Source organism: Halobacteriovorax sp. ZH5_bin.2, from assembly GCF_043196375.1.
GTDB lineage: Bacteria > Bdellovibrionota > Bacteriovoracia > Bacteriovoracales > Bacteriovoracaceae > Halobacteriovorax_A.
In genome coordinates, this window is the sequence record NZ_JBEBMJ010000003.1 from 55750 (window position 1) to 113420 (window position 57671).

55 protein-coding genes, 1 tRNA gene and 1 other RNA gene (2 of these 57 only partly in view) are annotated in these 57671 nt (G+C 37.0%); 44 read left to right on the forward strand and 13 right to left on the reverse strand.

Annotation, left to right across the window (positions count from 1 at the left end; translation table 11 throughout):
• Together rdgB and ABMA76_RS08725 are read left to right on the forward strand one after the other, a co-directional pair.
• On the forward strand, positions 1 to 443 hold the 3' portion of the coding sequence (rdgB, locus tag ABMA76_RS08720; RefSeq protein ID WP_392909724.1) for an RdgB/HAM1 family non-canonical purine NTP pyrophosphatase. The gene continues 133 nt to the left of window position 1, outside the view; only the last 443 of its 576 coding nucleotides appear in the window; its start codon lies beyond the left edge, outside the window; its stop codon occupies positions 441 to 443.
• Positions 444 to 513: 70 nt separating this feature from the next.
• Positions 514 to 590, forward strand: a tRNA-Pro gene (locus ABMA76_RS08725).
• A gap of 15 nt (positions 591 to 605) precedes the next feature.
• Here ABMA76_RS08725 and ABMA76_RS08730 read toward each other — a convergent pair.
• Positions 606 to 1058: an Lrp/AsnC family transcriptional regulator gene (locus tag ABMA76_RS08730; RefSeq protein WP_392909726.1), complete on the reverse strand. Its 453-nt coding sequence runs from the start codon at positions 1056 to 1058 to the stop codon at positions 606 to 608.
• 74 nt (positions 1059 to 1132) lie between these two features.
• On the opposite strand from ABMA76_RS08730, the gene ABMA76_RS08735 reads away from it, so the two are divergent.
• On the forward strand, positions 1133 to 1726 hold the full coding sequence (locus tag ABMA76_RS08735; RefSeq protein WP_393061383.1) for a LysE family translocator: 594 nt from the start codon (positions 1133 to 1135) through the stop codon (positions 1724 to 1726).
• Between the two features lie 33 nt (positions 1727 to 1759).
• Here the strand turns inward: ABMA76_RS08735 and ABMA76_RS08740 are convergent, their stop codons facing one another.
• Positions 1760 to 2893: an HD-GYP domain-containing protein gene (locus tag ABMA76_RS08740; protein WP_393061385.1), complete on the reverse strand. Its 1134-nt coding sequence runs from the start codon at positions 2891 to 2893 to the stop codon at positions 1760 to 1762.
• Positions 2894 to 3122: 229 nt separating this feature from the next.
• Between ABMA76_RS08740 and smc the strand changes: the two genes are divergently transcribed.
• On the forward strand, positions 3123 to 6806 hold the full coding sequence (gene smc, locus ABMA76_RS08745; protein WP_393061387.1) for a chromosome segregation protein SMC: 3684 nt from the start codon (positions 3123 to 3125) through the stop codon (positions 6804 to 6806).
• Positions 6806 to 7396, forward strand: a complete 591-nt coding sequence (locus tag ABMA76_RS08750; protein ID WP_393061389.1) for an outer membrane lipoprotein carrier protein LolA — start codon at positions 6806 to 6808, stop codon at positions 7394 to 7396. The genes smc and ABMA76_RS08750 overlap by 1 nt, the downstream gene beginning before the upstream one ends.
• On the opposite strand, the gene ABMA76_RS08755 is transcribed toward ABMA76_RS08750, so the two are convergent.
• Complete coding sequence (locus tag ABMA76_RS08755; protein WP_393061391.1) at positions 7377 to 9335, reverse strand: transglycosylase SLT domain-containing protein; 1959 nt, start codon at positions 9333 to 9335, stop codon at positions 7377 to 7379. The two genes, ABMA76_RS08750 and ABMA76_RS08755, sit on opposite strands and share 20 nt — an antisense overlap.
• Before the next feature lie 143 nt (positions 9336 to 9478).
• On the opposite strand from ABMA76_RS08755, the gene rimO reads away from it, so the two are divergent.
• On the forward strand, positions 9479 to 10864 hold the full coding sequence (gene rimO, locus ABMA76_RS08760; protein WP_393061393.1) for a 30S ribosomal protein S12 methylthiotransferase RimO: 1386 nt from the start codon (positions 9479 to 9481) through the stop codon (positions 10862 to 10864).
• A 9-nt stretch (positions 10865 to 10873) separates the two neighbouring features.
• Here the strand turns inward: rimO and ABMA76_RS08765 are convergent, their stop codons facing one another.
• Positions 10874 to 14641 carry a putative Ig domain-containing protein gene (locus ABMA76_RS08765; RefSeq protein ID WP_393061395.1) on the reverse strand — a complete coding sequence of 1256 codons (3768 nt, stop codon included), beginning with the start codon at positions 14639 to 14641 and terminating at the stop codon, positions 10874 to 10876.
• Between the two features lie 206 nt (positions 14642 to 14847).
• Between ABMA76_RS08765 and ABMA76_RS08770 the strand changes: the two genes are divergently transcribed.
• Entirely contained in the window at positions 14848 to 15624 is a 777-nt protein-coding gene (locus ABMA76_RS08770; protein WP_393061397.1) for a hypothetical protein, read from the forward strand.
• Here the strand turns inward: ABMA76_RS08770 and epmA are convergent, their stop codons facing one another.
• On the reverse strand, positions 15625 to 16587 hold the full coding sequence (epmA, locus tag ABMA76_RS08775) for an EF-P lysine aminoacylase EpmA (RefSeq protein ID WP_392909741.1): 963 nt from the start codon (positions 16585 to 16587) through the stop codon (positions 15625 to 15627). It lies immediately after the preceding gene.
• 82 nt (positions 16588 to 16669) lie between these two features.
• Here epmA and ftsY point away from each other — a divergent pair, with 82 nt between their 5' ends.
• The 5 genes from ftsY to ABMA76_RS08800 all read left to right on the forward strand — a co-directional run bounded on the left by ftsY (position 16670) and on the right by ABMA76_RS08800 (position 20912).
• Complete coding sequence (gene ftsY / locus ABMA76_RS08780; protein WP_392909743.1) at positions 16670 to 17881, forward strand: signal recognition particle-docking protein FtsY; 1212 nt, start codon at positions 16670 to 16672, stop codon at positions 17879 to 17881.
• Between the two features lie 42 nt (positions 17882 to 17923).
• Positions 17924 to 18229, forward strand: a complete 306-nt coding sequence (zapA, locus tag ABMA76_RS08785; protein WP_393061399.1) for a cell division protein ZapA — start codon at positions 17924 to 17926, stop codon at positions 18227 to 18229.
• Entirely contained in the window at positions 18201 to 18803 is a 603-nt protein-coding gene (locus tag ABMA76_RS08790) for a 5-formyltetrahydrofolate cyclo-ligase (RefSeq protein ID WP_392909747.1), read from the forward strand. Before zapA ends, ABMA76_RS08790 begins: the two co-directional genes overlap by 29 nt.
• Positions 18804 to 18821: 18 nt before the next feature.
• Complete coding sequence (gene rny / locus ABMA76_RS08795) at positions 18822 to 20375, forward strand: ribonuclease Y (protein ID WP_392910189.1); 1554 nt, start codon at positions 18822 to 18824, stop codon at positions 20373 to 20375.
• Positions 20376 to 20447: 72 nt separating this feature from the next.
• Positions 20448 to 20912, forward strand: a complete 465-nt coding sequence (locus tag ABMA76_RS08800) for a hypothetical protein (protein ID WP_393061401.1) — start codon at positions 20448 to 20450, stop codon at positions 20910 to 20912.
• On the opposite strand, the gene ABMA76_RS08805 is transcribed toward ABMA76_RS08800, so the two are convergent.
• Entirely contained in the window at positions 20830 to 21831 is a 1002-nt protein-coding gene (locus tag ABMA76_RS08805) for a tRNA dihydrouridine synthase (protein ID WP_392909750.1), read from the reverse strand. The two genes, ABMA76_RS08800 and ABMA76_RS08805, sit on opposite strands and share 83 nt — an antisense overlap.
• Positions 21832 to 21912: 81 nt before the next feature.
• On the opposite strand from ABMA76_RS08805, the gene ABMA76_RS08810 reads away from it, so the two are divergent.
• The 6 genes from ABMA76_RS08810 to ABMA76_RS08835 all read left to right on the forward strand — a co-directional run bounded on the left by ABMA76_RS08810 (position 21913) and on the right by ABMA76_RS08835 (position 27151).
• Complete coding sequence (locus ABMA76_RS08810) at positions 21913 to 22326, forward strand: NUDIX domain-containing protein (RefSeq protein ID WP_392909751.1); 414 nt, start codon at positions 21913 to 21915, stop codon at positions 22324 to 22326.
• On the forward strand, positions 22319 to 23095 hold the full coding sequence (locus tag ABMA76_RS08815) for a hypothetical protein (protein WP_392909753.1): 777 nt from the start codon (positions 22319 to 22321) through the stop codon (positions 23093 to 23095). The genes ABMA76_RS08810 and ABMA76_RS08815 overlap by 8 nt, the downstream gene beginning before the upstream one ends.
• Positions 23092 to 23571, forward strand: coding sequence for a hypothetical protein (locus tag ABMA76_RS08820; RefSeq protein WP_392909755.1), 480 nt, complete (start codon positions 23092 to 23094; stop codon positions 23569 to 23571). Before ABMA76_RS08815 ends, ABMA76_RS08820 begins: the two co-directional genes overlap by 4 nt.
• 207 nt (positions 23572 to 23778) lie before the next feature.
• Positions 23779 to 25125: a hemolysin family protein gene (locus ABMA76_RS08825; RefSeq protein ID WP_392909756.1), complete on the forward strand. Its 1347-nt coding sequence runs from the start codon at positions 23779 to 23781 to the stop codon at positions 25123 to 25125.
• A 101-nt stretch (positions 25126 to 25226) separates the two neighbouring features.
• Complete coding sequence (locus ABMA76_RS08830) at positions 25227 to 26228, forward strand: NAD(P)/FAD-dependent oxidoreductase (protein ID WP_392909758.1); 1002 nt, start codon at positions 25227 to 25229, stop codon at positions 26226 to 26228.
• Between the two features lie 182 nt (positions 26229 to 26410).
• Complete coding sequence (locus ABMA76_RS08835) at positions 26411 to 27151, forward strand: hypothetical protein (protein WP_392909760.1); 741 nt, start codon at positions 26411 to 26413, stop codon at positions 27149 to 27151.
• On the opposite strand, the gene ABMA76_RS08840 is transcribed toward ABMA76_RS08835, so the two are convergent.
• Positions 27129 to 27437 (reverse strand): 2Fe-2S iron-sulfur cluster-binding protein, encoded by a 309-nt coding sequence (locus ABMA76_RS08840; protein WP_392909761.1) that lies wholly within the window; start codon positions 27435 to 27437, stop codon positions 27129 to 27131. The genes ABMA76_RS08835 and ABMA76_RS08840 overlap by 23 nt on opposite strands.
• 117 nt (positions 27438 to 27554) lie before the next feature.
• Between ABMA76_RS08840 and ABMA76_RS08845 the strand changes: the two genes are divergently transcribed.
• From ABMA76_RS08845 to ung, 4 genes are all read left to right on the forward strand, one after another.
• Positions 27555 to 28661 (forward strand): Glu/Leu/Phe/Val dehydrogenase dimerization domain-containing protein, encoded by a 1107-nt coding sequence (locus ABMA76_RS08845; RefSeq protein ID WP_021265862.1) that lies wholly within the window; start codon positions 27555 to 27557, stop codon positions 28659 to 28661.
• 115 nt (positions 28662 to 28776) lie between these two features.
• Positions 28777 to 29868, forward strand: coding sequence for a hypothetical protein (locus ABMA76_RS08850; RefSeq protein ID WP_392909763.1), 1092 nt, complete (start codon positions 28777 to 28779; stop codon positions 29866 to 29868).
• Positions 29869 to 29984: 116 nt separating this feature from the next.
• Positions 29985 to 32162: a thiamine pyrophosphate-dependent enzyme gene (locus ABMA76_RS08855; protein WP_392909765.1), complete on the forward strand. Its 2178-nt coding sequence runs from the start codon at positions 29985 to 29987 to the stop codon at positions 32160 to 32162.
• A 17-nt stretch (positions 32163 to 32179) separates the two neighbouring features.
• Complete coding sequence (gene ung, locus ABMA76_RS08860; RefSeq protein ID WP_392909767.1) at positions 32180 to 32851, forward strand: uracil-DNA glycosylase; 672 nt, start codon at positions 32180 to 32182, stop codon at positions 32849 to 32851.
• Here the strand turns inward: ung and ABMA76_RS08865 are convergent.
• Positions 32786 to 33814, reverse strand: coding sequence for a ComEC/Rec2 family competence protein (locus tag ABMA76_RS08865; protein ID WP_392909769.1), 1029 nt, complete (start codon positions 33812 to 33814; stop codon positions 32786 to 32788). The genes ung and ABMA76_RS08865 overlap by 66 nt on opposite strands.
• A 42-nt stretch (positions 33815 to 33856) precedes the next feature.
• Here ABMA76_RS08865 and nadC point away from each other — a divergent pair, with 42 nt between their 5' ends.
• Positions 33857 to 34705: a carboxylating nicotinate-nucleotide diphosphorylase gene (nadC, locus tag ABMA76_RS08870; protein WP_392909771.1), complete on the forward strand. Its 849-nt coding sequence runs from the start codon at positions 33857 to 33859 to the stop codon at positions 34703 to 34705.
• Positions 34706 to 34709: 4 nt separating this feature from the next.
• Positions 34710 to 36275 (forward strand): L-aspartate oxidase, encoded by a 1566-nt coding sequence (gene nadB, locus ABMA76_RS08875; RefSeq protein WP_393061403.1) that lies wholly within the window; start codon positions 34710 to 34712, stop codon positions 36273 to 36275.
• A 193-nt stretch (positions 36276 to 36468) separates the two neighbouring features.
• Here nadB and ABMA76_RS08880 read toward each other — a convergent pair whose 3' ends face one another.
• A complete protein-coding gene (locus ABMA76_RS08880; RefSeq protein ID WP_393061405.1) occupies positions 36469 to 36996 on the reverse strand; it encodes a pentapeptide repeat-containing protein in 528 nt (175 codons plus the stop codon).
• 221 nt (positions 36997 to 37217) lie between these two features.
• Between ABMA76_RS08880 and ABMA76_RS08885 the strand changes: the two genes are divergently transcribed.
• The 4 genes from ABMA76_RS08885 to ABMA76_RS08900 are packed head-to-tail and all read left to right on the forward strand — an operon-like array spanning position 37218 to position 40089.
• Positions 37218 to 37844, forward strand: coding sequence for a helix-turn-helix domain-containing protein (locus ABMA76_RS08885; protein WP_392909777.1), 627 nt, complete (start codon positions 37218 to 37220; stop codon positions 37842 to 37844).
• Positions 37844 to 38614, forward strand: a complete 771-nt coding sequence (locus tag ABMA76_RS08890; protein WP_392909779.1) for a hypothetical protein — start codon at positions 37844 to 37846, stop codon at positions 38612 to 38614. The genes ABMA76_RS08885 and ABMA76_RS08890 overlap by 1 nt, the downstream gene beginning before the upstream one ends.
• Positions 38615 to 38635: 21 nt before the next feature.
• The gene (locus tag ABMA76_RS08895) at positions 38636 to 39661 is read left to right on the forward strand and encodes a hypothetical protein (protein WP_392909781.1); all 1026 of its coding nucleotides are present in this window, start codon (positions 38636 to 38638) and stop codon (positions 39659 to 39661) included.
• Positions 39661 to 40089, forward strand: a complete 429-nt coding sequence (locus tag ABMA76_RS08900; protein WP_393061407.1) for a hypothetical protein — start codon at positions 39661 to 39663, stop codon at positions 40087 to 40089. The genes ABMA76_RS08895 and ABMA76_RS08900 overlap by 1 nt, the downstream gene beginning before the upstream one ends.
• On the opposite strand, the gene ABMA76_RS08905 is transcribed toward ABMA76_RS08900, so the two are convergent.
• Together ABMA76_RS08905 and rnpB are read right to left on the reverse strand one after the other, a co-directional pair.
• A complete protein-coding gene (locus ABMA76_RS08905; RefSeq protein ID WP_392909785.1) occupies positions 40081 to 42099 on the reverse strand; it encodes a S9 family peptidase in 2019 nt (672 codons plus the stop codon). The genes ABMA76_RS08900 and ABMA76_RS08905 overlap by 9 nt on opposite strands.
• 52 nt (positions 42100 to 42151) lie before the next feature.
• An RNA gene (gene rnpB / locus ABMA76_RS08910) (RNase P RNA component class A) lies at positions 42152 to 42514 on the reverse strand.
• Positions 42515 to 42648: 134 nt separating this feature from the next.
• Between rnpB and ABMA76_RS08915 the strand changes: the two genes are divergently transcribed.
• Positions 42649 to 44037: a TolC family protein gene (locus tag ABMA76_RS08915; RefSeq protein ID WP_392909787.1), complete on the forward strand. Its 1389-nt coding sequence runs from the start codon at positions 42649 to 42651 to the stop codon at positions 44035 to 44037.
• A gap of 4 nt (positions 44038 to 44041) precedes the next feature.
• On the opposite strand, the gene ABMA76_RS08920 is transcribed toward ABMA76_RS08915, so the two are convergent.
• Positions 44042 to 44755 (reverse strand): zinc ribbon domain-containing protein, encoded by a 714-nt coding sequence (locus ABMA76_RS08920; RefSeq protein WP_393061409.1) that lies wholly within the window; start codon positions 44753 to 44755, stop codon positions 44042 to 44044.
• An 83-nt stretch (positions 44756 to 44838) separates the two neighbouring features.
• On the opposite strand from ABMA76_RS08920, the gene aroC reads away from it, so the two are divergent.
• Genes aroC through ABMA76_RS08940 form a run of 4 tightly spaced genes read left to right on the forward strand, consistent with a single transcriptional unit; the run spans position 44839 to position 48911 of the window.
• Positions 44839 to 45831 carry a chorismate synthase gene (aroC, locus tag ABMA76_RS08925; RefSeq protein WP_393061411.1) on the forward strand — a complete coding sequence of 331 codons (993 nt, stop codon included), beginning with the start codon at positions 44839 to 44841 and terminating at the stop codon, positions 45829 to 45831.
• Between the two features lies 1 nt (position 45832).
• Complete coding sequence (locus tag ABMA76_RS08930) at positions 45833 to 48019, forward strand: hypothetical protein (RefSeq protein ID WP_392909792.1); 2187 nt, start codon at positions 45833 to 45835, stop codon at positions 48017 to 48019.
• Positions 48019 to 48150, forward strand: a complete 132-nt coding sequence (locus ABMA76_RS08935; protein WP_392909794.1) for a hypothetical protein — start codon at positions 48019 to 48021, stop codon at positions 48148 to 48150. Before ABMA76_RS08930 ends, ABMA76_RS08935 begins: the two co-directional genes overlap by 1 nt.
• Positions 48147 to 48911: a hypothetical protein gene (locus tag ABMA76_RS08940; protein ID WP_392988974.1), complete on the forward strand. Its 765-nt coding sequence runs from the start codon at positions 48147 to 48149 to the stop codon at positions 48909 to 48911. The genes ABMA76_RS08935 and ABMA76_RS08940 overlap by 4 nt, the downstream gene beginning before the upstream one ends.
• Here the strand turns inward: ABMA76_RS08940 and ABMA76_RS08945 are convergent.
• The gene (locus ABMA76_RS08945; protein ID WP_392909798.1) at positions 48862 to 49236 is read right to left on the reverse strand and encodes a hypothetical protein; all 375 of its coding nucleotides are present in this window, start codon (positions 49234 to 49236) and stop codon (positions 48862 to 48864) included. The genes ABMA76_RS08940 and ABMA76_RS08945 overlap by 50 nt on opposite strands.
• Before the next feature lie 57 nt (positions 49237 to 49293).
• Between ABMA76_RS08945 and ABMA76_RS08950 the strand changes: the two genes are divergently transcribed.
• The 11 genes from ABMA76_RS08950 to ABMA76_RS09000 form a co-directional block, all read left to right on the forward strand.
• Positions 49294 to 49818, forward strand: coding sequence for a hypothetical protein (locus ABMA76_RS08950; RefSeq protein WP_392909800.1), 525 nt, complete (start codon positions 49294 to 49296; stop codon positions 49816 to 49818).
• A gap of 13 nt (positions 49819 to 49831) precedes the next feature.
• Entirely contained in the window at positions 49832 to 50836 is a 1005-nt protein-coding gene (locus ABMA76_RS08955) for a radical SAM protein (protein WP_392909802.1), read from the forward strand.
• Complete coding sequence (locus ABMA76_RS08960; RefSeq protein ID WP_392909804.1) at positions 50826 to 51041, forward strand: hypothetical protein; 216 nt, start codon at positions 50826 to 50828, stop codon at positions 51039 to 51041. The genes ABMA76_RS08955 and ABMA76_RS08960 overlap by 11 nt, the downstream gene beginning before the upstream one ends.
• Positions 51041 to 52264 carry a radical SAM protein gene (locus tag ABMA76_RS08965; RefSeq protein ID WP_393061413.1) on the forward strand — a complete coding sequence of 408 codons (1224 nt, stop codon included), beginning with the start codon at positions 51041 to 51043 and terminating at the stop codon, positions 52262 to 52264. The genes ABMA76_RS08960 and ABMA76_RS08965 overlap by 1 nt, the downstream gene beginning before the upstream one ends.
• Complete coding sequence (locus ABMA76_RS08970) at positions 52254 to 52817, forward strand: hypothetical protein (RefSeq protein ID WP_393061415.1); 564 nt, start codon at positions 52254 to 52256, stop codon at positions 52815 to 52817. Before ABMA76_RS08965 ends, ABMA76_RS08970 begins: the two co-directional genes overlap by 11 nt.
• Positions 52818 to 52836: 19 nt before the next feature.
• Complete coding sequence (locus ABMA76_RS08975; RefSeq protein ID WP_392909807.1) at positions 52837 to 53445, forward strand: hypothetical protein; 609 nt, start codon at positions 52837 to 52839, stop codon at positions 53443 to 53445.
• A 97-nt stretch (positions 53446 to 53542) separates the two neighbouring features.
• Entirely contained in the window at positions 53543 to 54232 is a 690-nt protein-coding gene (locus ABMA76_RS08980; protein WP_392909808.1) for a hypothetical protein, read from the forward strand.
• 1 nt (position 54233) lies between these two features.
• Positions 54234 to 55154, forward strand: coding sequence for a hypothetical protein (locus ABMA76_RS08985; protein WP_393061417.1), 921 nt, complete (start codon positions 54234 to 54236; stop codon positions 55152 to 55154).
• The gene (locus ABMA76_RS08990; protein WP_393061419.1) at positions 55144 to 56175 is read left to right on the forward strand and encodes a radical SAM protein; all 1032 of its coding nucleotides are present in this window, start codon (positions 55144 to 55146) and stop codon (positions 56173 to 56175) included. The genes ABMA76_RS08985 and ABMA76_RS08990 overlap by 11 nt, the downstream gene beginning before the upstream one ends.
• Positions 56176 to 56181: 6 nt before the next feature.
• A complete protein-coding gene (locus tag ABMA76_RS08995; protein ID WP_392909814.1) occupies positions 56182 to 57123 on the forward strand; it encodes a radical SAM protein in 942 nt (313 codons plus the stop codon).
• Positions 57124 to 57125: 2 nt separating this feature from the next.
• A protein-coding gene (locus ABMA76_RS09000; RefSeq protein ID WP_392909816.1) for a radical SAM protein crosses the window boundary here: on the forward strand, positions 57126 to 57671 show its 5' portion. The gene runs 393 nt beyond the window's last position; only the first 546 of its 939 coding nucleotides appear in the window; the start codon lies at positions 57126 to 57128; its stop codon lies beyond the right edge, outside the window.

The following is a 57671-nucleotide window of genomic DNA, read 5'->3' on the forward strand; positions in this document are numbered from 1 at the left end:
AAGAGAATGCTCTTAAAAAAGCACAAGCTTACTATGAGGAATTTAAGATACCTGTCGTCGCAGACGATTCAGGGATCACAGTTGAAGCTCTTCCTCAGGAGTTAGGAATCTACTCTGCGCGTTTTGGCGGGGAAGGTTTAGCTGATCGTCAAAGGGCCGAGTTACTTTTAGAGAAGCTAAAAGGTGAACAAAACCGAAATGCTTACTTTACCTGTGTCCTATGTTTTTATTTATCTCCAGAGGAAATATATTTTTTTGAGGGAAGAATGGAAGGCGAGATTTCAGATAGTTACATAGGTGATGGGGGCTTCGGTTATGACCCTGTATTTTGCCCTAAAGCCTTTCCTGATCAAACTGTAGCGCAATTAGAAGAGTGGAAGAATGAAAATTCTCACAGGGCCAAGGCCGTATCAGCTGCTATAAAGTTTTTTCAAGAACTTTAAAAAGGTTTAATTTCTGGGTTGCCAAAAAGGTTAAGATCACTTATAAATAGCCTACCCAAAATTTCAATGTCGGAGTATAGCGCAGTTTGGTAGCGCACTTGCTTTGGGAGCAAGGGGTCGCAGGTTCAAATCCTGCTACTCCGACCATTTTAAAATCCCTTTCTATTTTCTTTTATCTTTCGGTGACTCAAGTACAACGTATGTTGATATTGAATTTACTTGTGGAAGTGTTCCAAGAACATCTGTGTGAAACGTCTTATAAGAAACAAGGTCAGTCGTCTCAATTCTTAAAATATACTCAAAGCTTCCTGTAACATTGTGACACTCGATGACTTCAGGTGACTCAGCAATGGCCATCTCAAAATCTTTTTGTGACTTCTTTGTGTGAACAGAAAGACCAACAGTTATATAGGCCGTAAAACTTGTTCCAAGCTTGGCGCGATTGATTCTTGCACGATAACCTGTGATGATCTTTGACTTCTCAAGTTCTTGAACTCGTCTAAGGCAGGCCGAAGGTGAGAGGCCAACAATTTCCGCTAAATCAGAATTACTGATTCTTCCGTCATTTTCTAATTCTTGCAATATTCTTTCGTCAATGGTGTCAATTTTCTTCATATGTTGCAAATTATCCCTTAATTGTATAGTTCTTTGCAATAAATTTATTCTTAAAATGGAGTAAACTGTGCCCTATGAGCACGACAAATCTATACCCTCTTTTAGCTTTTGCCTTTGTTTCCGCTATTACGCCGGGACCAAATAATATTCTCTTGATGTCTTCTGGGGCCAATCACGGTTTTAGAAAAACCATACCTCATATGCTTGGGGTTTATTTTGGTTTTATCTTTATGATCGCGGTCATTGGTTTTGGTGTCGCTGATATTTTTGAGACCTATCCAGGTATCCAAAAAATTATGCAAATGGCATGTGGAACTTACTTGGCCCTTCTTGCTTTTAAAATTGCATTCAGTACTTTTGCAAAAGAAGAAGCTCAAATAAAAAAACCTATGTCATTCATTGAAGCGGCAATGTTTCAATGGATTAATCCTAAGGCATGGACGATGGCCCTTTCAGCAGTGGCCATTTATACAAATGGAAATACACTAGGTGTTGTTGCTGTGATTCTTGCTTATAGTCTTGTTGATATTCCTGCGATTTCTGTTTGGGTATTTGCTGGACTGAGACTTAAGTCCTTTCTTGAGAAAGGATATCGTTTGGCCATCTTTAACATTGTCTTGGCCGTACTTTTATTCGGTTCTCTATTTCCCGTTTTAGTTTTGAAGTAAAATAACGAGTAGAGGAAGAAATTCCTCTACTCGTTATTTTGTAATTTTATTTGGATTATCAGAAGCTTTGGTAAAGTTCTCACCAAGCTTTTTAGGTTGTACTTTTTGAATCGGAAGTTCAGCATGAGCAATCTCTGTGTTGAAGTCTTCTGGAAGTTCAATCATTGTCTTACCTGTGAGTAGAACCTTTGAAACTTTCTTTACAAAGAAGTCAAAAATCTCAGAATCAATCTTCTTACCAACAGTTCTTTTCATAATCTCTAGTGCATCCTCAATCGGAAGGGCCTGTGAATATGATCGTTTTGTTGTTATGGCATCGAAGAAATCGGCAATAGAAACGACTTTAGAAAAGATATGATGATCTTCGCCTTTGATTCCTTTTGGATAACCTGAGCCATCAATATTTTCATGATGTTCAACGATGACTTTTTCAATCGACTCTTTCTTAAGACCTGGAAATTCAGGGTTTGCTTCTCGAAATAATTCAACACCGAGCTCTGGATGTTTTTTTATTTCTGCAAACTCTTCATCTGTAAGATTTCCTGTCTTATTTAATATTTCTGTAGAAATTTTTGTTTTACCTAGGTCATGAAGAAGACCACCAAGTCCAATCGCTACCAGGTCTGCTTCACTTGCTTTAGGTTTAAGTTGTTTATAAATAAGAACACTGTACATGCTTACATTGATAGAGTGGTCATATGTGTAGAAGTCATGAAAAGATAAATCTCCAATAAGTTTTTTTAGACTATTGATATCGTAGTCTTTGATAACATCTACCATGGCCTTCATTGAGTCATGACAACCATCGAGTGCTTCCCCAAGAATCTCAGTATTGAATTCTTTTCCAGGGTTAAAGATATCATCTAGGTGTTTTACTGCGGAGTCTTTGATAACAGAAACCTTATCAATAGATTCTATGTTTTCATCTTCGGCCAGTGACTTTAGATAAAGTCCTCGTTCTGATTCAAGAACATGGATTCTCTGATATTTTCTAAAACCTTCAATATCCTCATCATTAAGTACTTCACCGGGGCGCACTATTTTTACGTAGTGATCCTTTCCTTTGACCGTCGAAGAGTTGATGTAGATATTGTATAGAAGCGGCTTTTCTCGTACTACGAGGTGAAAGTCGATCGTAAAATAAACTGTTTTTGAGTTGCTATCCATTGCACTTTTATCGGCATAATTGGTGTTCAGGTAAAGTGCTAGTACGAAATACGTACAAGTAAATATATTGTGTTAGTTCTTGTTAGGATTTGAGCATGCTAAGTGCCTGAAAACACATTTCTTATTTAGCGTAACTGAAATTTTAAAAGTGTACGATTAGGTGCTTAAAATGGTACATTAAGGCCTACACAACACACATTATAGAGATAAATTGACGGAGTGAATCAAAGTGCAACTGAAAAGACTAATTATCCAGGGCTTTAAATCCTTTAAAGATCGTACAATTATTAACTTTGACGATGGTATTACTGGGATCGTTGGGCCAAATGGATGCGGTAAATCGAATATTGTTGATGCCTTATTTTGGATTATGGGTGAGCAATCAGCTAAACACCTAAGAGGGAATTCGATGAAGGACCTTATCTTTGCAGGTTCTTCAAAATATAACCCTGCTGCATGGGCTGAAGCAACTCTCGTTTTAGAAAACACGCATGGAAAGCATATTCACATTGGTGGAAAAGTTGCAAACCCTTCTGAGATTCAACTAACAAGAAAGCTTTATAGAAACGGTGATACAGAGTACCGTATCAACGGAGAGCCAGCTCGTCTAAAAGATATCCAAGAAGTATTTATGGATACAGGTGCTGGTGCAAAATCATATTCGATTATCGCACAGGGTGAGATCAACAGACTTGTTCAAGCAAAGCCAGTTGAGCGTCGTACAATGATTGAAGAGGTTGCTGGTATTACGAAGTTTAAAGTTCGTAAGAAAGAATCAATGAGAAAGATTGAGGCTACTGAACAAAACCTTAATCGTCTAAATGACCTCACAATTGAAATTGAAAAGAATTTAAAGTCTCTACAAAAACAAGCTGAGAAAGCTGAAAGAGCTCGTACGCTTAAAGATAGAATCAAACGCACTGAAATCTCTGTTGTTGCACATAAAGTATTCGAAGATCTTCGTGAGCTTCGCGACGGTAGTGCTGAACTTCTTGAAAAGAAGGCCAATCTTGAAGAGTGGAGTATGAAGAAGGATTCTCTTGAAATTTCTCTTGAGGAAGAGCGTTTTGAAAGAGAAGAGAAGACTGCAAGAATCGATGAGTCTCAAAAAGAAAGAAATGAAGTATCAAATAAACTAGCTGCTGCAGAAGAAAGACTAAATGCTCTTTGTAAGTCTTTAACTGATAAGGAAGAGCAACTAGAGCAAAGACAAAAAGAAATTGATGAACTAGCTCAAGAGATCGAAGAGAGACTTCTTAAGAAAGAAGAGATTGAAACTGAGATCAACGATGTCATTACTTCTTCAAAAGAAGATTATGACTATGAAGCGGCAAGTGAAAAGCTTGAGACGCTTAAGTCTGAGTTAGAAGATAGACAAGCGCAAATTAGCGAGCTTGAAGAAGAACTATCAATTAAGAAAGAAGAGCTTGTTAAAATGGATCAACAAGCTTTCCAAAATAACTCAAAACTTGAAGAATACGCTGCAACTCTTCAAGACCTTGCAACAGAAATTGAAGCAATTGAGAAACAGTACTCAGGTGTTTCAAGTGAACTAGCAAAGGAAAGAGATGATGTTATGGCCGCTAAGAATTTAGTGGAAGAATTAACAGAGTCTGAATTAACTCTGAAGGAAACGGTAAACGAACTTACACAAAAAGATCGTGAACTTGAATCTGAGCTTAAGAATTTAACGAAAGAACAAATTACAAAGCAATCAAGACTTTCTTCACTAAAGGAAATTCGCTCTTCACTTGAAGGTGCAAAAGAAGGTGTTTCTAAATTCCTAAGTGAAGTGGACTCTGATAAGTACAATGTTCTTGGTAATATTATTAAGTGTGATGATAAGTATACAAAAGCTGTAACAGCTCTTTTAGGAGAGTTTCTAGAGTCTCTTGTTACTTCAGAGAGTGACTTATCTCTTCTTAAAAATTGGGTTACTGAGAATGATGAAAATGCTCTTGAAATCTTACTAGCTGATAAGTCTGCAGATATTATCTCTGCTGAAGCTCGTGAAAGAATTCAAGTTAAGCTTGGAGCAGAGTTAACGACTCTAAGTGATATCATTGAGCTTCCTGAAGAATATAAAGCAAAGCTTACTCCATATTTATCAAGTCTATTTATTGTTGAAACTCTTGATGTTGATAAGGTTGTTTCACTAGAGAGTTCAATCTCATTTGGCGGAATTTCAGACATCAGCGGTAATATCCAAGTACGTAATCGTCAAAATGCAACAGTTCTTCATGTTAAGGGGTCTAGTGAGCAGGGACAAAGTGCTATTGAGAGAAATAATACAATTGAGGCCCTTGAAAATGAATTAGTAAGTCTTAATGAAAAAGTAGCTAATCTTGAAGAAGAGGTGACAGCTTCAAATGAATTACTAAGAAGTAAAGTTGATGAACTTGAAGACTCTCGTCTTTCTCTAAGTGAAGCTCGTGCTGATTATGCAGCTAAGAACTCTGCTCTTGAGTCTAAGCTTGCTTCAATGGAGTCGGGGAATACAAGACTTGATATCTTAAAGAATCGTAAAGATGAAACCTCTAAGCTAAGACTTGCAATTCTTGAAAAAGAAGAGTCATTCAACAAGGATAAATCGGAAGTTGAAGAGGCCATCGCAGATATTAGTGAAAGAGTTCAAGATCTTCGTGATAGCTATAATGAAATGAATGAAGTTTATGAAGCTGATCGTGAGGTATACGTTTCAAAACAAGTTGAGGCCAAGACATTTGAGCAACGTGTAAACTCACTACGTTCTCAGTCTGAAGATATTGAAAAGCAAATTGAAAAACAAAACCTTCGTAAGGAATCAAATACTGAGCTTATCACTAAGCTAGAAGGTGAACTTGAAAATATGCAAGTTGAGATCGAAGAGCTTGAAATTTCTAACAATGAAAAAGCAGATATCCTTGCAAGTAAAGATGAAGTCCTAAGTATTATGAAGGATGAATTCTCTGAACTTCTACTTGCGATGCAAGAAAGAGAAGATCAGGTTAAGGAACTATCGAAAAATATAAATAAGGCAGATAAAGAAGTTGCTGAAAAAGAAGTTCGTCTTGAGAGATGCCTTAACGAAGAAGAAGAAAACGTTCGCAATATCTTTGAAAAGTATCGCGTAGACCTTCGTGAGTCCCTTGGACGCTACCTAGAGTATAATGAATCTGACTTTGAAAAACTTAATGATGTTTCAACAATGTACTTTATGGAAACTGAAAATGGTCCAAAAGAAATTGAAAAAGAAACATATGAATTTGTTCGTAAGTACGGTCAAGACCTTAAGGATCAAGGATTTAAGCTTAAGAACTATAAGTCTGAATTTGGTCGCCTAGGGGAAATTAATTGGCAAGCAATTGAGGACTACGATAGACAAAAACTTCGTTACGACTTCCTAAAGGTTCAAGAAGTTGAACTAAGAAAGTCTCTAGAAGATCTGCAAAATGCAATCGATCATATCGATGAGAAATCAAAAGAAAGATTTAAGGTTGCTTTTGAAGAAGTTGATATGAGGTTTAGAAAAGTTTTCCCAATCATCTTTGGTGGAGGGGAAGCTCGCCTTGAGATCGTTGGTGATATTGATGATGCTGAATGTGGTGTTGATATTATCGCTAAACCACCTGGGAAGAAAATGCAGAATATTAACCTAATGTCTGGTGGTGAAAAGGCCATGACTGCGGTTTCTCTAATCTTCTCGATCTTCCTAGTTAAACCTTCACCATTCTGTCTACTGGATGAGGTCGATGCTCCACTTGATGACGCTAACGTTGGACGTTTTAATGAACTTCTTCGTGAAATGAGTGCTGAGTCACAGTTCATTCTTATTACACACAATAAGAAAACAATGGAGCTAAATGATACACTTTATGGTGTAACAATGCAGGAGCCTGGTGTTTCGAAGGCAGTTTCGGTACAATTACAGTAATGAAAAAGCTACTACCACTTTTAATTATTTCTAATATGGCCTTGGGATTTGTCCCAAGGTCTTTTTCGACTCAATATAAGCAAATTGTAAAAAATCAACTGACGGGAACTCCAAAAGAGTCGACTGGACAATTTGATTACGAGTACCCTGGTAAGCTTAGGCTTGAACAAAAGGGATCTGATGCACTTGTTTATGTAACAAATGAGAAAACAACTTGGATTAAAAGAGACGGCTTTATGCCAGGTGATCCAGCTGAAGTAATTATTCATAAGGGTAGCGACAAAGGCCTATCTAACTTTTTTGATCTTTTAAAGAGTGGCCTAAAATCCAATAAGAATTACAAAGTTAAAGATGGGGCAAGTTATAGTGTTCTCATTTTTACAGAGGCTTCTGTAAAATCAACTGGTGTTGTTGAAACAAAGCTAACTTTTAAGGGCAAGAAAGAATTTTCTAATATTGCTTCAATTGATATTAATTACGCTGATGGAAAGGTTGTTAAGCTTGAGCTTAGTAACGTTAAGAACGAAAGCTTTAAGACAAAGCACTTCATCCTTAACGTTCCAAAGAATGCTAATGTGTCATATCAATAAAACCACTACGGAAGAAATTTTCTTTCAACGTTAACGGCTCATTACTTAGAAGACGAGAGTAAATAAGATAGTTTCTAGCGACCAATTTTACATACTTTCTCGTTTCTTTATAAGGGATCTCTTCAATAAACTCTAAGTCTGGAAGGATAATACGGCTTCGCCAACGGCGAATTGGTGTTCCCCCTGCATTGTAGCTTGCAACAAAATCAATAAAATTATTGTTTCTTCTCTTCATAAGCTCATTTAATAAAAGGCTAGAAAAAGTAATGTTGATATTTGGATTATATAAATCCTCGTATCCTTCGTACGGAATTTTGTAGCGACGAGAAAGCCTCTTTCCTTGTTCTGGAATTAATTGAAGCAGCCCGAATGCATCTGCAGGTGATCTTGCATATTGATTAAATGCTGACTCTTGACGTGCAATACTCATCAGCAGTGGTGTTGTTACCGTTTTTGAGCGATTGTTTTCTAAGAACTCTTTTTTAAATGCCAAAGGAAAGGCAAATTGCGGATCTTCCTTTAAGATCTTCTCTTGTGTTTTAGAGTCCTCTCTAAAGAACTTGAAAATCATAATATTGTAGTACTTGGCAGCATATAGATCACTAAAGCTGACTTTATCATTACTATCAATAATTTTCTTAGCAAGATCAGTGTTCCCAAGATAAACCGCCCATGCCAGCTCATCAATTGAGATATCAAATTTCTCGCGGTAATCGATATGCTTGAGCTTCGTATGATTCATATGAGCGATCTGACCATAGTAACCAAACTGATCTTCTTTTTGAATTCTGAGAAGTAATTTTTGGGCTTCATCAAAACGATTAAGCTTTTTTAACCCCACAAATTTCCAGTAGAGAAAACGATAGTTGGGTTCATCGCTATTCTTTTCTTCATAGCGATCAAACCATTGAATCATCTCTTCATAATTACCAGCTTTGTAATTTGTCCAAGCTACATTCCATACAATGCTTTCAAGATGCTCATGCTTTTCTTCTACTGCTGCATAGGCTTTCTTGTAGAACTTAATTGAGCGATCATATTTTCTTAGATCTTCAAAAATTCCACCTATCGTATAATAAGTTGTGACGACATACTCTGTTGGAACCTCTTTAAATAATAGGAGGTTTCTTAGGACTCTTACGGCCCTTTGAAGATTGTCTTGTGTCCAGTAAATTCGAGCGAGACGAATTGTGTACTCGGCGTGTTTCTCTTTAAGCTCTTGGCTCTCTCGATTCTTTTGTAGGTACAGTACGAGGCTTCTGATATTATCTCTAAAGCTATCGTTCTTTCTTTCTCTCTTATATGAGTGAGCAAGCCTAAACCATGCCTCGACTTTATCTTCTTTAAGAGTATCTTTATCGCGAATGATTTTTCGGTAATATGTACGGGCCTTAACGAATTGGCGATCTTGTTCAAAACTTTTGGCCACATCTAAGTAGTTTTCACGTTGTGGCTCTTTCATATAGCGAGGTGAGACATCAATGAGTTTTTCATAGATTCGTTCTTGTAGCTGGCTACCATCTTCGAACTTTTTCATAGCATCAATTAAGAGTCTTTCAACTTCACCTTTGGTATTAAGGTAATCGACCTTATTTAAAACCGCACTGGCATAGACCTCAGTATAATATGTCTTTGAAATAATCGCATCGATAAGCTCTTCTCTGGCCCAGTAAGGATAAGCTTCAGTATTTTTATACTCTTCACTTAAATCCTGAATGCTCTTTGTACAATTCTTGTGGTAATTAGCGTGGAGCCAAGGGCGTAAAGGAAATTCTGTATGTAAGAACTTTCGATACTCATCACAGCTAACTGAATTGTTTTTACTAATTTTAGATAGCAAATTTGTTAGAGCACCATCTTGTGGCTTGGTTTTAGGAGGTCTTGTTAAATTTGTACAAGACAGGGCCAAAATAAATGTAGTTAGTAAGGTAAATCTCATTAACTACTAGGATAGGCCTTTAAGTAACTTCCTTCAAGTATCTGAAAATAGGAATTTCTATTCCTAAAAAAATTACATAAGGCATTGAAAAAACGTCGGTTTAACACTATAAGTACCTACTTTAGCTATACATGGAGAATTATATGTCTGAGATTTCATCTCAAGTTAACCAAAAATTTAATGACCGTACGGTTTATTTTACTTCACTAGGGTGTTCAAAGAACCTCGTAGATGCACAGGTTATGCTCGGGCATATGGGACTAAATGGTTTTAAAGTTGTAACGGAACCTCAAGACTCCGAGGTAATTGTTGTTAATACTTGCTCATTTATTGAGGCTGCTAAGCAGGAGTCTATTGAGATGATTCTTGATCTTGCAGATTATAAAGACGAAGAGGTAGGTAATTGTAAGGCCCTTGTTGTTTCTGGATGTATGGCCCAGAGATATTCAGATGAGCTTGAAAAGAGTCTACCAGAAGTTGATATGTTTATTGGTACAGGTGAGTATAACAAAATTGTTCCACTCTTAACTGCACTTGAAAATAATAAGCTAGAGAAAAAGTCATTTGTTGAGGTTCCAAGATTTATTCACACAGAATTTGATCCAAGACTTAATACTTCTCCATTCTATACGGCATGGCTAAAGATCTCTGAGGGGTGTAATAGAAATTGTACTTTCTGTATTATTCCTACTCTTCGTGGACGACTCCGATCACGTACCGTTGAATCTCTTGTTGAAGAAGCGAAGAAGCTGTCTTCGACAGGTGTTAGAGAGTTAAATCTTATTTCACAAGATCTATCTGATTATGGAGTGGATCTGAGTGATGAAAATAACTTATTTGAACTCCTATCTGGTCTAGAAACTGTTGATGGAGTTGATTGGGTACGTCTGTTTTATTTCTACCCAGATGAACTTACTGATGAAGTTATTGAAAAAATGGCGACTTCTTCAAAAGTTTGTAAGTATCTTGATATGCCAGTTCAGCACTTTTCTGACTATGTTCTAAAACGTATGAACAGAAGGATTACTGGTGAAAAAATCATGGAACGTATCACAAAACTTCGTGAAAGAATCCCTGGAATCGTTCTTAGAACTTCAATCATCGTTGGATTCCCTGGTGAGTCTGAAGAGGATTTTGAAAAACTCCTTGAAGGCATTAAGCAAGCTCGTTTCAACCATCTTGGTATCTTTAGATACTCAGATGAAGAAGGAACACCTGCTTACCGTCTAAAAGATAAGAATTCACAAGAAGTAATCGACGAGCGCTTTGATCGTCTTTATGAAGTTCAAAAAGAAATCGCTAGAGAGCTTAATCAAGAATTCTTAGGGCAGACGGTAGAAGTTCTTGTTGAAGGAACACACGAGGATACAGATCTTCTGATCGTTGGACGCCACTTTGGTCAGGCACCTGATATCGACGGTAAGGTAATTATCAATGACTTAAATGAGAGAGATTTAAAAATCGGTGACCTCGTTAAAGTTGAGATCACCGATGTATTAGACTTTGATTTAGTTGGTCGTGTATATTAATAGACTTTTTTATTCCCAGTCATAAGCAGGAAAAGGGGTTCTTCGTATACCTGTTAGGTTGCTAGCTCCTGCGTTATTAAGAAGTGGCAACGATAGAACTATTGATACTGAATCAATAACTTCTTTAATTATGTAATCATCTCCATTAATTCTAATGTCCATACCTGGATATAGATCAGTAGTACTTCCTACAGTGATCTCAGTTTCTCCAATTGAACCTGTAGCAGTCGTAAGTAATACGTATGCACCTGTTACTGTTGGAGCAGTCGAATCATTACAGCCACTATAACTTGCTGGCAAGGTGAAATTATCCCAATCGCTATAGTAGTTGTATGGTGTTCCGAAGGCATCATTTAGAGCAACATCCATTCCTGTTGGATCTGTAAGGTCAATTTCATTTAATGTATAGTCAGTATCCCAGTCTCTGATATGCAGATTGATTCGTCCAATAACCTGTGAAAATTCATTTAAACACTCAAACCCATACACTGGTTGTGCACCTTGAAATGGATCTAGAATTGCATTTACATTCGAGCTTACTGATGCTGTTAGCGAGTGAAGAATTCCCCCTTCCGCGTAGTACTCAGTAGAACCATCTGTACAAGAATTATTCGAATGATAATTTGCAATATAGCGGTTAGATCCAGCGCCGAGTTCTGCAGGAGAACTAAGAGTGGCTTCGTAATTAAGAGATGTATAAGATTCAGTAACGATACTCGCAAGGCCATTGTTTACTTCTGTGCCTAATGCATCTCTAATTGGACCATTAAGACAAGCATAAGCGTTACCACCACATTCTTGCGTTTCCACAACTACAGAGTTAGCACATGAAGAATTTGTACCTGCATCAGCATCAGCATCAGTAAATGTGAACTCTATTAATCCATATCTAAACGACCCTGTATCACAGTTAATATCATCATACTTACCACTACATAGGTCACTTAGTTCACCATCGAAATAGACACCGTTTACGTAGAGACCATCTTGAGAAAAATTTTTAATTGCAATCCCTGTGGCACCACCAAGTCCATCAGTTGTATTATCATCTGTTGCACCTGCACAATCTGTCGATGCACCAGTCACTTGGTGAATGATATAATTTGCTCCAGCACTATAATCGATATTACTACTTGTTGTTCTAACCGGCCTTCTTTTAAAGAAAGAGAATGGTTTATAGCGAACACTGTGACAAATACCAGGGCCAACATTTGCATTAAGCTTAATGTCTCTGAAGTATAAATTGTTTTCACCAATTTCAGCAAAGCAATCGATATCAACAATATCTTCGATATCCGAGACAGAACCTCTAGGGTTTGATACGATATCACGTTTCTTTATTCGACATTTGTTGAAGATATTATCTTCTCCATCCTTATGTACATAATACTTCGGTGTATTTTCAATTTTAACATCAACTTCGAAGTAGTCTTCAACTAGCATATTAAATGAAGAAGAAGATGTTCCTAAAATATTTGTTGCTGTGATTGTATAACTTTTTGATGCAGCAGCAACGGTAGGTGCCCCTGTAATATCACCAGTAGATTGATCAATTGAAAGTCCAGGAGGTAGATCTGGAGTTATCGTATAGGTGATCTCTTCTCCTTCTGGTAGAGTCGCTTTTATAATTGAATCAACACCTCTTTGAAGCTCAAATGTTGGAGTTGTCTCAAAGTCTGAAATCGTAGCGGCGTTAGCTGAGTATGGCCTAATTGACGAGAATGCTTCACCAGGTAGAGTCATTGTAATCGGTGTTCCATTGGTACTCTGGAGCATTCCAGTGTTTGTAGTACCATCTATATTCGAAATTAGCCAATTTGAACGGCCAGTATTTGTTAAGATATCCATTCCACTGATTAAAGAAGCAACATTTGAAAATTCACCAATTATAACAGGAGACCAGAGTTCATTTAATGTATATGCAGCTGCTGTGTCACAGTCTTCGAGGGCAGAAATTGAACCGATAAAGTTCTCGCTTGAGTTAGAATCATTAATATTTCTTGTTTGATTAATAAATAGATAATTTGCTAAACCAGCTTCTGTTGGGTTGCCTGTTACAATAGCTTTGGCAAATTTATCAGAAGGCGCAGAAGGAAATCTCATGCATAGAGCTGGTCTTTGAGCAATATACAGATCTGTATATGCTGCAGTATTGTTTATTTGAATAACATGAGTAAGTGCAATCGGATCAGTTTGAATGACCGCTTCTTCATCAAGAAATTCGTTATAGTTATCAAGTGAAGCATCTTTTACGAATTCACCATTAATTACCTGAACAATTAAGTATTTTTCATTACCATCAATATCAAGAATCTTTTTGATAATTCCAGTTGCTCCGTCTGATAGAGGAACAAATGCAGATGCAGCAATCTCTTGACCAACTGTAAAGTTAGAAACAGATTGTACTAAATTTTTTACTTTGAAGGCTACAAGCTGAGAGTACGATAAGTCATCAGGTGGATTAATAATACCAATATCAAACTTAAATGATCTCGTTGAAATATCATTCTTAACAGTAACAGTATATTCAATAGGAGACTGATAAGAGTGATCTGTGGCCCCTGATGTATCAATAATATAACCAAATAACGGACTATCAACATTCTTAACAAGTCTTAATGTTGAAGGTAGATCAGGTGTGATAGAAATATCTGTACTATTGTTATAACTGATATGTTCAGCTGTTGTTTCAGATGTATCATTAATTAACCTTAAGTTAATATTTGATCCAGGTTGAAAAAAGTATTTGATCTTTTCTATACTCGCTTCACTATTTGAGAATGGAAACGCATTGTCAATTAGTTCTCCAGGGTAAAGCGATCCTGATGAAAGTGTTCCGTAAATACTATTATTATTATCTTTGTATGTGATTACACCAGTTGCTCCACGCTCTGTTGTAAATGATTCATTAGTTAGCCCATTTTTTAAGAATCCACTATTATCATCTAATTGAAATCCTACATAAACTGGTCCTGTAAATGGAAACGCAACAGTATTAGTATTTGTTCCATCGTAGTTATAATAACATGTACCTGCGCTGAGGTAGACATCCCCAATTGTAGGTGTTGCCGGTGGAGCTGTCCCAATCCCCGTTCCTGTACAATTGAATGACTGTTCTGTCTCAAAAGTTATTCTTTCTGGAATAGGTGCTTGAATAGTTATCCTAGGCTGTGATGTTGTTGTAAGAGTTTGTGCCGTTGCACCTGATGGACTGTAAAAATTAAAATTAATCGCTGCAAGAGTAAAACTCCTAACTGGTGATACAGCGCTATTTGATATCTTTATTACTCCGGTTTGATTATTAGTCGTAAAATGAGCAGCATATGTTGTTGTGATATCTGAGCCAAAGTTAAACCCTGGATTCGAAATAGGATCTAAAAAATTATTTTTAGAGGCACTTGATAGTGAGAAAGAATTTTCTTCATCACCCTTGATAAGATAGTCACCAAACTCACCAGATGGTGCAATATGTGAAACTATATTTTTTCCAAGCGTCGCATTTGCTAAATTTAGATCACCAGTAATAAAGATGTAAGGGTTTGCATTGTCATAGAAAACAGAAGTAGGGTCTGTAATTTTATCTCCATCAATCTCATTTCCATTTTCATCGATAAAGTCACTCGGAGGATCGATTACTTCACCAACTGAGCTTGATGCATCATCACTGCTTGCGCCATCTTCTTTAAACTTCGTTAAGCTATCAGGCACACATGAAGTTGCGATGAGCAGAAGGATTAATATTAAATGTAGAGACGGTTTACCTTTTAACGTTTTCATAAGTTCATTATCGAATGATTCTTAAACAATCTTTACCTAAATTCATTAGGCCAGTATTAATCGATAGTTAGGGGTATTAATTGCCTAGAAGGTAGACACAAAATTGACAAATTTTGTTGGCTAAAATTTGCTAACTTCCTAAAAATTCGAAGCCCCATTATAATAGTGTTTATATTGATAAATACTTGATTATTCGGGAGAGAGTTGTGAAGAGATTCGTCTTAATTTGTTTGATTTCAACTTCTGCATTTGCACAAATAACATTTCTACAAGAGCTAAGACCTTTTGTGGAAAAAAATATATCGACATCGTTGGCCGATAAGATTTGGGGAGAAAAAGATGAAGTGGAGCTTCCTGAAATTCCTATCGTTAAGAAAGATGCAAAAGACTTAAGTGTTTATTCAAAGAAAGAATATAAGTCACCTTTTACTAAAGAGCAGATGTCTCAGTACAATCTATCATTTATCAATGAGCTAATTAAGGCCACGCGTGAACTAGATGCCAATCGTGATGAGTTATCAAAATGGTATGCAACTCTTGAGCAGGGAGGGACACGTGAAGGTGTTTATCGTTCACTAGTACTTTCTCAATATTACCAGCGCTTAGAAAATTATAATCAACAAACATCAAAAGCTGCTAAAGAAGTTACTGTTACGATTTTTAAAAGGTACCTTAATAAAGATTTGGATATCAAGAAACTTGATGCTTTAAATATCTATTCTGTGAAAAGAATTTTAGTAGAGAACGCAGTCGATGTTCAAGATGCCCTTTTGGCAAAGTCTCAAGATGAGTTTGCTCGTTGGTATGCAGTTTACTCAGCGGAGTTAGCGAATGCATTTCCAATTTGGAATAGCAAACTACGTTCTGCAAAAGAGAGTGGTGTGCACTATCGTTGGGCCATGAAGATGACTCCTGATATTGTAAAATCAGAATTTATCTTGAAGACTCACTTATTATTTAATCGACTTCAAAAGAAACAGTAATTAATCATAGAAGGCGTCTTCTTCCATGCCCGTTAAGGACATAAGAAGGCGCTCGACTCCTAGTGCAATCCCCGCACTCGTCGGTAATCCTTTTTCTAATTGATTTAGAAACCTGTTTGGCCAAGGAAGACTGTATCCGTAAAGCTCATCTTTTAATTCTGCATCCTTCTTAAAACGTAAAACTTGTTCGCTTGAGTCAGTAAGTTCATTGAAGCAATTACAAATTTCAATTCCTCGGCAATAAACCTCAAAGCGCTCACACACCCTAGGGTCTTCTTTCTTAATCGTTGAAAGTGCGCGAAGGGGCGCTGGAAATTCATAGAGAAGAAGAAAAGGGTAATTCTCCATTTCTGGCTCGATATAATTATACATAAGAAGAAAGAAGAGATCGTCCCACGCATAATCATCTTTATTTCCTGAAAGATTAATTCTTAAAAATTTTTGATCAATTAAATCATAGAGCTCGTCGCGATCCATGAGTTTAAGAATATCGATGTTGAGAATTTCTAAAAAAACCTCCTGAACAGTTACTTTCTTTATCTTATCATCAAGGTCACGTACTCTGATTCCTTTTGATTTTAAGTAGGCATGGCAGAATTGATAGAGGTTGATTGTATCGTCCATGATCTTTCTATAATTTTCTTTAGCTCGGTACCATTCAAGCATGATAAATTGCTTTCTATGAGTTGAGCTATTTGGCTCGTCGCGAAAACAATAGCTCATGGTAAATATTTTTTCGAACCCCTCTTGGAGTAACTCCTTCATATGGAATTCAGGTGATGTATGAAGATAAAGGTCATGAGTTTTATTTTGATGCACGGAGTGAATCGCAAAGGGATGAATATGAACTTCCATTCCTGGATTTTCGACAATTGGCGGTGTCAGCACATCCATAAAGCCATCTTTAATGAAAAAGTTTCGAATTGCTTGTTGTAGATGAAATAGTTCGATCTTATTTGTCATTTTCACGCCAATTTTTGCCTTAAATATTGATTTTTATGCCTACATATCATATCTCTTAAACACACAAAATGGAGAATATATTATGTTGCAACTCGTTGCTCTTTTACAGTCTTGGGCAGATCAGGCCCAGCTAAATATGACAATCACTGTCGAAATGGCATATGCATTTATCGCGCTATGCTCAGCACTTGGAATTAGCGGATTTACAGGTGTTTTCTATCTCTTAAAACCTAAGGCCCAACCAAAACTTCCTGAAGTCTCTGAAGCTAAGAAAGAGATTGTTACAGAAGTTGAAGTTAAAGAAGTCGAAGTTGTTCAAGAAGCACCAAAGCCTGAACCTACACCAGCTCCAGCTCCTGAAAAGTCTTGGAAAGAAAGGCTAACTAAAGGGTTAAGTAGCTCACGCAATAGTGTTTGGGGTAGGATTGGGAGCTTATTTGGAAATGGAGGTCTTGATGAAGATGCTCTTGAAGAGGTTGAAGAGTTACTTTACGGTGCAGATCTTGGACCAAAAGCAACAAGTGAACTAATAGAATCTCTCGAAGAAAAAGCAAAGAGTGCAGATTTTAATGAAGCACAATTTAAAATTTACATCAAAGAATTCTTAAAAAATAAAATGGCCGACGTTCAATCAAGAAACGAAGGGGATCTGTTTGAGTTCTCTGGTAACAACACTGGTATGCCAAAGGTTATCATGATTGTGGGTGTTAATGGTGCAGGCAAGACGACAACAATTGGAAAACTAGCAACAAAGCTTACGCAGCAGGGCGCAAAAGTCGTTGTTGGGGCTTGTGATACTTTTAGGGCCGCAGCCGTTGACCAACTTCAAGTTTGGTGTGAGAGAGCAGGCGCAACAATGATCCGCGCAAAAGAAGGGGCCAACCCAAGTGGTGTAGGTTACGACGCTCTGCAAACTGCCATTAATGAGAAGGCCGACTATTGTATTCTTGATACGGCCGGACGCCTGCATACTGCTGGTAACCTGATGGAAGAGCTATCCAAGAGTAAGGCCGTACTAAAGAAGTTGATGGAGGATGCGCCTCATCATACATTATTAGTAATTGATGCTATTACTGGTCAAAATGCAATTCGCCAAGCTGAGGAATTTCATAAGGCCCTAGAACTTACTGGTCTTGTATTTACAAAATGTGATGGTTCATCGAAGGCCGGTAGTGCAATTTCCATAGTTGATAGTCTGCAGATACCAATCACTTATATTGGTGTTGGGGAAAATGTCGAAGACCTGAGTGTGTTTAATTTAGATGAATATCTTGACGCACTGGTAGGTAATTGATTGATTGACTGAAATCCTTTGTGGGACTACAATTAAATAACTATGGATATAAGTACGGAAGTAAAAGAATATCAAATTTTAGGTCATAACTTTAGACTCAAAGAGTCTAATGAAGATGAGGTTGTTTCAGCAACTGAAATTGTTGAGTATGTTGAATTAATCGCAAGTAATATTCGCCAGAAGGCACCTTCAATTTCTGACTCACAGTTAGCGGCTTTAGTTGCTCTTGAGTTAGCAAAAGAAAAGCTATCTTTAGAAAGGGAATACAGAAGTGAGATTAACGAAGTTAAGTCTCTTTCTGATAATGCACTAAAATTGATTGAAGAAGCACTTCCAAAAACTCACTAAGATGAGCCTTGAAAAGAAAGAGCTTCGAAAAAAGATATTAGAAGGATTAGCTAATTTAAGCTTAGATGATCAAAGACAGCTGTCTGAGAAAATCTGTTCAAATATCGATTCTCTTTTAAAGTCCGAAAACTTAAATCCTAAGCACCTAGGGGTTTTCTTTCCAATTCCAGGTGAAGTTAATTGTTTAAATTTGAAGATGAAAACTAATTTTAGTTTTCCTTCGTTTGGCGAAGATTCAATGCAGATGTGCTTTCGAAGTACGCCGATAAATGAACTTGAAAAAGTTCAGGCTTTTGGAAAAGAGTTTAAGGTTCCTAAAATAAGTGACCCAATTATTTTTCCTGAAGTTATTTTAGTGCCAGGGGTTGCCTTTGATAAGAAGGGACATCGCTTGGGAAGAGGTAAAGGTTATTACGATATTTACCTCGATAAATTGATTAATATTGATAAGAAGAAAGTTATAAAAATTGGAATTTGCTTTAATCAACAGTTGGTTAGTGAAGTTGCCTTTGAAGAACATGATCAAGCAATGGATTATATCGTAACTGATAGGGAAGTGATTAAAGTTAATTAATAGGAGAGAGAAATGAGTATGGATTTAATCTTAGCTTCACTTCTTTTCCTTGTTGTTGGACTAGCAGTAGGTTTTGTTATCCGCAATCTTCAAGCAAAGAAAGAAGTGCTTGAAAGAGAAGCTAAGGGTGACGAAATTATTGAAAAGGCCAAAGCACAGGCAAAAGACATTAGCTATAAAGCGAGAAAAGAGGCGAAAGAGGCAGCTCAAGAAGAAAAGAAGGAAGCTGACAAGTATGCCGAACGTGTGAAACGCGAACTAAACGATCAGGAAAAAGATCTTAATAAGAGACAAGCAAAGCTTGAATCGAAAATGGATGAACTTGATGACAAGACTAAGAAAGTCGAAAAACGCGAAGAAGACGTAAAAGAAAAAGAGTTAGATGCTCTTAAAGAAAAAGAAAAATTTGTTGTTCGCCAAGAAGAGTATGCATCGAAGTTATCTGAAGTTGCTGCTATGACAAAGGAACAAGCAAAAGAAGAGCTACTTGATACAATGAAAGAAGAGGCTCAAGTTGATTTTTCTAAGATGATTACTCGTATGGAAGAGGAAGCTAAGGAAGAAGCTGAAAACCGTGCGAAGAGAATTGTTGGAATTGCAATTCAAAGATACGCAGGAGAGCACGTTGGTGAAAAGACGATCTCAACTGTAGATCTTCCATCTGATGATGTTAAAGGTCGTCTTATCGGTCGTGAAGGTCGTAACATTCGTGCTTTCGAACAGATTTGTGGTGTTGATCTAATTATCGATGATACTCCGGAGATTGTTGTTATTTCTTCATTCAACGTTGTAAGACGTGAGATTGCTAAAGATACAATTGAAAAGCTAATTGCTGACGGTCGTATTCACCCAGCGAAAATTGAAGAATTCCACGATAAATCAAAAGCTGAATTTGAGAAGAAGCTTCTGTCTCTAGGTGAAAAAGCGCAAATGGAAATAGGTGTTCACGGTATCCACCCTGAAATCCTAAAGCTAGTTGGTGCTCTAAACTTTAGAACTTCATATACTCAAAACCAATACCAGCACGCAATTGAAGCAGCATTTATTTGTGGTTCGATGGCCGCTGAGATGGGACTGAATATTAAGCAAGCTCGTCGTGCAGGTCTATTACACGATATCGGTAAAGTTCTTGATGCATCTGCTGAAGGTTCTCACGCTGTTATTGGTGCTGACTTTGCTAGAAAGTATGGAGAGTCTGCGGACGTTGTTCACGCAATCCGTGCTCACCACGATGACGAAAAACCAGAGTCAATCCTTGCTCACATTGTTGCTGCAGCGGATGCGATCTCAGGTGCAAGACCAGGTGCTCGTAAGGCACTTACTGAGTCTTATGTTTCTCGTCTTACTGATATTGAAGAAATTGTTAACTCATTCGAAGGTGTTAGCAAATCTTACGCAATCTCAGGTGGACGTGAAGTTCGTGTCTTTGTTGAAAACGACAAGGTTACGGATGAAGAAACTGTTATGCTATCTCGTAATATTGCTAAGCAAATCGAGGAGCAAATGTCTTACCCTGGAACAATTAAAATTACAGTTGTTCGTGAGACAAAAGCAGTTGGAGTTGCTAAGTAAAATAACTTCTATTTATAATATGAGAAAGGCACCTTTTGGGTGCCTTTCTTTTTTGGGCTTTTTGGAGGCAGCATGAAGATTGGAATTCGCTACTATTTATATTTTCTTCCATCGTTAGTGATCCTTTTCATTGCTTCGGCACTTCTTAACTTTTCAACTGAAGAATATATTTGCTTCTTTACGGCAATCTCATTTGCAGGACTCTATTGTCACCCAAATCGTGATGAGTATTTTGAAGGGCGTACAAGCCGATTCAATTTTGCGAATGCAGTTATGAATTTCTATACAATTTTAGAAGATCGTATTCCTGATAATACTTGGGGAAATGTTGTTTTAAGACACCTTCCAGGTTTTCTCTTTTTCTTATTAGTGGGACTTGTTGGGATTTCGACACAAGCGCGTATTGTCTATATTGTTGGAGTTCTTCTTTTTGAAATTACTTTCTATTTCTTTATTAAGAATAACTCGCCACAAATTGATCTAGATGAGCACGAAACTCATGAATGTTCTGGGCACGAAGAAAACGGCCACGAATAACTTCATGGTTTTCATAGTCATCAAATAGATAACGGCAAAATGCTTTAAATCTTTTAAGTATAGTTGAGTCAACAAGGCCATTCTTTCTATACTCTTTATTAAGCTCATAGAAATAGAGATCTAAGTTTTGCGCACGTACTTTCAGAAGAAATTCATCACTGATAAAGTCCAAGTTTCCTTGATACTCTTTATAAATTGAGGCCAGCCATGGGGTTTTGAGGGCACTTCGTCCACACATAACCGCATATGGATTACATCGATCAAAGATTTGATTGATATCTTCAATAGTCCAGATATCTCCGTTTGCAATGATTGGAAGATTTGAAACTTTGACGGCCTTTTCGATGTAGCTCCAATCTGCGACACCTTTGTAGAGTTGGTCACGTGTTCGAGCATGAATTGTAATTCCATCGACACCACAATCTTCAAAGAGCTTTAAGAGATCAAGATAAAGGCTGTCATCGCGATAACCAATTCTAATCTTTACAGTAAAAGTATTTTTAAAACCTTCTCGAATTTGTTTAATAATTTTCTCGAGTGCTTTTAAGTCTGATAAAAGGTAGGCGCCACCTTTATTTGAATTAACCTTCTTTGAAGGACAGCCAAGGTTTAGATCGATATGATGATAATTTATATCACTAATAAGTGAGATGGCCTGTTGAGTTTGAGCAATTTCTGAAGTTAGGAATTGATAGGCAGTCTGTTCTGTATGGGCCTTCTTTTGTAGGTATGTTTCACCAAAGTGTTTGATTAATGTCTTTGCATTTACGTTACCAACGGATGGGATTCGGTAAAAGTCTGTATAGTAATAATCCCAGTCTCCAAAAATTCTTTGAATGACCTCGCGATACGGGCCCTCCGTCACGCCTTCCATCGGTGCAAATATGATTGAATTTTGTTTAAAAGGTAATGTACTCACAATTGGTTTATAAACAATAAAGGCGCAAAAAGCTACGCTGCTTTTTTAACATTTCAAAATTTTTAGGGTAAAAGTTTATTTATGGAAATCGCAATTGTAATCCCGTATTCACTTGAGAGTGATGGACTTGTTCTATGGGGACAAGTGAGAAAGGAAGATGGCCCTCTTGATGGTATGATCGAATTCCCTGGTGGGAAGATTGAATCAGGTGAAGGCGTTGAGCAGGCAGCACGTCGTGAGTTTAAAGAAGAAGTAGGCCATGAATTAAATAAAATTAGTCTCTTTACTCAGCTTAAGCACGACTATTCAGATCGAAGCGTCTTTTTATATGTCTATGTTACTGAATATACAAAAGAAATGAGTCTGATCAGTCAAAAGATACCTTTTGAAAACGCTCAAAATGATGTAGAAAACCTTAATATTCCAGCAGCAAATAAAATCATTATCATGCGCTTAGTTGAGCATTTTTTACGAGAGAGTAATTTGAATGAGTAATACGTTTGAAATGGCAAAGTACTTCTTCCTGGCCCTGGGGTTTGGAGTTTTTACTTTCGCACCAGTGGCAAATTCAAAAATGACAGGAGGAGGTTTTCAAAAGCTTCTATCAACAACTTGTCTTGTGAGTTTATTCATGGCCGCCATCGCTCATATTGTAACTGGAAATAGTGCCACTGACCTTGAAGCGATCCTTCTCTATATCAGTACGATTTGTATTCTTTTCCATCATCAACTTCACAATCACTATGACGAAAAGAATACAGCGCTTTGGATTCTATATGCGATTCCAACCCTTATTGGATTTTATGCGCTTTATCTTTTTCAAGATAAGAACTTAACTAATTACTTATATATTGGTTCATCCGTTTATTACTTAGGTGCAATTACGTATGCAATGATTCTTGGTCACTGGTACTTAGTGACGCCAAAATTATCAGAGGTTCCATTAAAAAAGGCCACTCTTGTTACGTGGGCATTACTTGTCGTTAAGCTTATTTGGTCTAGCTTTGAGCACATGAAGCTTGGGCCGTATCTGGCCGCAGGAACTGAGCTTGGTGGCGGGTACGCTTTTAATTGGTTAATGGTTATTATGCGAGATATTTGGGGATACCTTGTTATTCTTGGAATGAGTATCTTTGGATGGAAGCTTGTTAGTATGAGAAGTATTCAAAGTGCAACTGGGATCTTCTATGCCATGACAATTTTTGTCTTTATTGGTGAAATGATTGCGATTTATTTATTTTATACATATGGGTTACTACTATGATGGAAATTACTTTAACTTGTGAAGAATGTGGTTCAGCTGTTTCTTTTCACCCTAATAAAGAGGTGAGTGAAGTTGAGTGTCAAATTTGTCATACCAAAGCTCCTGTGAAAATGAATGAAGAGCACGAGAAGGGTATCCTTCGCGATTGCCCGTGTTGTGAAAGAAAAGATTTTTACAAACAAAAAGACTTTAACCGAAAGATCGGTGTTATGCTTTTTGTTGTTGCTGCCTTGGCGACTCTTTATATGGCAACAACTCAATATGCTCCTTATTCTGTTGCTCCTTTTATTATTTTGTATGTATTTGATTTTGCGTTATTCAAGAGGCTTCCTCCGGTAGTCATTTGTTATAAGTGTCATACAATCTTTAGAAAGGTTAGTAATATCAATGAGATATATGATTTCAACCATGAAATGAATGATCGTATTGTTTACTCAGATCATGACTTTAAAGGCGAACAACTCGATCATCACTAGGGTTTGTCTTTCAAATCCTTGAAATTTGTTGGTTTATGATGTATTGAATCATATCAGAAATACTGATAAAATATTTATATCAAAACGAAGGGGTAACTCAATAGAGAGTCTTACCCGTAACAAGGAAACTCCTTATAGAACCTCCGCTTTATTGTTGTTACTTCTTTATAAACCTCTCAACAAAATTTAATAAACAAGGACAAGGCAATGACTGATGTAAGCAGCCTTGAGATTGTCCTATTGTTAATTTGCTTTATCGGCTCGGGATTTTTCTCAGGTTCAGAAGCTGTCCTACTTTCGATTCCTCACGATCGTGCTAGCCAACTAATTCAGGAAGGTGGTGCAAAGGGAAGAGCAATTGCTTTTATGATTGATCGCCCAAGTGAGATTTTAACAACTATTCTAGTTGGGAATAACGTCGTCAATATTTTCGCTTCATCTTTAACGACAGTTCTTGCAACACGCTTGTTTGCGGATGATGCAATTGGGATTGCTGTTGGGGCGACAACGTTTGTTATTCTAATCTTTGGTGAGATTATCCCTAAGACATTTGCGCGAACTCATGCAGAAAGCTTATCTCTTTTTGTTATTCGTGTTCTACAAATTTTCTACTATCTTCTTTACCCTGTTATTAAAATTATGGTTTGGCTTATTCACACAGTTCTTGGTGAGAATGCTCAACTGACGGGAAGAATTGTAACGAAGGATGACCTTGAGTTTATGATTCAAAAAGCAGAGAAAGAAAATACAATCGATCACAAACAAATTGATCTCTTTAACTCGATTCTAGAATTTCCTAAGATTAAAGTTAAAGACATTATGATTCCTCGAAAAGAAATTAAAAGTATTCAAGTTGGTAGCACATATAAAGAAGTTATTAGTGAGATTGAAGAATCAATTCACTCTCGTTACCCAGTTGTTGATGGTGAAATTGATAATATCGAGGGCTTTCTTCACGTTAAGGAACTTGCATTCTTAAAGAGGGCCGAACGTGATAACTTCACGATGGTAAATCACTTAAGAGATCCATTCTTTGTTTATGAGCATATGAAGATCCAAGCGGTATTCGATCATATGAATCGTAAGAAAGTTCACATGGCCCTTGTAAAAGATGAGAATGGTTTAATCGTTGGTATTATTACTCTTGAAGATATTATTGAAGAAATTCTTGGTGAGATTCAAGATGAGCACGATGATGATATTGATGAGATCACTAAGGACTATCATGAAAGTGACTTAATTGAAGGTGCGGATATTGATGGTGCGACGAATTTAAGAGACCTTGATCACGATTATGATATTAAGATTCCTCTTAACGATAATTACTCGACTCTCGCAGGTTTCTTACTTGATATGCTTGGAAATAACTTTCCTGAAGCTGGTCAGATCATTATTTGGGAAGGCTATAGCTTTGAGCTTACAGAGGTCTTTGACTACGAAATTAAGCAAGTTAAGATTAAAGATGTTGATGGGGAAAAGCACTTCTTCTCAAAGAAAGAGGCCAAAGAGGCCACTGAAACTTCTGATGATCTGTTAGAAGTTCCTGTTAAATAATCAAATTTAAATAAATTTAGCTAAAGCTCACATAGAGGGAATCTATTAGATTCCCTCTTTCTGATAGACTATACTAAATATGAACTAGTCATGGAGTAGTTATGTCTAATAAATTTCAAATTGCAGTAATTGGTGGTGGCGCGGCCGGTATGATGGCCACACTACGTGGTGTTTTAAATAATGATACAGTTGTTCTTTTTCCTGGTACACCAAGAGACAAGAAGCGCTCTCGTGAGAAGTGGGTTTATAAAGTTGAGAATATGCCTGGGACTCATAAGTACAAGAAAGGAATTGAAGAGCCAAATAAAGAGACTCTTGAGTGGATTCAAGAATCAGAGTTTAAAGATAATCTAACTTTCGTTAAGGGGAAGGGTGTTACCGAAGTCACAAAACAAAGTGATGGAAGTTTTGAATTAATTGATAGTGATGGTGAAAAGTACCAAGCAGAATTCGTTGTTCTCTGTACAGGTATTATGGATGTTCAGCCACACTTTAATGATAGCATTAAACCAATTCTCCCTTTTGCTAACGCTCAAACAGTTGATTACTGTTTAAGATGTGATGGTCACCATGTTTATGACAAGCATACTTCAATTATTGGTCATACTTCAGGTGCCGTTTGGGTTGCTGTAATGCTTAAGGAGCGATACAACACGCCTTCGATGTCAATTCTGACAAATGGTGAAACTCCACAATTTGATGAAGAGACTCAAAAATTAATCAAAGCCTACAAAATAGAAGTGTTTACTGAGGCCATCGTCGATGTTCTTGGAGAGCGTAAGGATGGGATAATCAAGGGTTACAAATTTGCCAGTGGTAGAACGCTAGAATCAGCATTTTCTTTTGTTTCGCTTGGAACTATCGTTTATAATGAACTTGCCAAGGCCATTGGAGCAGAAATTGATGGTAGAGGCTATGTTCTTGCTAATGAAAAGGGTGAAACGAATATTGAAAACTTTTATGTAGCAGGTGACTTAAGGGCCAATAAGAAGAAGCAGATTTATACGGCCTGGGATATGGCAGTTGATTCCCTTGATGATATCAATGCCAAAATTAGAAGAAAGAAAAGGGCGGCATTATTAACTTCACTAGGTTTAGCTTAATATTATTAATTGCCCTGGCTACGAGTGTAGTCTGGGCACAAAATAAGACCACTCAATATCGTAGTCTTTATCAATCTAAGCAGGGCTTAACTCAAACTGAAGTTAAGGACCTTTCGAATTTAACTGTTGTTTTTCTTCCTGGAATTTTATCTCAGTCTGCAATCGAAGGATCTGGTCAGCTTGTGAATCTCTCGTATTTTACTGGGGATTACTTTCGTGACTATATGGAACTTCTCGAAGACCATAATATAAAATTCGAAAGAATTATCGTCGAATCAGAAGATCCTGTTAGTAAGAATTCAAAATATATTAAAAGTGAGCTTGATAAGATCAAGGGGCCGTTATTAATTATTAGTCACTCTAAAGGTGGACTCGAGTTCTTAGATGTACTGATTAATAATCCGCAGGTGTCGAAGAGAGTTGTGGGCTGGGTTTCAATGCAGTCTCCTTATCACGGCTCTGTTTTGGCCGATTACTTTATTCAAGGCTCAATTAAGAAAACTGTCATGGGATGGATCTTTAGCGTACTTGGTGGTGATGTGACAGGTATGGAATCGGTTGGAACTCAAATGCGATCCGACTATATGCAGACAAACGCTACTAAGATTGAAGCGGCACTAGAAAATATTAATCTACTTCAATTTATTACATTCATTAATGAGCAACAGGGCCGAGAAACATCGCTAGAGATTAGCCGAAATTATATTTATAAGAGAGTCGGTAGAAATGATGGGATGGTAGATCTTCAGTCTTCTCTACTAAAACCATATCGTCACGTCGTCATCAACGATGTGGATCACCTAACAACTGTTCTTGATCAGAAGAATATGGATTTTTTAAAAGGTGAAAATGAGTCTTGGAATTTTGATCGCAAGCAACACTTTCGCGCAATTATTCAACTTATTTTAGAATCGAAAATTTAATATCACCTGTGACTTTTGCACGACAGGCCAGACGGATATTTCCTTCTGAGACTTCTTTGTGCTCTGGAGCAATGGCCTCAATGGTATTTTCTTCGATAATTCCTGGCTTTTGTAAGTTTTCGGCGCCTTCAATTATTTGTATACGACATGAGCCACATGACCCACTTAGGCATCCGTGGGGAAGAGTTAGTCCTTGATCTTGGATCGCGTCAAAAATTGTCTGACCTTCTTCTATTGTAAATTCAGTTACTTGCTCATCATTTCCAATTAGTGACACTCTGTGCATACAGTTTTCATCCTTGAAAGTTTATTGTTCTTTTCAGCTCTAATAGCACTATTTTAGCATCATTAATTCCTGCGTAAATTCAGGTAATTATTGCAAACTTTCTAAGGAGAAAAAACAATGCCTAGTTTTGAGAGATTATACAAAGACGGACACGAAGAAGTTATCTTTTTTAGTGATCCAAGTTGTAACCTTAAGGCAATCGTAGCGATTCACAACACAGTACTTGGTCCAGCTTTAGGTGGAACGAGAATGTGGCCATATGAATCAGAAGAAGAAGCACTTAACGATGTACTTAGACTTTCGAGAGGTATGACATATAAGAATGCTGTTGCTGGACTAAACCTTGGTGGTGGTAAAGCTGTTATCATCGGTGATCCAGAAAAAGATAAGTCAGAAGCTCTTTTCCGTTCATATGGACGTTTCATGGAGTCTCTAAATGGTCGCTACATTACTGCAGAAGACGTAAATATTAGTGTTGATGATATTGAGCACGTATTTACTGAAACTAATAACGTAGCAGGTGTTGCTGAGATCCACGGTGGTTCAGGTAACCCATCTCCATGGACAGCACGTGGTGTTTTCAGAGGTATCGAAGCAGCATGTATGAAGGTTTATGGAAACCGTTCACCAAAAGGTAAAGTAGTAGCACTTCAAGGTGCTGGTTCAGTTGGACGCTATCTAGGTGAGTACCTATACAATGAAGGTGCAGAAGTTTACGTATGTGATATCAATGAAAAGAACCTTGAGCTATTCAAGGAAAAAGTACCAAATGCAAAAGTTGTTGGGATTGACGAAATCTACGACGTTAAGATGGACATCTATGCTCCATGTGCACTTGGTGCAACAATCAATGATGACACAATTGATCGTCTACAGTGTAAAATCGTAGCTGGTGCTGCAAATAACCAACTTGCAGAAAACCGTCACGGTAAAATTCTTAAGGAAAGAGGTGTTCTATACGCTCCAGATTACCTAATCAATGCTGGTGGTGTTATGAACGTTTCGATCGAATTCGAAGGTTGGTCAGAAGATAAAGCAATTAGAATGGTTGATTCAATCTATGATACAACTCTAGAAGTTTTCAATATTTCTGAAGAACAAGATATTCCTGTCTACCAAGCAACAGATATCCTTGCTGAATCTAGAATTGAATCAATCAAGAATATCCAAGGGAAATTCCTAGGACATGTTGGTCACCGTTTTCCTGGACGTAAAAAAAGATAGTCTAAAATCAGACATTTTTGATAGATAAGGGCCCGTTATTACGGGCCTTTTTTGTACCTGGAGGCACTTTGTGCCATGAGTTAAATTCAGTAGCTTCTTAAGGTAAAATTAGCTTGTGAAGAAGTTGATTTTATTTTGCCTATTAATTCACTCAAGTATTTTTGCGATACAATTTGAGGATGCAGTTTTTCCAGAACTCATCACGTCTTCACGTGCCTTGGCCATGGGAAATGCCTTTATTGGTAAAGTAGATGATGCTTCGGCGGCATTCTATAATCCGGCCGGACTTGGTACTTATCGTGGTCGCCACTTTCATCTTTCAAATTTTCATTTCGAAACCAATAAGGGGTGGATGGAAACTCTCTTTGGAGGTGATGTCACTGGTAATGCAGGTGACTTATTTGAGGCACTCTCTCTTGAGGGTGCTAGAAAACTACTTGATCAAAATAAGGGAACAGTTGCCCATAGCCGTTTTCAAATGATGCCAAATTTTGCAACGAGATATTTCACAATTGGCTATATGTACTCAGTACAACAAAGAGCTTTCATTGGTGACCAGGTAGGTGATCAATTTGAATACGCTCAAAGAACTGATACTGGCCCATATGCTGCCTTTAATCTTTCTCTCTTTGGAGGAATCTTTAAATTTGGTGTTTCAGCAACATATTTATTTCGTAAGGAAGCGATCGGTGAAGCTGATCCAAGCACGGCCTTAGCACTTGCTGATGAGGATTATAATCGTGGAAGGATGTTATATGTAACTTCTGGAATGAGAATTACACTTCCTTATGCTTTTATTCCAACTCTTGCAATTGTAAGTCATAATTCAACTGGTGGTAGCTTTAAGAAGTTGGCCGGTGCAGGTGCTCCTGAGAAAATTAAGCAAAGCTACGATCTAGGACTCTCAATTACGCCTCAACTTGGTCGAACGGTACGCGTTCACCTGGAATTAGATTACAAAGACTTCTTAAATGCCCATACGGATGTGGACTTCAAACGAAAGCTTGGACTTGGTCTCGAGTTTGATCTACGTCGAATATTCTTCTTTAGGCTGGGCTATGGAGATGGCTTTGGTTCTGGGGGAATTGGGATTCGTACTCGTAAAATGGAATTTGATCTCTCAACTTACGCTGTTGATACAACAGATTCTGACTTTAGAGGTGAAGAAGATCGTCGCTATGTTCTAGGAATTTCCAGTGGCTTCTAGCCAAACCCTTCTAAATACCTGAAATCCGTCAAATATTATTTTAAAATTTAACGCACAGCATGTGCACCTTTTGCACTAAAATTGGTAAGCTAGCTCCACTTAAAAAGGGGCGTTAAATGCTTGATAAAACTGCAAAAGGATCAAATGTGGGTTCTACCAACTTAGATAAGAAAAAAGAGATCATTAAAAAATATAATCTTTCAAAAGAGGATCTTGTTTGGATGCTTCGTAACGTTTTCGTTTCAAGAAAACTTGATGATGCTGAGATCACAATGAAGAAGCAATCAACTGCATTCTTCCAAATTTCTGGTGCAGGACACGAAGGTGTTTTATCTGCTCTTGCAAAAGTTCTTAAGCCAGCTCACGATTGGTTTATTCCATACTACCGTGACAGAGCACTATGTACTGGTCTTGGTGTAACTCCATATGAAATGCTTTGCCAAGCAAATGGTAATATCGGAGATACTGCAACTCACGGACGTCAGATGCCAGCTCACTGGGGTAACGTAAAACTAAATATCGTTCAGAAATCATCATGTACAGGAACTCAATTCCTTCAAGCATGTGGTGTCGCTGAAGCAGGCCTTGCTCTAAAAGAACTTAAAGAAAAACATAAGTTTGATACTTCTAAATTCTTAGTTGAAGACGCAGAAGTTGTTTATACTTCATGTGGTGATGGAACAATTGCCCAAGGTGAGTTCTGGGAAGGACTTACAACTGCTTGTGCAAATAAGCTTCCAGTTCTATTTCACGTTGAAGATAATGGTTATGCTATTTCTACAATTACTTCAATGCAAACTCCTGGTGGTTCAATTTCAAAAGCACTAGATGAATTCCCAGGTCTAAAAATTATTGAATGTGATGGTAATTGCCCAATTGAATCATATAAAGCAGCTGAAAAAGCAGCGAAGCATATTAGAGAAGGTAAGGGGCCAGTTCTTCTTCACTCTCATGTAACTCGTCCATACTCTCACTCTCTTTCTGATGATCAATCAATGTATCGTACGAAAGATGAGTTAGCGCAGGAAAAACAAGTTGATGTATTTAACTCTTACCCAAAAACTCTTATTGCACTAGGTGTGATGACTGAGAAAGAAGTTAACGATCTTCTTGAAGAGGTTTCAATTGAAGTAAGACGTGCAATGAAGGAAGCAGTTGATACTGAATGGCCTGCTCCTGAAACAGCACTAGATCACCTATACTCACATGATGTTGATCCAACTTCTTCAGACTTTGAAACTCAAGGGACTTTCGAAGGTAAAGACGATGTACCAATGGCATCAGCAATCAACGCTGTTCTTCGTTCTGAGTTCTCTAAGAACCCACTTCTTAGAATGTTTGGTGAAGACGTTGCAGACTTCTCTGATCTTGAAAGACTTAATAACCCAGATCTAAAAGGAAAGGGTGGTGTATTCAAGGTTTCTTCAGGTGTTCAAAGAGCATCTCTAGAAGGACAAGTATTTAACTCACCACTAGCTGAAGCTAATATCATCGGTCGTGCAATCGGTATGGCAATGAGAGGGCTTAAGCCAGTTGTTGAGATCCAATTCTTTGACTATATCTGGACTGCATATATGCAACTTAAGAATGAGATGGCGACGACTCGCTACCGTTCTGGTGGAGACTTCAAGTGTCCAATGGTTGTTCGTGTTCCAATCGGTGGATACCTAAGAGGTGGATCGATTTATCACTCACAATGTGGAGAGTCTCTATTTACTCACGTTCCAGGTATCAGAGTTGTCTTCCCATCAAATGCGGCAGACGCCGCTGGTCTTCTAAGAACAGCAATCAGATCAGACGATCCAGTTATGTTCCTAGAACACAAGCACCTTTACTACCAAGGTTATAACCGTACAGCAGATCCAGGTGAAGAATATATGATTCCATTTGGTAAAGCTCGTATTGCAAAACAAGGTGCTGATGCTACTGTTGTTGCTTGGGGAGCACTTGTTCAAAAATCAATTGATGCTGCTAAGAAAATTGAAGCAGAAACAGGTAAGACTGTTGAAGTAATCGATCTTCGTACTCTTGCACCATTTGATATGGACGCAATTAAGAAGTCACTTGAGAAAACAAATCGTCTTCTTATTTGTCATGAAGAAACTAAGACTTCAGGTTTTGCTGGTGAGATCGCTGCATGTGTTAACGAAGAATGCTTTGAGGCACTTGATGCTCCAATCCTTCGTGTAGCTGCAAAAGATTCACACGTTGCTTACTGTCCAACTTCAGAAGATTATATTCTTCCACAAGTTTCAGACGTATACGAACAACTTAACAAACTTTTAAATTACTAATACCAAGGCCAGCTCTTATGATTGAATACCTAAATGATAAGGGCTGGCTTAAATATCTAAAAGCTGAATTCCAAAAAGATTATATGATTTCTCTATCTGAGTTTCTTGATTCAGAAGAGGAAGTCATCTATCCAAGGCCTGAAGAGTTCTTTGCAGCCTTGAATCTTACTTCACTAGAGAATGTGAAGGTTGTTATTCTTGGACAGGACCCTTATCACGGAGAAGGGCAGGCCCACGGTCTAAGTTTTTCTGTGAAAAAAGGTGTAAAAATTCCACCTTCTCTTAGAAATATCTATAAAGAGCTAAATGAAGACCTTGGGCTAGATATTCCTGAACATGGATATTTAGAAGAATGGGCAAAGCAAGGGGTTCTTCTCTTAAATAATTGTCTAACTGTTCGTAAGGCACAGGCCGGCTCTCATCACAAAAAGGGATGGGAGAAGTTTACGGCAAAGATTATTGATATCATCAATGAGCACTGTGAAAATGTTGTCTTTATTCTTTGGGGTGGCCCTGCTCAAAAGAAGGGAAAAAATATTGATGAGTCAAAACACTTAGTGATTAAGTCTCCTCACCCTTCTCCACTTTCGTCGTATCGTGGCTTCTTTGGTTCAAAACCTTTTTCACAAGCGAATGCCTATCTCACTGAGCATAATCGTGAAGCTATCTCTTGGCAGATCACTAACTAGACCAACTGTTATTAGTGCTAAGGCATGTTTCCTTGTTTTTTGTGAGTAAATAATCACACCAATTAAAATGAGAAAATTCACATGAATAAAGCCTAGCGCTTGCGCGATATCATAGCTTAATTCTATTAAAGCTGTATAAGCTGAAATAAACCATTGAGCGTAGTTAAAGTATTCAATAAAGAAGAGATTGAAGAATAGGATGGGATAGATGAGAGTGAAGAAACTTGTCAGTAGTGGCGAGAGAATAATCGTTGCTGGATAAATGATCCCCGTAAATTTGTGTGCAATAAAAAGCTGAGCAACAAAGAAGAGAAGATACATCTTATAGATTCGATATTCTTTAATTGAAAAAATTAGGCCAAGAAATAGAGTGCTCAAATAAAATGATAGGGGTGAGTAGCGATAAGTACCAAAGAAGAAATCTGTAATTAGAAAGAAGAGAAATACTTGCATCTTAGAGTAATTAGTCTCTCTTACTTTGTTTAAAATAAAAAAACTTCGAATGAGGGCCACTCGTCTAAATGAATAATAACCTGGGAGAAAGAAGTAAAAGCCTAAGCATAGAGTGAGCTCAACTAGGTTGGAAAATCTAGGATATCTTCTTCTTAAGAAATAGAAAATAAGAAAGAGTGAGCTTAAATGTAGTCCAGATGGAGTCATTAGGTGAAGAAGGTTTAAGTGAGCAAGTTTTCTTTTAAGCCCTTTATCAAGTCCCCATTTTTGTCCGGTTAAAACTGAACGATAGAAATAGAATTCATGTTTTTTAACAAAGCTTGTCTTGGTTTTTACAGGTAGCTTTAGCTTTGGTGGACGTGAATACTGCCTATTGTCATTCCCTTGAAAAAGGGGATTAATGAGTAAAAACGCTAGAAGAAAGATAATATTGAAACGCATTGCAGCTTTATAAGTCAAATTTGAGTAATTAACAGGATTTTTGAAGGTTTCGGGAGTTTTTTTTCTCATTTGAAAATGGTAGAAAAAGCATCTAAACGGAGTAATTGCGAAATGAATTTATTGGTAAATAAAGCACTACAGGATTCGATTGAAACTTATTTTAAAGAAGATGATCTAAGTCGTAACCTGAACTATATTCAGTCTCTTCCAAATGATGAGGTTCACTGTAAGTTAAAGATTAAAGATGACATGATTCTGTGTGGCCTGCCATACTTTATTGAATCTTTTAATTACCTAGGTGCGAACTTAAATTACGAAGATTTTAAGAAATATGAAGGCCAAAAATACACTAAAGATGAAATGGCCGAAATTGAATTTAAACTTCCTTTTTCAATTGCGCTTACAGGTGAGCGTATTGCTCTTAACTTAATTCAAAGAGCATCATCAATTGCAACATATACTAATAAATTTGCAACACTTGCTCTGGATAGCGGAGTCAAAATTCTTGATACAAGAAAGACTCTTCCAGGTTATCGTGCTCTTGAAAAATATGCTGTTGTCACAGGTGGAGGAAATAACCACCGCTTCGGCCAAAGTGATATGTGGATGGTTAAAGATAATCACAAGTCATTTTTTGGTGGTGTAAAAGAAGCAATTGATTTCTTTAAGTCAAAGAACTCTTTCTACACGCCAATTGAGGTTGAAATTCACGATCTTAATGAATTACAAATTGCACTTGGTGAAGGTGTAAGACATATTATGCTTGATAACTTTTCTCCAGAGGAAATTAAGGAAGCGGTAAAACAGAAGCCAAAAGGTGTTACTTTTGAAGTTTCAGGCGGAGTTCGTTTAAATACATTAGAGAGCTACTTAATAGAAGGTGTCGATGCCATTAGCATTGGGGCCCTTACTTATGATGCTCCAGCAGTGGACTTATCACTAAAGTACGCAAGAGGGTAAACAGTTGAATAGTTACGACTTTGATGTTCTTATTTTAGGTTGTGGAATTGCTGGGCTTGCCACTGCAGCAAAACTTGCAGAGAGTAATTTAAAAGTAGGGATTGTTACAAGAGCGAAAGATCCTCAGGTTTCAAATACATATTGGGCCCAAGGTGGGATTATCTATCCAAATGCAAGTGATGATGCTCTCGGAAAGGATATTCAAGTTGCTTCTTCAAATACTTCTAATCCTCAAGCGATTGAAACACTAAAAAACTTTGGAAAAATAGCAATTGATGAGCTCTTATTGGAGAAAGCGAATGCTAATTTTGAAAGAGATGAGAATAACTCATTAAAATATACAAAGGAAGCGGCTCACTCAATTGAGCGAATTCTCTACCGTGGTGATTACACAGGTAAGGAAATTCAAATCAGTCTTTTAAATTTACTTAAGGACCAAAAGCGCTATCCAACAGTTCACTTCCTTGAAGCACATACGGCCATTGATTTAATCACAGCTTCTCACCATGGAATTTCAATTTCTCAGCGTTACGAAGAAAGAAAAATCCTTGGAGCTTATCTTTTAAATCAAGAAAAGGGCAATGTTGTTAAGGCGATGGCCAAGAAGACAGTACTGGCCACTGGTGGAGTCGGTGCACTTTATCTTCACCATTCAAACTCTGGAGCAAGTCGTGGTGATGGTATTGCCATGGCAAAGAGAGCAGGTGCCGACATCATTGATATGGAATTTATTCAATTTCACCCAACGACTTTCTATGATTCATCTTCACATGGACGTTTTCTAGTATCTGAAGCAGTTAGAGGTGAAGGGGGAATTCTCGTTAACTGTAATGGCGAGAGATTTATGAGCAAGTACCATCCAGAGATGGAGCTAGCTCCTCGTGATGTAGTGGCCCGCTCAATAATGGAAGAAACTATTGAGACAAGACACGAGTGTGTTTATCTCGATATTTCACATAAAGATGGAGAGTGGATTAAAGAGCGCTTTCCAACGATCTATAAGCACTGTCTAGAGCACGGTGTGGATATGACTAAGGAACCAATTCCTGTTGTACCTGCCGCTCATTATACTTGTGGTGGAGTTAAGATTGATATGAAGGGGCAAACTTCAATCAAGAATCTCTACGCTGTCGGTGAGGTTTCTTGTTCTGGACTTCATGGAGCAAACCGACTTGCTTCAACTTCGCTGCTTGAAGGCTTAACTTGGGGCTATCTTGCGGCCATTGATATTTCTAAGACTGTAGGAGAGGAAAATCTTTACTCTCATCTGCAAATTAAGAATTGGCAAGAAGAGTACGCTTCAATTGATAAGGCCCTTGTTCAACAGGATTGGATGACTTTAAAGCTTACAATGTGGAATTATGTTGGTCTTTCAAGAACGACAAATCGACTTAAGCGAGCGCTTGCAATGTTTAATGAAATCAATGACGAGGTTTCTCGTTTCTATCGCAGTTGCAAACTTGATGACAGCTTAATTGGTTTAAGAAATGCCATTGAAGTTTCAACAATGATCGTTAAGTCATCGATGAGAAATAAAGAATCCATTGGTTGCTTTTATAGTAAAATGTAAAAAAGAAGGCCAACACCTTTGAGAGAGAGTTGGCCCGAGAGCAAGTATCAGTTGCGAGATTTCCTGCTTATCTACATCCAGTAGAACAAGACTAGGTATGATATATCGTCTCTATAAAAGATTTGTATCTGGCCGTATTATCCTTGAGACTAGTGACGTAAACACGATTGCCAGGCGTCTTTAAAATTTCAATTTAAGCAGCAGATTTAATAAAGTTGAGTAAGCTCGTTCCCCATTGGTTGGGTGAAGCAATAAGAGCGGCTTCAAAACTTAGAACTTCTTCAACTTCTTCCTTAATTTCTTCGATATCTTGAGTTTCTTCAAAGATATCAAATTTATTCTGGTCACCATCTTTGATAACCTTATAGACTTCAAGATCCAGTTCACAATCTTCAATGATTGAATTCTTTAAAGTGGAATACTTCCATGTATTCCCAATGATCTTGCATCCATCAAAATTGCATCCTTCAATATGTGAAAATTCGAAGTTGCAATTTTCAAACGTACAGTTGATAAATTTACACTCTCTCATTTTTGATCCAAAAAAAATGCAAGACTTGAAGTTAACAGCGATAAAAGTGGTTTGAGAGAAGAGAGAACCAGATATGGTTAAGTTACTTAAATCACTTGATTTTACTAGCTCTTTTTCAATTACTTCATACTGTCCATTTTTGAAGTCAGATAATGTCTCAGTCATAATGAAGTTTGTTAAAGTGGCCATGTGATCCCTCCAAGCCTTGCTTAATTTGTGGATTAGTTCATCCACACTTGAATCATAACCATTCTTGACTGGTTGCGTCAAGCAATAAAATTGCATCAAGAAATAAAAATTAAAACCGATAATGATATTAGGGACTTTTGGGGCATAAAATTTCAGGCCGCAATTGCACCTTTATGAAATATCAATAAGTTATAGGTATTTCAATTTGCAAGGAGAAGTATATGTCTGAATTTAACAAAGAGAAATTAGACGATTATTTAGGAATTATTAGAAAGTACATGCAGGTGAGAGGGCCGATGACACAAAAAGACCTTGCTGAGTCAACAGGACTTGGGGTTTCGACGGTCTCTCGCTTTCTTTCGATGAAGACAACTGAGATTAACCCTCAGGTAGTTGCTAAAATTACTGCTGAATTGGATATTCCACTTCATGAAATGATCGATTTTGTCGAAGAGCACTTTACTGATCACTTTATAAGACTTGTTAAATTCTATAAAGGTGATGAAAAGAAAGAGCAGCCAGCACAGCAGACGCGGCCACAACAACAAACTTCCACAGCAGGTGGATTTGAGGATGCTCTTGTTGACACGATTAAAAGTGGCACAACTGGAAATGCTCAAGTTAATGCTAATCCAACTATGAAGATTGGTGGAAAGACACGAACAATGCCATTTGTTACTGATACTAGTAACGAAGATGTTTTAAAAGAGCGTATGGCCCAACTTACACCAAGACAAAAGGCTTACGTTGCTGACTTTTTAAGTCTTGATATCGACGCTAGAGATTTAATCGTCGATCTTGGAAATGACTTATTTAGATATTTTAGACAAAGGGGAATGATTGCTTAATGCACTTTAAAAAGGCACTCCTTGCATTCTTAATTTCATCTGCGGTAGTTGCACTCCCGCAAACGGTGGAATTTGTCTTTTTATCTGCAGCACCTAAGCAAACTCTTTTGGAACAAATTCTTTATAAAAATATTTCTCGTAAAATTGCACAAAACGATGATCACTGTGTGGAGATGGGTGATGGATGCTTTGATCCACAAACAGGTTATATGATTGGTAAGTCTGGAAAAGACTACGTCGATCAAGAATATGGAACTCCCGATAAAGAAGTTGCCGTCGAGAATACAATTGATTCAAATATGATTCGCTGTACTGGTGCATACTTTGATATTTTCTGTGGCAAGGCCAAGAAGGTTGAAAAGAAAAAAGCACCTAAGTATGAAATCTGGATTGATACAAGTGCATCTCTTCGAAATTCTGACTGGTCAAAAAGTGGTGAGACTTGTTATCGCAGAAGTTTTGTCAGTCGCTTATCTTACGGCTGTCCTGTCACAATCAAAGCCTTTGACTCTTCTATCAGAGAAATAAAGAATGACCTCTATCTGTGCCAAACAAAGGGTGGAAATAACACGAAGAAGATCATTCGTTGGCTGAAAAACTCAGATGCGAAGCATTTATTTGTCCTCACAGATATTGATGAGGCCAAGGGTGAGCTAATGGATTTCCTGAGTAATATCGGTGCTAAGGTACATGGCGTCGGAAGTAAGGGATTTTATCCAGAAGATCTATTGAAATTAGCAGATACGCTAAAAGCATCTTGTCAAAAATAGTAGAAATCGCTACAAATAATCATGTTTAAAAAACTTCTAAAATGGTCGAAAGACACTTATACAGAGCTTCCTTGGCGAAGAAATAGAACTGTCTACAAGACACTTGTTTCAGAAATTATGTTGCAACAAACAACTGTAGGTACAGTTCAAAATCACTTCGAAAGATTTCTTTCAATCTATCCAAATATTGAGACATTGGCCTCTTCAACTGAAGAAGAGATTTGTGTTGCATGGAAAGGTCTTGGCTACTATCGACGTGCTCGAAATCTTAGAAAGGCAGCAATTGATATTGTCGAAAACTTCAACGGTAAGATTCCGACGAAGTATGAAGATCTAATTTCAATTACAGGAATTGGAGAGTACACGGCCAATGCTATTATAAGTATTGGACAAAATAAGAGCGCTCTTTCAATTGATGCTAATATTGAAAGAGTCGTTAGCCGTATTTATGGCCTTAAGGGTGCCAAAGGACCTAAGCTTCAAAAGTTAATAAAGAAAAAATTTGAAGAAGGAGAGTTTCCTGAAATTGCAAAGTGCAAGGGGCGCGATATTAATGAGGCCCTAATGGATCTTGGTCGTATTTATTGTCAGGCACGTAGTGCAAATTGCGTGGGATGCCCTGTTTATAAAGACTGTGTTGCAGGAAATTCAAAAGATGCTCTTGAGTATCCGGAGATTCCTGTTAAGAAAATAGCTAAAACCTATGAACTCGATCTGCTTAGAGTTATCGTTAAAGAAGAGGACTCTATACTTGGTTATCGAAAAGCTGATGATGAGTGGCTATCTGGTCAAATTGAATGCCCGACTTTCATCTTAAGTAGTGAAGATAAGAAGCTTAAGCAATATCCTGAGCTTGACTCAAAGCTATCTTATAAGAAGTTGAAAAAATACAAAACAGCTATCACAAAGTATAAGATCACAAATTATATTCTTGAGATTTCACATGCTGAATTTAAAAAGAGTTACACTGGTAGCTTTAGAAAGTATAAGCTCAATGAAAAATTGAATATCTCAACGGCAACAAGTAAGGCACTTGCTAAGATCTAATGAAAGTAAATTGTTTCACGGCCATTAAAGATATTCTTCTAAATGATGGGATTGGCCTTCCTTATGATCGTGTTTATGAGCTCTTTGATGCAATAGAAAATACATCTCCTGTTAAGCATCGCCTAAGTGAGTTATTAGTTGGTGACTTAATACTATGGCGTAAAAACACTATTCCTAATAGTGGAGATACTGGTCATATTGCTATCATACGTGAAATTCTAACTGATGGTTGGATACGTGTTTATGATTATTCTAAGCAACCTCACTCAAATGAGAGTTGTGTTCGCCCTGGACAAGGAGAGGGTGAGATGAAGTTGATTTTAGATGGTGATGAAATTTTAGGTTTTATTTGGTCTAAGGAGATTAAGAAAACCAAGATGACAAAAATCCTGGGGATTTCTCCCCAAGACTTAAAAATATTATTCTAATTCTTTAATAAAGAAAGTGTAGATATCAGCATACTCTTTGAATGCTTCAAAGCGTCCTGAAGCACCAGCATGTCCCGCATCCATATTTGTCCAAAGAAGTTTAACTCGAGAATCTGTTGCATAGTCACGAAGTTTATAAGTCCACTTCATTGGTTCCCAATAAGTAACACGAGGATCATTTAGACCTGCAATGGCAAGAACTGCTGGGTATTCTCTCTCTTGTATATTTGAATACGGGCAATATGATTTAATGTATTCAAAATATTCTTTATCGTTAGGGTTCCCCCATTCTTCATACTCAAGTTGAGTTAGAGGAAGGCCGTCATCAAGCATTGTGTTTAGAACATCAACGAATGGAACATCTGCACAAGCGGCTCCAATTAGATTTTCCGTATCGAGGTTGATTGTTGCACCAACAAGCATACCACCGGCACTTCCACCCATAATTCCAATCTTACCTTTAGCAGTATAGCCTTCTTTGATAAGGTATTTGACACAAGCATAGAAGTCTTTAAATGTATTTTGCTTCTTTAAAAATTTTCCGTTCTCATACCATGAACGTCCCATTGTCGAACTTCCACGGATGTGACCAATAGCATAGACAAAGCCACGATCAAGAAGTGAGATATTATTACGGTTAAACCATGGGTGAATTGAAATCGAATAAGATCCATAACCATAAAGAAGACACTTATTTGGATCTCCAACTTTTGTTGTCTTTGCTCTAATGATTGTCATTGGAACGAGCACTCCATCATGAGATGGAATAAATTTTCTTTCAACGACATATTTATGTTGATCAAAGCCAGGAACTTCTACTTGGTGAACTTGCTTTGATTCTCCTGTTTCTACATTGTAGTCAAATGTCGTACTTGGCGTAGTAGGAGAACTATAGTTATAACGATAGATCTTTGTATCAAAATTTGCATTATTTCCTCCACCTACATGATAGGCGTCTTCAGGAAATGTAATTTCTTTTCTTTCATCGCTTTTAATTACGAGAAAGTGATTAAGCCCTTTTTCGCGGAAGCTTACAACTTTAAAATCTTTAAATACATTTAAGTTTGTAAGGTATCTTTCACTGCTACCTTCAACCTCAACCGTCGCTGAAGCATAATCAGGTTTTGCAATAGGAGTTCTGAGGATAGAGAAGTTTTCACTAAATTTATTTGTTAGAACTAGGAAATCATCACCATCTGATTCTACTGTGTACTCAATCTTATCTTCTTTTGGGAAGATTTCAATTGGATTCAAATCACTAGCATCAGCTTTAATATATGAAATTGAATTATTTGCTGATCCACCAGCATTAATAAGTAAGTACCTGTGGTCCATTGTTTCTTCGACAGTTAGAAAATACTCGCCAGACTCTTCAGTATAAATAACTTTATCAAATGAGTTTGTCATATCAGTGACGTGAACTTTGAATGGACGCATATTTTCATCCATTTCAATATAGGCATAGTGTTTCGAATCATTAAACCAAACTGGGCCACTGTTAATTTTCTTTGGTCCCTCTAGGATGATTTCATTTGTTGATAAGTCTTTAATATATAGATCATAAAGCTCATCGCCGTTATCATCGATTGTATAGATTAAATAGCGATGACATGGCGAAATTTCAAATGCACCAACATCAAGAAAGTCGCGTCCTTTTGCTAACTCATTCTCATCAAGGCAGACTTGTCTTTCATCTGAACCAACGTGGCGACGAAAGTGGATTGGATAGTCTTTACCTTCTTCATACCTTTCAAAATACTCATACTCATCATGAGGGTATGGACATGTTTCATAAGTTTGAAGCTCTCGAGATTTTAATTCTTCATAAATTGTATTCTTAAGTTCTTCAGAATCACTTAGATAGCTTTTAAAGAGCTCATTTTCTTCATTGAGAAATTTCATCACGTCGTTATCTTCTTCACGATTTCTCATCCAGAAATAGTCATCAGTTAAAACTTGGTCATGAATTTTTGTCTCGTGTGGGATTTTCTTTGGCTGAGGGTATTTCATCTTGTCCTCCTGAATTGAATGAATAATGTGCCGCGAGAGCGGCACATGTAAAAAGAAGAGTTAAGGTATAAGCCGGGTCCTGTATTGGACTATCATTCGTCTAGGCCAGCAGTTACCCACTGGCTCGAGCGCTTAACCCGTCAACAAGGGCTGGCTACCCCATGAGTCGACCTATTCAAGCTTGCACCGCCTAGAGTTTACCTGTTTTCACTACAGCAGGTGAGACGAATCTCTCACTGATTGGCCGGCCGAAGCTACCCCAATCGAATTCAAACCCCTGTACTTCCTTTCTGTTGCACTTGTCCTAGTCTCACGACCGACGGGCGTTACCCGCTAAGCTGCCATATGGTGCCCGGACTTTCCTCCCGTCTATTACACCGAAGCATAATAAACCAGCGATAGTCTCCTTAACTCTTTGCAGATTTATGCCCTATGTCACGCTGAATGTCAAAGGTTTACACACTAGCTAGTCATGCTTTATTTGAGTATGCTAAAACTTTTTTTAATTATATTCGTATAAGTTACATAGCCAATCGCCATGGAGAATTGATGAAATATATATTATTGGCCCTTGTGTCATTTTCAGCAAGTGCAAATCTAAAGAATTATGTTCGTGAATATTTAAAAGATTCAACAGAAGTAAAAGAAGCGAGTTACAATTTTGAGCTTTCTAAACTAACTCTTGAACTTGAATCTGGAGATAAGAGGCCTTGGACATTAGGTATTCTTGCTCAACATGATGATGTTGGCCTTATTTCAAATCCAAATAATCCAAACTTAGTAAATACATACAAGGCATTCAACTCTGGTGTGGAATTATCTAAGGAAAATGTCTGGGGTGGTAAGTTTTCGATCACAGGATCTTATATTGATTTTAGTGGTGGAACTGAATACGAGGGATATAACCAAGAGGTTTCATATACTCAGGATCTAGGAAAGAACTTCTTTGGTCGCAATGACGATGCTGACATTGAGATTGCTGAAAAGAATGTCTATTCATCTAAGTATGCTTTTGATGCTGAAGTTTCTCAAAATGTTCTTGAGTTTATCGAAACATATTATAACTACAAAAAAACAAAGACCCTTATTCAGCTAAAAGATGAAGCGATGAAGCGAGCTGAAAAAAGACTTAAGTTTGTTCAAAAGCAAGTAAGAGATGGCCTTAAGGAAAGAGTTGATCTCTACTCTGCTCAAGCGTCTGTTAACTCTGTTGGTGAAGAGCATGCAGAACTAGAGTCTCAGCTTGAAACTTACAAGAAATCTTTAGAGAGTAAGCTAGAAAGATCTCACTCATTTAATGATATCGATTTATATAAAATTGAAAAAATTAAAATGGAAACAATCACCGATGGAGAAATCGACTCCAATCTTACTATTCAGGCATTAAGTAAGAAACTTGAGGCGTTAAATACAGCTATCGAAAAGTATGACAACTCAGTATTTCCAACGATTGAATTGAGTGGTGCTTACAAGACAAATAGTTATACAGTTGCGGGAAGTGGAAATGTCTTTAGTGATGGAACATTCGGTTCTGATAATGATGCGACTGAAGTTGGCCTACAGATTGTAATCCCACTTGGTATGACAGTTGAAAAGAATAATTTAAAAGAAGCAAGAATTAATAAGCTTAATACTGAATATCAGCATCGCCTAGCAAAGATAAGAACTAAGAATCAATTAGATGCTCTTAAAAATACAATTCGTCTAATTGATAAGACAATTGATCTTGTTCTTAAAAGACATAAGTTAGCGACTCTTTCAGTTGCGGAGTATAACAAATTATACTCTCGTGGCCGTGCCGACTTTGATAATGTGATTTCAGCAGAAGAAAGACTTATTAGTACAGAGAATAAGTTTGTTGAGTACATTAGTCGCAGACAAAAACTATACTTCAGCTTACTTGATATTTACGGAAAGCTTGGTAACCACTTTCAATAAAAAATTAAAGTGTTCGTAGGGTGCTTGGGAGAATTAATCTTCCACACCCTCGGCATAGAATTAAATCATTCCCTTTGTTGAATTCACTACATTCACCAGCAGAATATGTTAGACGACAACTTCCACAGCTATTTCCTTGGAGAAATGTAGCGGCAGTGTGGTTGTGCTTAACCTTTGCCTTTAGATAAAGCTCCTTGGCCTGAAGACCTACTTCGTCTAGAAGACCGGCAATTTGATTTTCGATATCACTAATTTTTGAATCATTGGCTAATTTAATCCCTGCAACCTCTTCATTGATTTCAGAGATTGTCTCATTGACTCCCTTAACAAATTCTTTAGCTTCAGAAATCGTCGTCTCTGTCTCCTCTGCTTTTTCAAGAAGTTCTAAAATTATATCTTGTTTATTGTTGGACTCTTCTTCAAGTGAGGAAATCGTTTTTTGAATGGCCTCTTCTTGTTGGCCGCTCGTAACAGAATTCAAATTCTGCTTAGCTTGTTCGAGCTTTTTATCCGTGTCGAAGAGTTCTTTCTCAAGAGAACTTAAATTCGCTTTAGTTTCAGTTAGTTGTAGATTAAGTTGATCGATTAACTCAGTCTTGTTGCTAAGTTGTTTGTTTAGAAAATCGATTCGCTTCAATTCTTCGTCTGTTGCGTTCTCTAGGCCCTCAATGACCTTTTCTAAATCCATGACATCTTTTAGATATTTTAAGTTTTCCATTTGTAATTAATAACATATTTACCTAGCAGTCGCGATTGGAATATTTGTTTATTTAAGGTGATAATAGGTAGATAGGAGTTATAATGCGCGGAAGTATATACGGAAAAATGTTTTCAATGACTACCTTTGGTGAGTCACATGGCCCTGCCCTTGGGGTTGTTTTAGATGGTGTCCCTAGTGGACTTGATTTTAATTTAGATGACCTACAGGCAATGCTGGATAAGAGGGCCCCTGGACGTTCTAAGGGAGTAACAGCAAGAAAAGAGCCTGATCAAGCCGAAGTTCTTTCTGGCGTTTTTGAAGGTAAAACATTGGGAACTCCTATCGCAGTTATTATTCGCAATACTAATCAACGAAGTAAAGATTACGATAAATTAAAAGATAATTATCGCCCTGGACACGCTGATCGAACTTATGACCTAAAGTACGGTATTCGAGATCATCGTGGTGGAGGACGCAGTAGTGGACGTGAAACGGTTTCGCGAGTTGTTGCCGGCTACTTTGCGAGTTTGGTTCTTCCTAAAGTAAAAGTTAATGCTTTTATTTCTAAGCTTGGGCCGTTTGAATGTGAAAATATAATTAAGAGTTTTCCACAAAACCTTGGAATATATAACTTTGGTGATCCATCGAAAGATAGTGAAATTGAAAAATATCTCATTGATCTTAAGGCCAAAGGTGACTCAGTTGGTGGGAGAATTTCTGTTAATATAGAAAACTGTCCGGTTGGTTTAGGTGAGCCTGCCTTTGATAAATTAAAAGCAGATCTCGCAAAGGCCGTTTTATCTATTGGGGCATGTGTTGCATTTTCTTTTGGTGCAGGTTCAAAGATGGCCGATATGAGTGGACAAGAGGTAAGTGCAGATAGTGCTAACTTTGGTGGCATCGAAGGCGGTATCAGCAATGGTGAGATGATTAATCTTGATCTAACTTTCAAACCAACTTCAACAGTTGGAGCCAATGCAAAAGAAGGCCGTCATGATCCATGTATCTTACCTAGGGCCGTTGTTGTCGTAGAGTCAATGGTTAGGGTAGTATTGGCGGATCACTTTCTAAGACAGAAGGCATACGAGGTATAATTTGTCTGAAATTAAGCTATTTGAAGAAATTAATGACGTAAACAAAATATTGAATGAGATTGATTCTGACCGAATTCTCGTTGTTCTAGACTCTAATATTAATAGTCTCTATCTCGACCTTATTGATGTAAGAGAAGGGATTGAGATCTATATCGCCCCTGCTGGTGAAGATTGTAAAAATATCTCTGAAGTTGAAAGAGCGTGTGAGTTCTTTATTGAAAAAGGAGTTCACCGTGGCGCACACCTTGTCGCTATCGGTGGAGGGGCATGTTCAGACTTTGCAGGTCTTGTAGCCTCTTTGTTGTTAAGAGGAATTAAATGGAGTGTTATTCCTACAACACTTCTTTCAATGATCGATGCAAGTATAGGTGGCAAAGTTGCAGTTAACTCAAAGTTTGGAAAGAACTTAATAGGTGCGTTTCACCTCCCTGAGAATATTTATATTTGTGCAAAGTTTTTAGAGACGCTAGCAGAAGAAGACTTTATCTCTGGTCTAGGTGAGTTAGCGAAATACTACTTCCTTGATGAGCAAGTATTTAACCTAATTAATAATGAAGCAAGTTTTGAAGAGATTACTCTTCGTTGTGCTAAGTATAAGCAAGAAATTGTTGAGCAAGACTTTAAAGAGGGTGGAATTAGAAAGGTTCTTAACCTTGGACACACTTTAGGTCATGCAATTGAAAAAGTATATGAGCTTCCACACGGTGTTGCTGTCTATTGGGGACTGAAGCTAATCTTTAATATTTTCCACCGTGATGAAGAAAATGAATTCCTAAATCAATTTTCAGGTATCTTCGGTTTAGACGCTCTAATGTGTCCTTGGGAAGATTCTCTACCGGTTGATGAGATGATGGATTATATCGCAAAGGATAAGAAAGTTGTCAGTCGTAATGCAATTGAAGTGATTCTGCCAAATGGAATTGGAGCACCTACGATCCAGACAGTTTCTCTTGATGATATTAGACAGTATTTACTTGATTACGCTAATGGTAAGGGAGCAACTAAAGATTTCATTAAGAAAATAAAAGTCCCTTCATCTAAGTCATTTGCCAATCGTGCGCTTATCCTCGCTGCAATCTACCCACAAGACGTACAGCTTATGAATATGCCGGAATCAACTGATGTTGTTAATATGCTAAGTTGTCTGGACAGTATTGGTCTTACAATTGAAAAAGCTGAAGATGGCATTATCATTCGTGGCTCTTTTCCTGAGTGTGAGATTGCAACAGATGATGTTATAGAACTTTATTCAGGCGATGGTGGAACCACAAATCGATTTATCATACCGTTACTCGCTCGAGGAGCAAATAAATATAGCTTGATACCAAGTGAGAAAATGTTTGAAAGACCTATGGATGAGCTTGCAAATGTACTTGATGATCTTGATGTCGTTGTGACTAGAGATGAAAATACATGGTTTCAAGTTCAAGGGCCTATGAGCATCACTAGAGGGGTGTATGAAGTTGATTGTAGTCGCTCAACGCAATTTGCAACAGGTCTTGCAATGGCACTATCGCCACGTGATATTGATGTGGAGCCTATTAATTTAACAACGAGTCGTCCATACTGGGACATGACATTAAACCTCATCGAGCGTTTTAAGAATGGGGAACAAGTTTTTGAAGTTCCAGTCGACTTTAGTTCGTTAGGATATCCATTGGCCTATGCCTGTTTAACTGGCCCAGTACTAGTTGAGAATTGTAAAGGGATCGATCGCTTTCAAGCTGATAGTAAGTTTATAGGACTTCTCGAGGAATTAGGGGGTCAGTTTGACTTTACCGCCAACGGTCTCTTATTCAACGGCATGGATAACTTAAACGGATTTGAAATGGATTGTCGTGATTGTCCAGATCTTATACCAACACTATGCTTTCTCGCTTCATACGCAGCTGGTGCAACAATCATTAGAAGTGTTGAAGTTCTTATTCATAAAGAGTCAGATCGCTTAAATGCTGTCATGGACTTAATGAAGCTCTATGATATTGAACATCACTATCATGTAGAGGAAGATTATCTCGAAATTATTGGCAGAAAGCCTGATGGACGATCTGTTGATATCGTTCCTCCTCGAGATCACCGAATGGTAATGGTTTCTTATCTTTACCAGTTAGTTAATGGTGGAGGTAATCTAGAGAATAAGGACTGTGTCGAAAAATCATTTCCTAACTTCTTTGAGGTCATTGCTTAGTGAAGAAGGTTGAAGTCATAGTAGTTTCATTATTTATTACGATTTCAATCTTCTGCGAGATCTTTGGTTATCGTGGAAATATCTATCCATTCTTTAGTTGGCAACTTTTTAGCTATGTGAGAGTTAAGTGAGTCAGCAATTAATTGTTAAAGTATTTTATTCACTTACTTTTTCATTCATTAGTTATTTTCTTTTTGATTTAACACCCATTGACTCAAATGAAAATTGGTTCAAATCTTTAATTCTTTGGGTCTATCCATTCAAAACGATACTGATTCCATCACTTGTCTTAATACCTATAACCATAGGTTGTATAAATGACTTTAAAACTAAGCATTTTAGAATTGCCTATAGTCTTGTTCTTATGGTGTTAATTGCATTAATGAATGGAGCAGACTTTGATCATGATCTATTTCTCTGGTTTTACATTTCCGTTGTTATTGCACTTATTCCAGATAAAAAGATTTTGAATACTTCAAAGCTTTTGATCACACTTGCTTATTTTATGTCTGGTTTTTGGAAGTTGTACTATGGAGTAATAGGGATATTCTCTGATGATCTTAATTCTTACCTGAACTTTTCTGGTCTAAAGTCTATTGTCCTTAAAAGTAATCCTGCGGATTGGATTAGTGTTATTCCTTCAAGCATGTTTTTTATTGCAGGTATTTTAGTTCTATTAATTGAGTTATCTGGTTTAGTTCTCTATTTTCAAAATAAGTACTATCTTAAGTACTGGGCACAAGTGATGATTGTTTTTCACATGTTGACAGTTGTCTTCATGAAGATCGAGTTTGTTGGAAATGTTGTGCTTATTAGTTTGGTATTTGCTGACTTACTGGTCACTAAGAAAGAACAATCCAGCCCATATCCTCACACACATACTGAAGTGTGAAATTACGAGATTCATCTAGGTTGACGTTCTTTTCAACATCAAAAAGACCATTTTTTGAGGCAATTCGACGATTGGTAGGGTCGATTACTGGAGACTTACTCCATTTTGATTTTTGAACACGAAAATTGATAATAGAGTCTATATCAGTAGGGTTTTCTGGAAGTTTATACGTCATACCGCTTTTAAGCGTTACACAAGTATTATCAGCACTTGAAATAAGAAAGTTATTGCCAGATTTTCTTTTCACTCTAAAAAAGCTATGTGCAAACGCTTTATACGTAAATAAAGAGAATATGGTTGTGAAAATAAAATTTCTTCGTTTCATAAACTTATTATATACTATATCCATATATTTGAAGAAATAAAAAATGGAGGAATATCTATGTCAACTCTAAGAAGAGCATCAATAAACTCAAGTACTGGAGCGCATTCTGTAAATACAGGTGCTGATTTATATTTCTCAAATCAATTTAAGGCTTCTAAAGTTTGGAATTCTGTCTGGAATGATATTGCAGACTTCCAGCTTTTAAATGATGAATTAAAACCTGGTAAATGTTATTTCGACACAATTGAAGGTGCAAGAATTTGTACAGAAAGATGCCAGAAAAGTGTTATTGGGATTGCTTCAGATACTTTTGGTTTTGGTGTTGGACAAGGTAATGCTGGTCTTGAAGTGCCAATCGCAATTGGTGGTTGGGTACTTGCCTATGTCGACAAAGACTATGATCCTGGAACTCCTCTGACAAATGATGAGCACGGAAACTTGACTGAGATGACATTAGAAGAAAAACGTGACTATCCAGAAAGACTTGTTGCGATTTATAAGAAGCCTGAGCTTAAGGATTCATTTGGCGATAAGAATCATCAAATCGTTGTCGATGGCCGCCACTGGGTGAAAGTAAAGTAATAAAAGGTCTACTATGATAGTCTTATCAATAGCTTTCTCGGAAGCTTGTAATCTAGATTGTAGCTATTGCAATGTTGATAAGCTTTCGAAGAAATCGATAAATACAGATCTATTTCTTGAGTCATATAAAAAGGTTCGTAAAGAAAAACCTGACGAGATGATTCAAGTGGATTTCTATGGCGGAGAACCTCTTCTTCATTGGGATAAGATTGTCTTTGTTACAAATGAATTAAAAGACGAAGAGAATGTTCAATTCTATATGCCAACAAATGGTTTACTACTCGACCAGGCGAAGGTCGATTTCTTAAATAAGAATAAGATTCGTGTCTCTTTGTCCTACGATGGCCTGTGGCAGGATATTAATCGTAAACAGCACGATAGTCGTGGCACAAATTACTTATATGAAAAGAAACTTCCAATTATAAAGCAGCTTAATGATCTCACTTGCCACTCTATGATTTATGCTGGCAATAGTAATCTTCTTGAAAATCATCTCTATATCAAAAAAGTACTAAACTTAAATCCAGATCTCACATTAATTAGAGATGTTGATGTTTGGACAGAAGAAAGTGCGAATGCTGTTAACGAAGGCTTCAGTGAATTAGTTGACTGGTATATTGAAAATGTCGACGAAGTTGAGATGCCACAAATAATTCTCACTTACCTAAGACATATTCTACGTTACACAGCAAAAGATATAACAATTGATTATTGCGGAGCAGGAGATACTCACTTATCTTTTTCCGAAGATAAGCTAATTGCCTGTAATCGCTTCAAAGATGACGACTTATATCTAAAAATTCCAGAATATAAGAAGATGGCCGCATGTGAGAGTTGCAGTGTAAAAAAATTCTGTAGAAAAGGTTGTTTATATGAGAACATTAAGAACGAAGGGCCTATTGAGAATATTTGCATAATGTATCGCCATTTTTATAAGGAAGTACAACGCATGATTTCTGAAATAAGGTCAAATAAATATTTTACTAGAATCTTGAAAAGAGAAGTTTATGAATCTTAAAGCATTAAATCGAAGTATGTACTTAGCTGCTGAACATTTATTTGAAGCAGGTAAGCATATGATGCCAATTGCTCCAGAGTATGGTGAAAAACTTATGCTCGAAGCAGATGAAATATTATCAATGATTAAGCCTGAAGAAGAAAAAGTTTCAGACGAAAAATTGGATAATATTTTAGATGAGATTCTCAACGTGGAGATAGAATAATGGTCGCCTACAATTTTGAAAATCCTGCAAAAGCGTCTCAAAAACGTGTCGCAAAGAAATACTTTACCCTTGAAATCACAACCTCAGCGTTATGTGATTTAAATTGTACTTACTGCTTTGAAGGCGAGAAGGTCGATAAGGCCCGACTTGATAATGAGCTACCAGTCATTTTTAAAAGAATCGATAGTATTCTTGCAGATAAGAATTGGTTTCAAAGTAAGTATGATGGTTTAAATATTTCCCTTTGGGGAGGAGAGCCTACTCTCAATCCAAATTTCATTATCGAGTTAATGAATAAGTATCGTGATCATGAGAATGTTGACTTTCACTTATATACTAACGCTTTCAATATTCACAATATGAGGAAGATTATTGAGAATGTTGATACGAGTAAATTGCATGTTCAGGTGTCGTACGATGGACGCGCGGTTAATGATAGTTACAGATTGATGAAGAATAAAAAGCCTTCAAGTAATCATGTCATTAATAATCTTTACGAACTTGCTGGTCTTGGGATCAATGTAAGTATGAAGGCGACTCTTCCAATTGATAGCATGGAAAGTCTTTATTCTTGTTGGGAAGATTATTACGATATTCAAAAGCTTCTTTGGAAAGTTTCTAAGGATATCAATATTAGCTACTCACCAACAATTGATTATATTACGAAATTTTCTCTAGATGAGAAAAAGGATGCGATAAAGATCTTTAGAGCAGAGTTTTTAAAAATCGCTAAGAGAGAAATTGAATTCTATAATGAAAATGGACGCTACCTTTGTTCATGGTTTGGTGGCGAAGATAATCGTAAACACTGTTCTGCTGGTTATAATATGGCCGCTATTGATCAACGTGGAAATCTCTATGCTTGTCACGGGGCCATTTATTCGAAACATAAAGAAGAGTTGGCTTATAGTGATATCAACGATGATGCGTTCGTTGAAAAGATTAGTGCTTATACTCAAAAATTTGAAGAACCTCTTAAGAAAATTCACAAAGACTGTCAGGACTGTGTCGCTACAACTTGTATGATTTGTCCTGTGGCAAGTCATGAGAAAAGTGAAAAGACAGACTTCTTTGAAAAGTGGACAGATAATTGGGTTAACGAGCTTTGTGGTTTCTTTAAAACATTTGGTGAAATCGACAGGGCCGTTCAAAAACATATATTCTCTGCAAATGCGATGACTAGAGAAGAGTATATGGACAAGGAGGTAACAAATGGCATGTAGTGGTGGACACTGTACTTATCACAATACAGGGACAGCAACTTGTTCTGGACACCGTGGTGTTTGTTCTGCAAATAGAACCTATGGATTAAGCTCTGGTATTGTTAGTGGTGGTATTGTTTACGGTAGCCATGTTAGGGCCTTACGTAATGTTATTGCAGCAGAATTAGCTCGTTACCGAAGTCATGCAATGTACAACCCTGGGAACCCTACTGACTCTTATGCTAGGGGAGCAACTATATCTAATAATGTTGCCGCTAATATGACAGGAAGAATTAATCAGCTTACACCTGCTAATGATATAACATGGGGCTACACGCCTGCTCCAAGTGGTGTATCTCCTGCGGATAATAGACCACGTACGGCAGATGATCCATCAGCTGGAGGTTCATCAATGTCGAGAGGATGGAATAAACGAGGGCAGCATTTTACAAGAACTCACTTACAAGAAGTTTTAAATTACTATAATACAATTAGAGCTGACTGTATTTGTAACTCTGACTGTAACTGTAATGCAGTTTGTTCTTGCCATAACAATTGTGGTTGTCACTATTAAATATTAAAAGGATTTAATTATGTTATTATATGATGTTGCTTCAGTTGAGGATCGCGGGTCACATTGGTATGTGACAAATGTTTTTCCTCATACACTAGATCCAATTGAAAGACAGGAAAAGCTTTTAAATCTTTCCGCTGTGTCTGCGTCAATTATTAAGCATGCTCTAACAGAAGGTATCGAAGTTAGAATTGTTAAACCAATTGAATATAACGAAGTCATGCCACACGAGATTAAACTTATTAGTGGTGACTCAAGTGATTATAATTTTGCGAGAGAATCGGCTATTAAAAAGGCCCGTATGGTTGTTACGCAAGACCTTGCCTCAATTAGCGGTTATACCTTCTATGGCTACATGTGCTTAAATAATGAGCTTTGTGATAAAGGGTATTTTATTACGTCTGAAAATCGTGAGTCAAAATATCTAGAAATTTTAGAAACAGGTAATGAGGATCTTATCCAAAAGCTAGAAGATTATCTGAATATGCGCGATCAAATCGAAAGAGTTAGTGCTCTGAATAAAAAGTTTGATCACTTTAGAAAGATCATTAATGAAGAAGAGTGTACTGATAAAATCGACGAGCTTACAAATAAGTTCTTAGAGGATTATTATTCAACATTCTTCTAGAATTATTCTCTATTCACAAAAAGATCATCGTAAGATAAATGGAACATTGTTTTACTGCTTCGAGTACTTCCTCTTTTCAAGAGCTCGAAGCAGTGATGTGAAATTTATACTACATAATTGTTCTGAACAAGAACGCCTCAAGTATTTACAAATCTTCAATGAGAAATATGATTATCCACAAGAATATAATAAATCTTTTATAGTTACCCAAAAAGTTTATGATATTTATAAACTTAAGCCTTCTCGATGTTTAATTTTAGATATTCATACTTTAGAGAATCTTGGAGAAGTCATTCCATGTGATTTACTTGTGTATTCTAATGTGGCCAATCTTCTTAAGAGGTTTCAAAAAAAGTCGTGCCGTTATTTTGGTTATTATGAGTATCAAAATTATGATGATAAGGAACTTTTAAAGTTTTCTTTTGAACACTACAAAAAACTAGATGTGATTGATAATAATATCTTTATAGTTTCTCCTTTTTTTGATTACAAAAATATTGAAATTCCTAAGAAGTATGATGGCAGAAAAAAGTTTTATAAAGAAGCTAACAGACACTTTGATCGATTACATGAGCATTTTGATACATTACTGTACTTTCAGGGGAATCGTCCTGATACAAATAATCGTTTAATACCAGAGTCCTTTTACTATAAGAAAGAAATTGAGATAATCCCTAATGGGATTCAAGACTCCGTTATTCTAAGGTATAATGATATTCTAGAAAATGGATTAAAAACATATCAATTAACAGATGACGATAGAATAATCTCAGCTTTCTTGGAATAGTATGATTTTACGTTTAGATAAAGAAAATTATGATCTTTGGCTTAGCTATAGCTGGAGTGCAAATAACCATGGCCTTTGTGGACATACATATGAGGTTATTGATTACTATCTTTTTTTAAAAGAGCATATGCGTGTAGGAATTCTTCTTTGTGAAGATATTGATTGGCCTACATTTCGTGATTCTGTGGTTGGAAAATATATCATTTCTGATGATGAGTTAGCTCAGTTAAAAAAAGATACTCTTTTTGTAAACCGTCCTAACTTAGTCCATGCAAATAATATTCTCTTTACGGATGGGGGTGCTAAGTCACTTATGGGCAAACATATCTTGGCACAAAAGATCTTTCATTTTGCTTGTGGTGATAAAGAATTACAGGACAATGATAAAGACAACGTCTTTATTCTCCAGGATGCTCGAATCTACCGCGATTGTAAAAATGCAATTGACTACAAAAAGCGAATTAACTTTGATCGTTTAAAAAAGCCGACAAAGTCAGCTCGTTGCAATCTTCTCTATGGCACAAAAAATTGTCGAAATATCCCTGATCAGATGTATCTAGACCTCCTTAGTAAGTACGATGGGAAGTTTATGTGTCTGACCAATAAAGAAAATCGACCTGCTGGACGCCTAGAGGGGCTCTCTGAACGCTTTGATTTTCCAGAGATGCCAATAACTGATCTTTTCGAAAAATTTGATAGATATATTTATACACCGGTACCGCGCAAGTTTGATTGTAGCCCCCGTATGATCGCGGAATGCAAGTTTTTTGAAAAAGAGGTTGTGTATTATAATATAGACTACTGGGATGAAGATAAAGGCCTCTATTGGAGAAAGTGGGATATTGATAATGATTTCGAATCAATATTCTTAAAAGAGGGCGATCCCATACTAGAAATCTTGGGAGAACATATTGGATTATAATATTTTTAGCCACTCTGGACTTAGGCTATTAAATGACAAATTCAATAAGAGAGCAAAGCTCGATACTGGTACATTCTGTAATTATGAATGTTTCTTCTGCTATTATATCGATGATCTCGATAAAGTGACTCCCGTTGAAATAATTAAGGAAAGAGCAAAAAAGCTATACCAGTGTGGTATGCGTGAAGTAGACCTAAGTGGAGGTGAAAGCTCTGTTCACCGTGATTGGTTTAAAATCTTAGACTATTGTCGTGAGTTAGGTTTCACAAATATTTCCGCCCTTACCAATGGTGCAAAATTTGCAAATATTGAATTTTGTAAGAAATCAAAAGAACATGGACTAACTGAGTTGTTATTCAGTCTTCACGGGGTTAATGAAGAAAACCATGATTCGATGGTTGGCCGTAAAGGTGGTTTTCGTCGCATGCTTAAGGCCATTTCAAATTGTCAGGAAATTGGTATCAAGGTTCGTATAAATTGTACTGTAACTGATAAAAATGCGTCTTTACTACATGAGTATGTTGAATTAATTAATAAGATAATGCCTTACCAGCTTAACTTCTTACCTTTGAATTATTGGGAAGATGCTAATCGTCTTAAATCTCAAAGCTATGAACATCTAAGCTTATATATCAAAAAAGCAATTGATACTCTCGATAGAAATATTCAAATTAATGTTCGCTATATTCCTTATTGTTTTATGGAGGGGTATGAAGAATATGTCGTAGGGATTTATCAACACATCTATGACCGAGACGATTGGAATATTTATACTTATGATATCGACAAGATTGAAGCTAAAGAGGTTACAACGGAAGATTATTTTGAAGTAGCAAAAGAAAAAAGAAAACATACATACACAAAGGACAAAAAGTGCTTTGGTTGTAAATACTTCTTCATCTGCGATGGGGTAGAAAAAAAGATAAGCCAAGTTCAAGAGATTTATCCTGTAGAAGGTGAGAAAATTGATGATATTCTTTATTTTCGTCGAGGAAAATATCCTGAATGTGAATACAAGTAGGTAGATATGGAAGAATTACCAAATACACTTTCAAAAGAAGATATTTTAGAGGTCGAACTAGAACTTACAGGTACATGTAATCTTGATTGTCCTCTCTGCACAAGAAGTTACGTGAATGCTAAACACTTGCTTAAGTATAATGAAAGGCCAGCATCTGAAATAATTGCGCAATTAGATGAATATCCAAATATAAAGATGTGTTGTATGGCCGGTATTATTTCTGAGCCTACTTTACATAAAGAATTTTTTACGATTATGGAATACTTAGTAGGAAGAGAGATAGAAGTTGAATTGTATTCAAATGCTTCTCTTCATACGACTGATTGGTGGCGTAAACTTGGTGGTATTATGAGTGAACGCGATCATGTTTATTTTACGATTTGTGGTTCAACCCAAGAACTACATGAGAAGTACCGTGTAAGATCTAATCTCCAGCAAATACTAGATAATCATCAGGCATTTAAAGAAGGTTGTAAGTACGATATCGATTATATCCAACATATAAGATTTGATTACAACGCTGAGGACTACGAAAGTCCAGCTATGAAAGAGATCATCGCTCGATTTTCAAGAGTGTACAATATTGACACTCTTCCATATAATGAAAGATTTGGTTTCATTAAAGATAAAGATAATGACATTAAGATGACTGCGGAACTTGCAAAAACCTATGATCTAATTTCTAAACATGCAAAACGTCGCTACCAGAGAAATAAAGTAGGTGAAATAAGCTGTCGCATGAGATGCAAGAGCCTTGAAGAGCGATTCGTTGCAATTGATCAATGGGGTGAAATTTTTCCTTGTTTCTTGTATCGTATTTATAACGTTGGAGAAAAGTTCAATTTAGATTACACAGAAATTAATAAATTTAAGTATGATTTTTGCTATGAATGTGAGTCCATGACAACTAAATTACTTGAAGATAATGGATTGGAAAGAATGGGATAGTTATGGGATGTAAGAAAACAACACTACATCGCGATGAGATTTGGGAAGTTGAAATGGATCTTTCAGGTACATGTAATCTCAAGTGTCCACTATGTACTAGAAACTACGCCCATGCTGATCATTTATTAAAAAGAAATATACGCTCTCTGGAAGAGATTATTGCACAACTTGATTCATTCAAAAACCTCGAAGTATTTTATATGGCCGGTGCCGTATCTGAGCCGACATTGTATCCAGATGTTTTAGATCTTTGCCGATATCTCGTTAATAGAGGTGTAGCCGTCGAATTATTTACCAATGGTAACACTCACACTCCTCAGTGGTGGGCCGAACTCGGTGAGATATTAACTTCTAATGATCGCGTTTACTTTACTATTTGTGGCTCAACTCAAGAGCTTCATGAAAAGTATCGTGTTGGAAGTAAACTGCAACAGATCTTAGATAATCACCAAGGCTTTGTATCGACAAATAAAGACAAGATTGATCATATCCAACATATTATGTTCAAATACAATCGAGAAGATTTTGAAAGTAAACAAATGAAGGAT

Bases quoted from the DNA above. Each gene is read 5' to 3' on its own strand.
- ABMA76_RS08825 (WP_392909756.1), top strand. From the start codon at position 23,779: ATGACTGATGTAAGCAGCCTTGAGATTGTCCTATTGTTAATTTGCTTT.
- rny (WP_392910189.1), top strand. From the start codon at position 18,822: ATGGATTTAATCTTAGCTTCACTTCTTTTCCTTGTTGTTGGACTAGCA.
- ABMA76_RS08820 (WP_392909755.1), top strand. From the start codon at position 23,092: ATGATGGAAATTACTTTAACTTGTGAAGAATGTGGTTCAGCTGTTTCT.
- ABMA76_RS08960 (WP_392909804.1), top strand. From the start codon at position 50,826: ATGAATCTTAAAGCATTAAATCGAAGTATGTACTTAGCTGCTGAACAT.
- ABMA76_RS08945 (WP_392909798.1), bottom strand. From the start codon at position 49,236: ATGAAACGAAGAAATTTTATTTTCACAACCATATTCTCTTTATTTACG.
- ABMA76_RS08730 (WP_392909726.1), bottom strand. From the start codon at position 1,058: ATGAAGAAAATTGACACCATTGACGAAAGAATATTGCAAGAATTAGAA.
- ABMA76_RS08890 (WP_392909779.1), top strand. From the start codon at position 37,844: ATGCACTTTAAAAAGGCACTCCTTGCATTCTTAATTTCATCTGCGGTA.
- ABMA76_RS08915 (WP_392909787.1), top strand. From the start codon at position 42,649: ATGAAATATATATTATTGGCCCTTGTGTCATTTTCAGCAAGTGCAAAT.
- ABMA76_RS08845 (WP_021265862.1), top strand. From the start codon at position 27,555: ATGCCTAGTTTTGAGAGATTATACAAAGACGGACACGAAGAAGTTATC.
- ABMA76_RS08740 (WP_393061385.1), bottom strand. From the start codon at position 2,893: ATGGATAGCAACTCAAAAACAGTTTATTTTACGATCGACTTTCACCTC.
- ABMA76_RS08755 (WP_393061391.1), bottom strand. From the start codon at position 9,335: ATGAGATTTACCTTACTAACTACATTTATTTTGGCCCTGTCTTGTACA.
- ABMA76_RS08975 (WP_392909807.1), top strand. From the start codon at position 52,837: ATGTTATTATATGATGTTGCTTCAGTTGAGGATCGCGGGTCACATTGG.
- ABMA76_RS08970 (WP_393061415.1), top strand. From the start codon at position 52,254: ATGGCATGTAGTGGTGGACACTGTACTTATCACAATACAGGGACAGCA.
- ABMA76_RS08810 (WP_392909751.1), top strand. From the start codon at position 21,913: ATGGAAATCGCAATTGTAATCCCGTATTCACTTGAGAGTGATGGACTT.
- ABMA76_RS08800 (WP_393061401.1), top strand. From the start codon at position 20,448: ATGAAGATTGGAATTCGCTACTATTTATATTTTCTTCCATCGTTAGTG.
- ABMA76_RS08885 (WP_392909777.1), top strand. From the start codon at position 37,218: ATGTCTGAATTTAACAAAGAGAAATTAGACGATTATTTAGGAATTATT.
- ABMA76_RS08880 (WP_393061405.1), bottom strand. From the start codon at position 36,996: ATGGCCACTTTAACAAACTTCATTATGACTGAGACATTATCTGACTTC.
- ABMA76_RS08905 (WP_392909785.1), bottom strand. From the start codon at position 42,099: ATGAAATACCCTCAGCCAAAGAAAATCCCACACGAGACAAAAATTCAT.
- ABMA76_RS08830 (WP_392909758.1), top strand. From the start codon at position 25,227: ATGTCTAATAAATTTCAAATTGCAGTAATTGGTGGTGGCGCGGCCGGT.
- ABMA76_RS08985 (WP_393061417.1), top strand. From the start codon at position 54,234: ATGATTTTACGTTTAGATAAAGAAAATTATGATCTTTGGCTTAGCTAT.
- aroC (WP_393061411.1), top strand. From the start codon at position 44,839: ATGCGCGGAAGTATATACGGAAAAATGTTTTCAATGACTACCTTTGGT.
- ABMA76_RS08900 (WP_393061407.1), top strand. From the start codon at position 39,661: ATGAAAGTAAATTGTTTCACGGCCATTAAAGATATTCTTCTAAATGAT.
- ABMA76_RS08920 (WP_393061409.1), bottom strand. From the start codon at position 44,755: ATGGAAAACTTAAAATATCTAAAAGATGTCATGGATTTAGAAAAGGTC.
- ABMA76_RS08765 (WP_393061395.1), bottom strand. From the start codon at position 14,641: ATGAAAACGTTAAAAGGTAAACCGTCTCTACATTTAATATTAATCCTT.
- ABMA76_RS08840 (WP_392909761.1), bottom strand. From the start codon at position 27,437: ATGCACAGAGTGTCACTAATTGGAAATGATGAGCAAGTAACTGAATTT.
- ABMA76_RS08965 (WP_393061413.1), top strand. From the start codon at position 51,041: ATGGTCGCCTACAATTTTGAAAATCCTGCAAAAGCGTCTCAAAAACGT.
- zapA (WP_393061399.1), top strand. From the start codon at position 17,924: ATGGATATAAGTACGGAAGTAAAAGAATATCAAATTTTAGGTCATAAC.
- ftsY (WP_392909743.1), top strand. From the start codon at position 16,670: ATGTTGCAACTCGTTGCTCTTTTACAGTCTTGGGCAGATCAGGCCCAG.
- ABMA76_RS08955 (WP_392909802.1), top strand. From the start codon at position 49,832: ATGATAGTCTTATCAATAGCTTTCTCGGAAGCTTGTAATCTAGATTGT.
- rimO (WP_393061393.1), top strand. From the start codon at position 9,479: ATGTCTGAGATTTCATCTCAAGTTAACCAAAAATTTAATGACCGTACG.
- ABMA76_RS08750 (WP_393061389.1), top strand. From the start codon at position 6,806: ATGAAAAAGCTACTACCACTTTTAATTATTTCTAATATGGCCTTGGGA.
- ABMA76_RS08995 (WP_392909814.1), top strand. From the start codon at position 56,182: ATGGAAGAATTACCAAATACACTTTCAAAAGAAGATATTTTAGAGGTC.
- ung (WP_392909767.1), top strand. From the start codon at position 32,180: ATGATTGAATACCTAAATGATAAGGGCTGGCTTAAATATCTAAAAGCT.
- ABMA76_RS08855 (WP_392909765.1), top strand. From the start codon at position 29,985: ATGCTTGATAAAACTGCAAAAGGATCAAATGTGGGTTCTACCAACTTA.
- ABMA76_RS08895 (WP_392909781.1), top strand. From the start codon at position 38,636: ATGTTTAAAAAACTTCTAAAATGGTCGAAAGACACTTATACAGAGCTT.
- ABMA76_RS08815 (WP_392909753.1), top strand. From the start codon at position 22,319: ATGAGTAATACGTTTGAAATGGCAAAGTACTTCTTCCTGGCCCTGGGG.
- ABMA76_RS08865 (WP_392909769.1), bottom strand. From the start codon at position 33,814: ATGAGAAAAAAAACTCCCGAAACCTTCAAAAATCCTGTTAATTACTCA.
- ABMA76_RS08950 (WP_392909800.1), top strand. From the start codon at position 49,294: ATGTCAACTCTAAGAAGAGCATCAATAAACTCAAGTACTGGAGCGCAT.
- ABMA76_RS08735 (WP_393061383.1), top strand. From the start codon at position 1,133: ATGAGCACGACAAATCTATACCCTCTTTTAGCTTTTGCCTTTGTTTCC.
- epmA (WP_392909741.1), bottom strand. From the start codon at position 16,587: ATGACAAATAAGATCGAACTATTTCATCTACAACAAGCAATTCGAAAC.
- nadC (WP_392909771.1), top strand. From the start codon at position 33,857: ATGAATTTATTGGTAAATAAAGCACTACAGGATTCGATTGAAACTTAT.